General features: G+C 67.9%; 50 protein-coding genes (2 of these 50 running past the window's edge). 21 read left to right on the top strand and 29 right to left on the bottom strand.

Features of this window, described 5'->3' with window-relative positions:
* Positions 1 to 1,577, bottom strand: the 5' portion of a protein-coding gene (locus tag F7Q96_RS19670) for a phosphoenolpyruvate carboxykinase (GTP) (RefSeq protein WP_053822882.1). Its footprint begins 280 nt before the window's first position; the window shows 1,577 of its 1,857 coding nt (coding positions 1-1,577); its start codon is at positions 1,575 to 1,577; its stop codon lies off the left edge, out of view.
* 673 nt (positions 1,578 to 2,250) lie between these two features.
* Between F7Q96_RS19670 and F7Q96_RS19665 the strand changes: the two genes are divergently transcribed.
* From F7Q96_RS19665 to F7Q96_RS19645, 5 genes are all read left to right on the top strand, one after another.
* Positions 2,251 to 3,273: a D-2-hydroxyacid dehydrogenase family protein gene (locus F7Q96_RS19665; RefSeq protein WP_151023145.1), complete on the top strand. Its 1,023-nt coding sequence runs from the start codon at positions 2,251 to 2,253 to the stop codon at positions 3,271 to 3,273.
* Between the two features lie 131 nt (positions 3,274 to 3,404).
* Complete coding sequence (locus F7Q96_RS19660; protein ID WP_053822883.1) at positions 3,405 to 4,577, top strand: MFS transporter; 1,173 nt, start codon at positions 3,405 to 3,407, stop codon at positions 4,575 to 4,577.
* A gap of 251 nt (positions 4,578 to 4,828) precedes the next feature.
* Positions 4,829 to 6,046: an efflux RND transporter periplasmic adaptor subunit gene (locus tag F7Q96_RS19655; protein ID WP_151023143.1), complete on the top strand. Its 1,218-nt coding sequence runs from the start codon at positions 4,829 to 4,831 to the stop codon at positions 6,044 to 6,046.
* A gap of 4 nt (positions 6,047 to 6,050) precedes the next feature.
* The gene (locus F7Q96_RS19650) at positions 6,051 to 9,239 is read left to right on the top strand and encodes an efflux RND transporter permease subunit (RefSeq protein ID WP_053822884.1); all 3,189 of its coding nucleotides are present in this window, start codon (positions 6,051 to 6,053) and stop codon (positions 9,237 to 9,239) included.
* Positions 9,226 to 10,089: a ChaN family lipoprotein gene (locus F7Q96_RS19645; protein ID WP_053823257.1), complete on the top strand. Its 864-nt coding sequence runs from the start codon at positions 9,226 to 9,228 to the stop codon at positions 10,087 to 10,089. The genes F7Q96_RS19650 and F7Q96_RS19645 overlap by 14 nt, the downstream gene beginning before the upstream one ends.
* On the opposite strand, the gene soxR is transcribed toward F7Q96_RS19645, so the two are convergent.
* On the bottom strand, positions 10,086 to 10,637 hold the full coding sequence (soxR, locus tag F7Q96_RS19640; RefSeq protein WP_053822885.1) for a redox-sensitive transcriptional activator SoxR: 552 nt from the start codon (positions 10,635 to 10,637) through the stop codon (positions 10,086 to 10,088). The two genes, F7Q96_RS19645 and soxR, sit on opposite strands and share 4 nt — an antisense overlap.
* Positions 10,638 to 10,758: 121 nt before the next feature.
* Here soxR and F7Q96_RS19635 point away from each other — a divergent pair, with 121 nt between their 5' ends.
* Entirely contained in the window at positions 10,759 to 11,187 is a 429-nt protein-coding gene (locus F7Q96_RS19635; protein ID WP_053822886.1) for a RidA family protein, read from the top strand.
* 57 nt (positions 11,188 to 11,244) lie between these two features.
* On the opposite strand, the gene F7Q96_RS19630 is transcribed toward F7Q96_RS19635, so the two are convergent.
* The 9 genes from F7Q96_RS19630 to F7Q96_RS19590 form a co-directional block, all read right to left on the bottom strand.
* Positions 11,245 to 12,753, bottom strand: coding sequence for a dihydrolipoyl dehydrogenase family protein (locus F7Q96_RS19630; RefSeq protein ID WP_053822887.1), 1,509 nt, complete (start codon positions 12,751 to 12,753; stop codon positions 11,245 to 11,247).
* 78 nt (positions 12,754 to 12,831) lie between these two features.
* Positions 12,832 to 13,755: a patatin-like phospholipase family protein gene (locus F7Q96_RS19625; RefSeq protein ID WP_053823258.1), complete on the bottom strand. Its 924-nt coding sequence runs from the start codon at positions 13,753 to 13,755 to the stop codon at positions 12,832 to 12,834.
* Positions 13,756 to 13,778: 23 nt separating this feature from the next.
* Entirely contained in the window at positions 13,779 to 14,195 is a 417-nt protein-coding gene (locus F7Q96_RS19620) for a PaaI family thioesterase (RefSeq protein ID WP_006579522.1), read from the bottom strand.
* A 40-nt stretch (positions 14,196 to 14,235) separates the two neighbouring features.
* Positions 14,236 to 15,294, bottom strand: a complete 1,059-nt coding sequence (locus tag F7Q96_RS19615; protein WP_151023141.1) for an AbrB family transcriptional regulator — start codon at positions 15,292 to 15,294, stop codon at positions 14,236 to 14,238.
* Between the two features lie 158 nt (positions 15,295 to 15,452).
* Positions 15,453 to 16,964, bottom strand: a complete 1,512-nt coding sequence (locus tag F7Q96_RS19610; protein ID WP_151023138.1) for a tripartite tricarboxylate transporter permease — start codon at positions 16,962 to 16,964, stop codon at positions 15,453 to 15,455.
* 31 nt (positions 16,965 to 16,995) lie between these two features.
* Positions 16,996 to 17,469: a tripartite tricarboxylate transporter TctB family protein gene (locus F7Q96_RS19605; protein ID WP_053822888.1), complete on the bottom strand. Its 474-nt coding sequence runs from the start codon at positions 17,467 to 17,469 to the stop codon at positions 16,996 to 16,998.
* A gap of 160 nt (positions 17,470 to 17,629) precedes the next feature.
* Positions 17,630 to 18,595 (bottom strand): tripartite tricarboxylate transporter substrate binding protein, encoded by a 966-nt coding sequence (locus tag F7Q96_RS19600; protein WP_053822889.1) that lies wholly within the window; start codon positions 18,593 to 18,595, stop codon positions 17,630 to 17,632.
* Positions 18,596 to 18,841: 246 nt separating this feature from the next.
* Entirely contained in the window at positions 18,842 to 20,320 is a 1,479-nt protein-coding gene (locus F7Q96_RS19595) for a sensor histidine kinase (RefSeq protein ID WP_053822890.1), read from the bottom strand.
* A complete protein-coding gene (locus F7Q96_RS19590; RefSeq protein ID WP_053822891.1) occupies positions 20,317 to 20,991 on the bottom strand; it encodes a response regulator in 675 nt (224 codons plus the stop codon). Before F7Q96_RS19590 ends, F7Q96_RS19595 begins: the two co-directional genes overlap by 4 nt.
* A gap of 241 nt (positions 20,992 to 21,232) precedes the next feature.
* Here F7Q96_RS19590 and F7Q96_RS19585 point away from each other — a divergent pair, with 241 nt between their 5' ends.
* The gene (locus F7Q96_RS19585) at positions 21,233 to 22,402 is read left to right on the top strand and encodes an ABC transporter substrate-binding protein (RefSeq protein ID WP_082371584.1); all 1,170 of its coding nucleotides are present in this window, start codon (positions 21,233 to 21,235) and stop codon (positions 22,400 to 22,402) included.
* A 64-nt stretch (positions 22,403 to 22,466) separates the two neighbouring features.
* Here the strand turns inward: F7Q96_RS19585 and F7Q96_RS19580 are convergent, their stop codons facing one another.
* A complete protein-coding gene (locus F7Q96_RS19580) occupies positions 22,467 to 23,186 on the bottom strand; it encodes a TetR family transcriptional regulator (RefSeq protein ID WP_053822892.1) in 720 nt (239 codons plus the stop codon).
* A gap of 590 nt (positions 23,187 to 23,776) precedes the next feature.
* Here F7Q96_RS19580 and F7Q96_RS19575 point away from each other — a divergent pair.
* The 7 genes from F7Q96_RS19575 to F7Q96_RS19545 all read left to right on the top strand — a co-directional run bounded on the left by F7Q96_RS19575 (position 23,777) and on the right by F7Q96_RS19545 (position 32,814).
* The gene (locus F7Q96_RS19575; RefSeq protein WP_053822893.1) at positions 23,777 to 25,012 is read left to right on the top strand and encodes an efflux RND transporter periplasmic adaptor subunit; all 1,236 of its coding nucleotides are present in this window, start codon (positions 23,777 to 23,779) and stop codon (positions 25,010 to 25,012) included.
* 57 nt (positions 25,013 to 25,069) lie between these two features.
* Positions 25,070 to 28,222 carry an efflux RND transporter permease subunit gene (locus tag F7Q96_RS19570; RefSeq protein WP_023263838.1) on the top strand — a complete coding sequence of 1,051 codons (3,153 nt, stop codon included), beginning with the start codon at positions 25,070 to 25,072 and terminating at the stop codon, positions 28,220 to 28,222.
* A gap of 1 nt (position 28,223) precedes the next feature.
* Entirely contained in the window at positions 28,224 to 29,699 is a 1,476-nt protein-coding gene (locus F7Q96_RS19565; RefSeq protein WP_053822894.1) for an efflux transporter outer membrane subunit, read from the top strand.
* A 212-nt stretch (positions 29,700 to 29,911) separates the two neighbouring features.
* Complete coding sequence (locus tag F7Q96_RS19560) at positions 29,912 to 30,646, top strand: NYN domain-containing protein (RefSeq protein ID WP_053823260.1); 735 nt, start codon at positions 29,912 to 29,914, stop codon at positions 30,644 to 30,646.
* 465 nt (positions 30,647 to 31,111) lie between these two features.
* Positions 31,112 to 31,537, top strand: a complete 426-nt coding sequence (locus F7Q96_RS19555) for a hypothetical protein (RefSeq protein WP_053822895.1) — start codon at positions 31,112 to 31,114, stop codon at positions 31,535 to 31,537.
* Positions 31,538 to 31,573: 36 nt separating this feature from the next.
* On the top strand, positions 31,574 to 31,915 hold the full coding sequence (locus F7Q96_RS19550) for a nucleotide pyrophosphohydrolase (RefSeq protein WP_053822896.1): 342 nt from the start codon (positions 31,574 to 31,576) through the stop codon (positions 31,913 to 31,915).
* A gap of 17 nt (positions 31,916 to 31,932) precedes the next feature.
* Positions 31,933 to 32,814 carry a DUF72 domain-containing protein gene (locus F7Q96_RS19545; RefSeq protein ID WP_053822897.1) on the top strand — a complete coding sequence of 294 codons (882 nt, stop codon included), beginning with the start codon at positions 31,933 to 31,935 and terminating at the stop codon, positions 32,812 to 32,814.
* Here F7Q96_RS19545 and F7Q96_RS19540 read toward each other — a convergent pair.
* The gene (locus F7Q96_RS19540) at positions 32,751 to 34,028 is read right to left on the bottom strand and encodes an MFS transporter (protein ID WP_082371585.1); all 1,278 of its coding nucleotides are present in this window, start codon (positions 34,026 to 34,028) and stop codon (positions 32,751 to 32,753) included. The two genes, F7Q96_RS19545 and F7Q96_RS19540, sit on opposite strands and share 64 nt — an antisense overlap.
* Before the next feature lie 225 nt (positions 34,029 to 34,253).
* Here F7Q96_RS19540 and F7Q96_RS19535 point away from each other — a divergent pair, with 225 nt between their 5' ends.
* The gene (locus F7Q96_RS19535) at positions 34,254 to 35,051 is read left to right on the top strand and encodes an AraC family transcriptional regulator (protein ID WP_151023136.1); all 798 of its coding nucleotides are present in this window, start codon (positions 34,254 to 34,256) and stop codon (positions 35,049 to 35,051) included.
* Positions 35,052 to 35,087: 36 nt separating this feature from the next.
* Here F7Q96_RS19535 and F7Q96_RS19530 read toward each other — a convergent pair whose 3' ends face one another.
* From F7Q96_RS19530 to F7Q96_RS19505, 6 genes are all read right to left on the bottom strand, one after another.
* Complete coding sequence (locus F7Q96_RS19530) at positions 35,088 to 36,317, bottom strand: M20 aminoacylase family protein (RefSeq protein ID WP_053822898.1); 1,230 nt, start codon at positions 36,315 to 36,317, stop codon at positions 35,088 to 35,090.
* Between the two features lie 215 nt (positions 36,318 to 36,532).
* Positions 36,533 to 37,384, bottom strand: a complete 852-nt coding sequence (locus tag F7Q96_RS19525) for a fumarylacetoacetate hydrolase family protein (RefSeq protein WP_053822899.1) — start codon at positions 37,382 to 37,384, stop codon at positions 36,533 to 36,535.
* A 46-nt stretch (positions 37,385 to 37,430) separates the two neighbouring features.
* Entirely contained in the window at positions 37,431 to 38,123 is a 693-nt protein-coding gene (locus F7Q96_RS19520; RefSeq protein ID WP_053822900.1) for a glutathione peroxidase, read from the bottom strand.
* 56 nt (positions 38,124 to 38,179) lie between these two features.
* On the bottom strand, positions 38,180 to 39,679 hold the full coding sequence (locus F7Q96_RS19515) for an MDR family MFS transporter (protein WP_053822901.1): 1,500 nt from the start codon (positions 39,677 to 39,679) through the stop codon (positions 38,180 to 38,182).
* 286 nt (positions 39,680 to 39,965) lie between these two features.
* Positions 39,966 to 40,403: a CBS domain-containing protein gene (locus F7Q96_RS19510; protein WP_006576941.1), complete on the bottom strand. Its 438-nt coding sequence runs from the start codon at positions 40,401 to 40,403 to the stop codon at positions 39,966 to 39,968.
* Positions 40,404 to 40,547: 144 nt separating this feature from the next.
* A complete protein-coding gene (locus tag F7Q96_RS19505) occupies positions 40,548 to 41,942 on the bottom strand; it encodes a hypothetical protein (RefSeq protein WP_151023134.1) in 1,395 nt (464 codons plus the stop codon).
* A 50-nt stretch (positions 41,943 to 41,992) separates the two neighbouring features.
* On the opposite strand from F7Q96_RS19505, the gene F7Q96_RS19500 reads away from it, so the two are divergent.
* Both F7Q96_RS19500 and F7Q96_RS19495 read left to right on the top strand, forming a co-directional pair.
* Positions 41,993 to 42,286, top strand: a complete 294-nt coding sequence (locus F7Q96_RS19500; RefSeq protein ID WP_053822903.1) for a hypothetical protein — start codon at positions 41,993 to 41,995, stop codon at positions 42,284 to 42,286.
* A 118-nt stretch (positions 42,287 to 42,404) separates the two neighbouring features.
* Positions 42,405 to 43,406: a Bug family tripartite tricarboxylate transporter substrate binding protein gene (locus F7Q96_RS19495; RefSeq protein ID WP_053822904.1), complete on the top strand. Its 1,002-nt coding sequence runs from the start codon at positions 42,405 to 42,407 to the stop codon at positions 43,404 to 43,406.
* A gap of 65 nt (positions 43,407 to 43,471) precedes the next feature.
* On the opposite strand, the gene F7Q96_RS19490 is transcribed toward F7Q96_RS19495, so the two are convergent.
* Entirely contained in the window at positions 43,472 to 44,266 is a 795-nt protein-coding gene (locus F7Q96_RS19490) for an aquaporin (protein ID WP_053822905.1), read from the bottom strand.
* Between the two features lie 10 nt (positions 44,267 to 44,276).
* On the bottom strand, positions 44,277 to 44,969 hold the full coding sequence (locus F7Q96_RS19485) for a response regulator transcription factor (RefSeq protein ID WP_053822906.1): 693 nt from the start codon (positions 44,967 to 44,969) through the stop codon (positions 44,277 to 44,279).
* Positions 44,970 to 45,331: 362 nt separating this feature from the next.
* On the opposite strand from F7Q96_RS19485, the gene F7Q96_RS19480 reads away from it, so the two are divergent.
* Together F7Q96_RS19480 and F7Q96_RS26880 are read left to right on the top strand one after the other, a co-directional pair.
* Positions 45,332 to 46,027, top strand: coding sequence for a response regulator transcription factor (locus F7Q96_RS19480; RefSeq protein WP_053822907.1), 696 nt, complete (start codon positions 45,332 to 45,334; stop codon positions 46,025 to 46,027).
* The gene (locus tag F7Q96_RS26880) at positions 46,024 to 46,764 is read left to right on the top strand and encodes a histidine kinase (protein WP_170292930.1); all 741 of its coding nucleotides are present in this window, start codon (positions 46,024 to 46,026) and stop codon (positions 46,762 to 46,764) included. The genes F7Q96_RS19480 and F7Q96_RS26880 overlap by 4 nt, the downstream gene beginning before the upstream one ends.
* Positions 46,765 to 46,777: 13 nt before the next feature.
* Here the strand turns inward: F7Q96_RS26880 and F7Q96_RS19470 are convergent, their stop codons facing one another.
* From F7Q96_RS19470 to minC, 4 genes are all read right to left on the bottom strand, one after another.
* On the bottom strand, positions 46,778 to 47,863 hold the full coding sequence (locus tag F7Q96_RS19470; RefSeq protein ID WP_053822909.1) for a porin: 1,086 nt from the start codon (positions 47,861 to 47,863) through the stop codon (positions 46,778 to 46,780).
* Between the two features lie 329 nt (positions 47,864 to 48,192).
* Positions 48,193 to 48,447, bottom strand: coding sequence for a cell division topological specificity factor MinE (gene minE, locus F7Q96_RS19465; protein WP_006578294.1), 255 nt, complete (start codon positions 48,445 to 48,447; stop codon positions 48,193 to 48,195).
* 15 nt (positions 48,448 to 48,462) lie between these two features.
* Positions 48,463 to 49,275 carry a septum site-determining protein MinD gene (minD, locus tag F7Q96_RS19460; RefSeq protein WP_006578295.1) on the bottom strand — a complete coding sequence of 271 codons (813 nt, stop codon included), beginning with the start codon at positions 49,273 to 49,275 and terminating at the stop codon, positions 48,463 to 48,465.
* Positions 49,276 to 49,336: 61 nt separating this feature from the next.
* Entirely contained in the window at positions 49,337 to 50,110 is a 774-nt protein-coding gene (gene minC, locus F7Q96_RS19455) for a septum site-determining protein MinC (protein WP_053822910.1), read from the bottom strand.
* Positions 50,111 to 50,308: 198 nt separating this feature from the next.
* Here minC and F7Q96_RS19450 point away from each other — a divergent pair, with 198 nt between their 5' ends.
* Both F7Q96_RS19450 and F7Q96_RS19445 read left to right on the top strand, forming a co-directional pair.
* A complete protein-coding gene (locus F7Q96_RS19450) occupies positions 50,309 to 51,280 on the top strand; it encodes a magnesium and cobalt transport protein CorA (RefSeq protein ID WP_053822911.1) in 972 nt (323 codons plus the stop codon).
* Positions 51,281 to 51,602: 322 nt separating this feature from the next.
* Positions 51,603 to 52,541, top strand: coding sequence for an alpha/beta fold hydrolase (locus F7Q96_RS19445; protein WP_226994797.1), 939 nt, complete (start codon positions 51,603 to 51,605; stop codon positions 52,539 to 52,541).
* 97 nt (positions 52,542 to 52,638) lie between these two features.
* Here F7Q96_RS19445 and F7Q96_RS19440 read toward each other — a convergent pair whose 3' ends face one another.
* The 4 genes from F7Q96_RS19440 to F7Q96_RS19425 form a co-directional block, all read right to left on the bottom strand.
* On the bottom strand, positions 52,639 to 54,141 hold the full coding sequence (locus F7Q96_RS19440; RefSeq protein ID WP_151023132.1) for a tripartite tricarboxylate transporter permease: 1,503 nt from the start codon (positions 54,139 to 54,141) through the stop codon (positions 52,639 to 52,641).
* Between the two features lie 13 nt (positions 54,142 to 54,154).
* Positions 54,155 to 54,616 (bottom strand): tripartite tricarboxylate transporter TctB family protein, encoded by a 462-nt coding sequence (locus tag F7Q96_RS19435; RefSeq protein ID WP_053823264.1) that lies wholly within the window; start codon positions 54,614 to 54,616, stop codon positions 54,155 to 54,157.
* Positions 54,617 to 55,027: 411 nt separating this feature from the next.
* Positions 55,028 to 55,924: a 2-hydroxy-3-oxopropionate reductase gene (locus tag F7Q96_RS19430; protein WP_053822912.1), complete on the bottom strand. Its 897-nt coding sequence runs from the start codon at positions 55,922 to 55,924 to the stop codon at positions 55,028 to 55,030.
* Between the two features lie 140 nt (positions 55,925 to 56,064).
* On the bottom strand, positions 56,065 to 56,181 hold the 3' portion of the coding sequence (locus F7Q96_RS19425; protein WP_053823265.1) for a GNAT family acetyltransferase. 303 nt of this gene lie beyond the right edge of the window; the window shows 117 of its 420 coding nt (coding positions 304-420); its start codon lies beyond the right edge, outside the window; the stop codon is at positions 56,065 to 56,067.

Below are 56,181 nucleotides of genomic sequence, written 5' to 3'. Positions count from 1 at the left end.
AAGCCCGGCCACACGAAGTTGCCGGCCTCGTCCTTGCGGAACCAGTTGACGCAGTAGATCTTCGGCAGCTTGGCGCCCGACGCTTCCAGCTTCTTGCCCAGCTCCAGCCAGTGGCCGAAGTAGTCGCTCATGTTGTAGCCGCAGAACGGCAGCATCGCGAACGGGTCGCGGCGCACCACGCCCTGCTGGCCGGCGGCCGCGGCGGTGGTTTCCGAACCCATGGTGGCGGCCATGTAGACGCCTTCGGTCCAGTTGCGGGCCTCGGTCACCAGCGGCACCGTGGTCGAGCGGCGGCCGCCGAAGATGAACGCGTCGATCGGCACGCCGGCCGGGTTGTCCCAGTTCGCGTCGATCGACGGGCATTGCGACGCCGGCGCGGTGAAGCGTGCGTTCGGGTGGGCCGCCTTGGCGCCGGTCTGCTTCGCGATCTCCGGCGTCCAGTCCTTGCCCTGCCAGTCGATCAGATGGGCCGGCGCTTCGCGGGTCATGCCTTCCCACCAGACGTCGCCGTCATCGGTCAGCGCGACGTTGGTGAAGATCACGTTCTCCTTCAGCGTCGCCATCGCGTTGAAGTTGGTCTTCTCGCTGGTGCCCGGGGCCACGCCGAAGTAGCCGGCTTCCGGGTTGATCGCGTACAGGCGGCCGTCCTTGCCCGGCTTGATCCAGGCGATGTCGTCGCCGATCGTGGTGACCTTCCAGCCCTCGAAGCCCTTGGGCGGGATCAGCATTGCAAAGTTGGTCTTGCCGCAGGCCGACGGGAAGGCCGCCGCGACGTGGTACTTCTTGCCCTCGGGCGAGGTCACGCCCAGGATCAGCATGTGTTCGGCCAGCCAGCCCTCGTCGCGGCCCATCGTCGAGGCGATCCGCAGCGCGAAGCACTTCTTGCCCAGCAGCGCGTTGCCGCCGTAACCGGAGCCGAACGACCAGATCTCGCGGGTCTCGGGGAAATGGACGATGTACTTGGTCGGATTGCAGGGCCACGGCACATCCTTCTCGCCGGCCGCCAGCGGCTTGCCCACGGTATGCACGCACGGCACGAACTCGCCGTCGGCGCCCAGCACGTCGTACACGGCGCGGCCCATGCGCGTCATGATCCGCATGTTGACGGCGACGTACGGGCTGTCGGACAGCTCCACGCCGATGTGGGCGATCGGCGAACCGAGCGGCCCCATCGAGAACGGCACCACGTACAGCGTGCGGCCGCGCATGCAGCCATCGAACAGCCCGTTCAGCGTCTGGCGCATCTCGGCCGGCGGCATCCAGTTGTTGGTCGGGCCGGCGTCTTCCTGCTGCTGCGAGCAGATGAAGGTACGGTCCTCGACGCGCGCGACATCGGACGGATCCGACAGGGCCAGGAAGGAGTTCTTGCGCTTGGCGGGGTTCAGCCGCTTCATCGTGCCGGCGGCGACCATCTGCTCGCACAGGCGGTCATATTCCTCCTGCGAGCCGTCGCACCAGTAGATGCTGTCGGGCTTGGTCAGCGCCGCGATCTCGGCGACCCAGGCGACCAGCTTCTGGTGCTTGACCCAGGCCGGAACGTTCAACGCCGGTGTGCCTTGCATGGTGGGGTGGTTCATGGTGGTACTCCAAAGCAAAAAAGAAATCTTTGGCAAAGCCTGGCCCCGGGGCCGCGCTCTGAATATCGTCAAACAGCCGGGTCAAACGCGGGGTCAAACGCGGAGTCGACGAGAACGCGTGCCATGGCCGCATGCTTGAGGGACCACTTCTTGTGGAAGCGGTTCCGCGTGCGGGGCGGGCGTTCTGCCCGCATGGCGGCCGCATGGTGGCCGGTTCTCGACCACGCTCGCCCGGGACCGTCACATCCCGTTACAAGTCCGGCGCGATCCTGTCGGCAATCGATCGCGGGGGACCTTGCGGCTGCGCTACAGTGGCGGTTTTCCCGCGGATGTGTCGCAGCGGGTGCCAGTCAAGCTTTGTCCGGCGACAACGCGGATGCGGGAGCGGAGCTCGACCGACAATCCGGGACGTCACCGAAGGCGGCAAGGATACCACCGCTGTCGTCCTCCGTTTTTTGCTCTGCAGCAAGCGGGCGGCGCAAATTCCGGTCGGAACACCGTTGTCGCGGCTGCGTGTTGCCGCACTTTGCTGCGCGTTGGTCGCCCACCTTACTGGCCGCCGGCATGCCGGTCTGTGGGCACGCGTACCAACGGGATTGCCGGGGCCGTTGCGCCGCCATCGATGTTCGAACCTCTCGCCCAGTTTTAACGAACCGCCTCACCGAACCCGACGATGAAAATTGCCGTTCTCGACGACTACCAGGATGCCGTGCGCAAGCTGGCCTGCTTCCAGCTGCTGCAGGGACATGACGTCAAGGTGTTCAACAACACCGTCAAGGGCGTGGGCCAGCTGGCGGCGCGCCTGTCCGACGTCGAAGCCGTGGTGCTGATCCGCGAGCGCACCCGCATCACGCGCCAGCTGCTGGAGAAGCTGCCGAAGCTGAAGATCATCAGCCAGACCGGCCGGGTCGGCGGCGTGGGCAGCCATATCGACGTCGACGCCTGCACCGACCGCGGCGTGGTGGTGCTCGAAGGGGTCGGTTCGCCGGTGGCCCCGGCCGAACTGACCTGGGCGCTGATCATGGCGGCGCAGCGGCGGATCCCGCAGTACGTCGCCAGTCTGAAGCACGGCGCCTGGCAGCAGTCGGGTTTGAAGTCGACCACGATGCCGCCGAACTTCGGCCTGGGCCAGGTGCTGAAGGGCCAGACGCTCGGCATCTGGGGCTACGGCAAGATCGGCCGCCTGGTGGCCGGCTATGGCCGCGCCTTCGGCATGAGCGTGCTGGTCTGGGGCCGCGAGGGCTCGCAGACGGCCGCGCGCGAGGACGGTTTCGCGGTGGCCGAGTCCAGGGAGCAGCTGTTCGCCGACAGCGACGTGCTGTCGCTGCATCTGCGGCTGAACGACGAGACGCGCCATATCGTCAAGCTGGCCGACCTGACCTCAATGAAGCCGACCGCGCTGTTCGTCAATACCAGCCGCGCCGAGCTGGTCGAGGAAAACGCGCTGGTGGCCGCGCTGAACCGCGGCCGGCCCGGCATGGCGGCGGTCGATGTGTTCGAATCCGAGCCGATCCTGCAGGGCCACGCGCTGCTGCGGATGGAAAACTGCATCTGCACGCCGCACCTGGGCTATGTCGAGCGCGACAGCTACGAGCTCTATTTCCGCACGGCGTTCCAGAACATCCTCGACGTGCTGGCCGGCGAGCACGGCAGCGTGGTCAATCCGAAGGCGCTGACGCCCGCGCTGACGCGCTGAGGGACGGCCTCGCCGCGGCGGACCGGATGGTCCCCGCGGCCGCGGCGGCGTCCGACCCGATCGTCGCAAAACCGCTACACTGCCGGGATTCACGGGCGGCCCCCTCCGCCATCTCCCCTCGCATCCCCATCATGGATCCCAGGCTCCTGACGCTGTGCGTCGGCAATTTCGTCATCGGCACCGGCGCGATGATCGTCACCGGCATGCTGAACGACATCGCCGGCGATTTTCATTTGAGCGCCGCCACCGCTGGCCAGCTGATCTCCGCCTTCGCGCTGGCCTGCTGCGTCGGCGCGCCGCTGTTCGCCACGCTGGGTTCGCGGATCGACCGCCGGCTGCTGCTGGTCGGCGCGCTCGGGCTCTATGGCGTGCTGCACCTGGCCTCGGCGCTGGCGCCGAACTTCGGCACGCTGGTGGTGCTGCGTTTCGTCACGGCGATCGGCGCCGCGATCTATACCCCGCAGGCCGCGGCGACGCTGCCGCTGCTGGTCGACGCGAAGCTGCGCGGCCGGGCGATCAGCTTCGTCTTCCTCGGCTGGAGCGTGGCCAGTGTGGTCGGCGTGCCGATGGGCACCTGGATCAGTACGACGCTGGGCTGGCGCGTCAGCATGGCCGTAGTCGGCGTGATGGCGCTGGGCGTCGCGCTGGCGCTGTGGCGGGTGTTGCCGCGCGGACTGATGGTGGCGCCGGTCGGGCGCGCGGCCTGGGGCGCGGTGCTGCGCCATACGCCGCTGCTGATGGTGGTCGGCGTGACGATGGTGTCGTCGGCCGGCATGTTCACGATGTTCACCTATATCGCGCCGATGCTGCGCGACGTCCATGGCGTCAGCGGCGGCGCGCTGAGCCTGATGTTCCTGGCCTACGGCGCCTGCGGCGTGCTCGGCAATGTGGTCGCGGCCGCGCGCATGGACCGCGCCACGCCGGCCCGCGTGGTCCACGTCGCGCTGGGCACCTCGCTGGCGGCGATGCTGCTATGGCCGCTGACGGGCCTCGGCGCGGTCGCGCTGGTGCTGATCTTCATGCTGTGGGGCGTGGGCGGCTTTGCCACCAACAGCGCCCAGCAGGCGCGGCTGGTGGCGCTGGCGCCGGAGCGGGCGGCGGTGTCGATCTCGCTCAATTCCTCGTCGATCTATCTGGGTCAGGCGATCGGCGCGATGGTCGGCGCGGCGATCTACGCCACCGCCGGCGCGCAGGCGCTGCACTGGGGCGCGGCCGCGCTGATGCTCGGCGCCCTGCTGCTGTCAGCCCGCGCCCGGGCGCTCGGCTGCCGGTGGCTGCGGCGGCAGGCACCACAGCAGGCCTGAACGCGCCGGCCCGGCAGGCCCGTTTTCTGCTAATGTTTGATCCCTGATACAAAGACGGCCCCTCTCCTGTAATCGTTTGTAATACAGACGCGTCTGCCAATGCTTGCCAGAGATGGCGCCATGGCGGTACCACTGGGGGCGGCCGGCCGCCCACCGGTTCACAGAAGCCGGCGGTGGCCGTCCGGGTGGGCACGGCGACAAAAGGGAGCGAACACGCGCAATCGCAGCGCGGCGCAGCAGAGGGTCCTCGCATGAAATCGAAGGGTATCGACCAGGCCAAGGGCTTTGTCGAAAGCAATTGGAGCCAGGCCATGGGTACCGGCAGAAGTCGTGTGTCGCCATGGCTGGCACTGGCATTGGTCGTGCTGCTGGCCGGGGCCGGCTGGTTCGGCTGGAAGACGTGGTTCGCCGCCAGGCCGCAGGCGCAGGGGCCGGCCCCGGTGGCGGTGACCACCGCGCTGGCGCGCCAGGGCGACGTGCCGCTGCAGGTCAGCGTCAACGGCAACGTGACCGCGCTGTCCACCGTCGAGGTCCGCCCGCAGGTCTCCAGCACTGTCCGCACCGTCCATATCCGCGAAGGCCAGACCGTCAAGCCCGGCGATCTGCTGTTCTCGCTCGACACCCGGATGGACGAGGCCAACCTGGCGCGCGCCCGTGCGCAGCTGCTGCGCGACCAGGCCGATCTGGCCGACGCCCGCCGCTCGCTGGCCCGCAGCGAGGAGCTGGTCGCGCGCAACTTCATCTCGCGCAGCGCGGTCGATACCGCGCGCGCCAAGGTCGATGCGCTGGAGGCCACGGTACGGGCCGACCAGGCCGCGATCGAAGCGAGCCGCGTCGCGGTCAGCTACGGCGCGATCCGCGCCACGATCGGCGGCCGCACCGGCGTGATCAACGTCTTCCCCGGCTCGCTGGTGCTGCCGACCGCGGCCCAGCCGATGGTCACGATCGCCCAGATCCAGCCGATCGCCGTCACGTTCACGCTGCCCGAACGCCAGCTGGCCGCGCTGCGCGACGCGTTGCGCAGCGGCCCGGTGCCGGTGACCGCGCAGCCCAACGACGGCAATCCCGAGCCGGTGCAGGGCCGCATCACCTTCGTCGACAACACCGTCGACCCGCAGTACGGCACGATCCGCGTCAAGGCGCAGTTCGACAACGAGGCGCAACGCCTGTGGCCGGGGACCTACGCGCGCGTCGAGGCGGTGGTGCAGACGCTGACCGGCGTGGTCTCGGTGCCGCCGCAGTCGGTGGTGACCGGACCCGAAGGCCGCTTCGTCTATGCGGTGCAGGGCGACGGCAAGGTCAGGTCGATGCCGGTCAAGATGCTGGCGGCGACCGCCGCCGCGGCGGTGGTCGAAGGCGTGCCGGCCGGCACGCGCGTGGTGGTCGAGGGCGTGCAGAACCTGCGGCCCGGCAGCGCGATCAGAGAAGCCAGTGCTCCGGCCGCGGCGCCGGCCCCCGGGAAGCACTGACGCCATGACGCTGTCCGAACTCTGCATCCGCCGGCCCGTGATGACGGTGCTGCTGGCGATCGCGATCGTGGTCACCGGCATCGTGCTGTACCCGACCATCCCGATCGCCGCGCTGCCCAGCTTCAATTCCCCGGTGATCCAGGTCACTGCGCGGCTGCCCGGGGCCAGTCCCGAGACGATGGCCGCGTCGGTCGCCACGCCGCTGGAAAAGCAGTTCGCCACGATCCCCGGCGTGTCGGTGATCAGCTCGGCCAACACGCTGGGCAATTCCAGCATCACGATCGAGTTCAACAACGACCGCGACATCGACGCCGCCGCGGTCGACGTGCAATCGGCGCTGTTCCGCGCGCAGCGCTCGCTGCCGACCGAGATGACCGAGCCGCCGTCGTACCGCAAGGTCAACCCGGCCGATGCCGCGGTGATCCTGCTGGCGATCAATTCGCCGGCGATGAGCCTGGCCGAGCTGAACGCCTTCGGCGACAACCTGATCGCGCCGACGCTGTCGACGCTGCCCGGCGTCGCGCAGGTGCTGGTCTATGGCCAGAAGCGCTTCGCGGTGCGGGTACGCGCGCGTCCCGATGCGCTGGCCGCGCGCGGCATGACTCTCGACGAGCTGGCCGGCGCGATCTCGCGCGCCAACGCCAACACGCCGGTCGGCACGCTCGACGGCGCGCGCCAGATGCTGACGATCCAGGCCAATCGCCAGCTGGCCGACGCCGACGCCTTCCGCAACATCATCGTCGCCAGCCAGCCCAACGGCTCGCTGGTGCGGCTGTCGGACGTGGCCGAGGTCGAGGACAGCGTCGAGACGCTGAAGACCGGCAGCTGGCTGAACAACGAGCGCTCGATCGTGCTGGCGGTGCAGCGCCAGCCCGACGCCAACACGGTCGCCGTGGTCGACGCGATCCGCGCCGCGCTGCCGCGGCTGGTGCAGCAGATGCCGGCCTCGGTCAACGTCAATGTGGTCAACGACCGTTCGCGCTCGGTGCGCGAGTCGATCCACGACGTGCAGTTCACGCTGGCGCTGACCGCCGCGCTGGTGGTGATGGTGATCTTCCTGTTCCTGCGCCGCGCCGCCGCCACGCTGATCCCGACGGTGTCGCTGCCGATCTCGCTGATCGGCACGGTCGCGCTGATGAAGGCGTTCGGCTACAGCCTGGACAACGTGTCGCTGCTGGCCATCACGCTGGCGGTCGGCCTGGTGGTCGACGACGCCATCGTGATGCTGGAGAACATCGTCCGCCATATCGAGGAAGGCATGGCGCCGTTGAAGGCGGCGCTGGTCGGCTCGCGCGAGATGGGCTTCACCATCGTGTCGATCTCGGTGTCGCTGGTGGCGGTGTTCATCCCGATCTTCTTCATGCCGGGCGTGATCGGCCTGCTGTTCCACGAGTTCGCCGCGGTGGTGTCGCTGTCGATCCTGGTGTCGGCGCTGGTGTCGCTGACGCTGATCCCGATGCTGTGCGCGCGCTTCCTGTCGGCCGAGAACGTGCCGGTCGACGAATCGCAGCATGCCTATGGCGATGCGCCGGCGCACGCGCCGCGTCCGCAGAAGCAGAGCGTCGGCCTGCGCGCGACGCAGTGGTTCGAGAACCTGTTCGAATTCACGCTGCACCGCTATGCGCGCGGGCTCGACTGGTGCCTGGCCCATCGGCGCACCGTGCTGGCCGCGGCCGGCATGACGTTCGTGCTGACCGCGGTGCTGTTCGTGCTGATTCCCAAGGGCTTCTTTCCCGAAGAGGACATCGGCCAGATCCAGGTCAATGCGGACGGCCCGCAGGACATCTCCTTCGATGCAATGTCGACGCTGATGCGCGACGCGGCCGAGCGGATGCGCGCCAATCCCGCGGTCAAGAGCATCGTGGTGGCGATCGGCGGCGGCCCCTCGCCCGCGATCAATACCGGCCGCATGTTCATCGAGCTGAAGCCCGGCGGCGAGCGGCCGAAGATGCCGCAGGTGGTCGAATCGCTGCGCCGCGACGTCGCCGGCATTCCCGGGCTGAACGTTTATTTCCGGCCGGTGCAGAACCTGCAGCTGGGCGGCCGCGTCAGCAAGGCGCGCTACCAATACACGCTGCAGAGCGTGCAGTCGGGCAATCTGCAGACCGCCGCCGACAAGCTGATGGCACGCATGCGGGCCGATCCGCTGTTCCGCGACGTCACCAGCGATTCGCAGCAGGCCGGCCTCGAGGCGCAGCTGGCGATCGACCGCGACAAGGCGAACTCGCTCGGCGTGCAGATGCAGGACGTGCGCACCGCGCTCTATACCGCGTTCGGCGAGCGACAGGTGTCGACGATCTATACCTCGATCGACAGCTATTACGTGATCCTGCAGGCGGCGGATGTCGACCGCGTCGACGAGACCGCGTTCTCGAAGATCTACGTGCGCAGCACCAGCGGCACGCTGGTGCCGCTGTCGGCGTTCGCGACCACCGAGCGCCGCGTCGGTCCGATCGCGGTCAACCACCAGGGCCAGCTGCCGTCCGTGACGGTGTCGTTCAACCTGGCCCCGGGCGCGGCGCTGGGCGACGCGTCGGCGCGCATCGACCGCTTCAAGCAGGAAACCGCGATGCCGCAGGAGATCTTCACCAGCTGGGGCGGCGATGCGGCGGTGTTCCAGTCCTCGCAGTCGACGCAGGTGATCCTGCTGATCGCGGCGATCGCGGTGATCTACGTGCTGCTGGGCGTGCTGTACGAAAGCTATATCCACCCGTTGACGATCCTCGCCGGCCTGCCGTCGGCGGCGGTCGGCGCGCTGCTGACGCTGTTCCTGTTCCGCGTCGAGCTGTCGCTGATCGCGATCATCGGCGTGCTGATGCTGATCGGCATCGTCAAGAAGAACGCGATCATGATGATCGACTTCGCGCTGGCGGCGCAGCGCGAACAGGGCATGCCGCCGGCCAGGGCCATCCGCCAGGCGTGCCTGCTGCGCTTCCGTCCGATCATGATGACCACGCTGGCGGCGATCATGGGCGCGCTGCCGATCGCGCTCGGCCTGGGCGCCGGCGCCGAGCTGCGCCAGCCGCTGGGCCTGGCCGTGGTCGGCGGGCTGCTGTTCTCGCAGGTCATCACGCTGTTCATCACGCCGGTGATCTACCTGGCGCTGGATCGCTTCTCCGGCAGCGGCCCGCTGGAGATCGATGCCGATGGCAACCGCGTGGCCGCGACGGTGGGAGCGGATGCGGGCCGCTGAGCCCGGATTGCCGGGCGTGGCGAAAGCCGCCGCGCTCACTGCGATGCTGGCCTTGCTTGCCGGCTGCGCCACGATGCCCTCCCATCCCGACCGCCCGGATCGGGATGCGCATCGGCTGGCGGCCTACCGCTATGTGCTGCTCGGCGAGGTCCACGACAACGCCGAAGGGCATCGCCGCCGCCTGGCCGCGCTGACCGAGGCGATCGACGCGGGCTGGCGGCCCGCCATCGCGATGGAGCAATTCGATCGCGAACGGCAAGCGGATCTGGACCGCGCCCGCCGGCAGCGGCCCGGCGATGCCGACCATCTGATCGCGCAGGCCGGCGCCGCCGGTTGGGACTGGTCGCTGTACCGGCCGGTCATCGTGCTGGCGTTGCGGCACGATCTGCCGCTGATTGCCGCGAACCTGTCGCGCGACGATGCGCGCGGCGTGATGCGGGGCGGCGCGGTGTTCAGTGCGGCCGAGCGCGAACGGCTGGGCCTGGACCGGCCGCTGCCGGCCGATCTCGCGGCCGCGCAGACGGCCGTGCTCGACGACAGCCATTGCGGCCATTTCCCGCGCGCGATGTTGCCCGGCATGCTGAATGCCCAGGCCGCGCGCGATGCGGTGATGGCTGCCGCGCTGCGCGAGCACGCCGCGCACGGTGTGGTGCTGCTGGCTGGCAACGGTCATGTGCGGGAGGACATCGGCGTGCCGCGCTGGCTCGGTGCGAAGCCGGCCGAGGTGCTGACCGTGGCGTATCTGGAAGCGGCGGGACCGCACGAGGCCGGCGCCTACGACCACGTGGTACTGGTGCCGCCGGTGCAGCGCCCCGATCCCTGCGGCGCGATGCACCAGACGCCGCGCTAGGCGCGGGTGCCGCCGCCCTCGTTTCCGCCCGGATCTTGACGGCCGCGCGCGCCGCCGCCCATCAGATGCGGCCATGGCCCCTGCCCCGCCAGCGTGTCGCCCGGATTGCGCAACGGGCAGCTTTTCAGCGACAGGCAGCCGCAGCCGATGCAGCCGTCGAGCTGGTCGCGCAACTGCGTCAGCGTGCGGATGCGCTCGTCCAGGTCCTCGCGCCACGCCGCCGACAGCCGGCGCCAGTCGGCCACCGTCGGCGCGCGCCCTTCGGGCAGCCGCGCCATCGCCTCGGCGATCAATGCCAGCGGCAGGCCCATGCGCTGCGCCACGCGAATCACCGCCAGCTGGCGCAATACCGCGCGTGCATAGCGCCGCTGGTTGCCGGCGCTGCGCGTACTGCGGATCAGGCCCTTGGACTCGTAGAAATGCAGCGCGGAGACGGCCAGTCCGGTGCGCGCGGCGACTTCGCCGACCGACAGCATGTCGGCGGCCCGCAGGCCGCGTTGGCGCGGCGGCCGCTCGATCGATTCGTCATGGGGTGGCTTGCGTGGCATGGCGGGATTCCGTCGCGGTTCGCAGCGAAAGACCCAATGCTAGCAGGGTCACGATTGACCTTAACCTGACTTGAGGTTTGATACTGGCGGGACTTCGTTTCTCCTCTTCGAGATCTCCGCCATGATCGAATCGCGCCGTCCCGCCTGCAGCCTGCACTTCGTCAATCCGCACGGCCTTTACGACCCCAGTCCGAATGCCTACTCGCATGTCGCGGTGGCAACCGCGCCGGGACGCATCGTGTTCGCCAGCGGCCAGGGCGGCGAGGACCAGCACGGTAGGCTGGCGCCGGATTTTGCCGGACAGGTGCGGCGTGCGCTGGAGAACCTGGAGATCGCGCTGCATGCCGGCGGCGCGGACCTGCGCGACGTGGCCAAGCTGACCGTGCTGATCGTCGACCATTCGCTCGAACGGCTGCAGGAGTTCGGCGCCGAATTGCGGCGCATCTGGGGCACGCGCCCGCCGCCCGCCTGCACGCTGATTCCGGTATCGCGGCTGGCGCTCGACGGCATGTTGTTCGAGATCGAGGCGACCGCGGTGGTATCGCGCTAGGCGCGGCCGTGCCGGAGTTCAGCGGAACAGTTCAGCCGAACGGCTCGGCCGAACCGCTCAGCCGAACAGTTCCTCGGCGACGGTCGGGTGCAGCGGCATCGTGGTTTCCAGATGCGACAGCCGCACGCCCAGGCGCAGCGCCACCGCGATCGACTGCGCGATCTCGGGCGCGGCGTTGTCCAGCAGATGCACGCCGAGCACGCGCCCGCTGCGCGCGTTGTAGACCACCTTGATCATCGAGGGCATCGGGTTGCCGGCGAAGCGGTTTTCCAGCGAGACGAAACGCTTGATGCGCGTGCCGATGCGCTCGGGCTTGCCGGCGGCTTCGATCGCCGCCGCCTCGGTCAGGCCGACGCTGCCGATCGCCGGCTCGCAGAACACCGCGGTGGGAATCACGTCGAAGTCGGTGCGCTCGCCGCGCCGGCCGAACAGGCGGTCCGCCAGCCAGCGGCCCTGGGCGATGGCGACCGGCGTCAGCTGCGGCCCCTCGGTAACGTCGCCGATCGCATGGATGCCACGCACGCTGGTGCGCAACTGCCGGTCGACACGCACGCCACGCTGTCCGCGCGCCACGCCCAGCGCCTCGAGGCCGAGGCCTTCGACATTGGGTTCGCGTCCGATCGCGGCCAGCGCCGCCTGCGCGCGCACGCTGTGGATCCGTGCCTTGCCGCTGCTCTTCCCACCGCCCTTCTCGTCACCCTTCCCGCTGCCGTTCCCGCCCGCTTCGGCCTGCCTGTAGCAGACCTCGATCGCGCCGTTGGCCTGGTCGAGCAGCGTCACCTCCGTATTCAGATGCAGCCGCACGCCTTTCGCGGTCAGCGCCTCGGCCAGCGCCAGCGCAATGTCCTCGTCGAAGTTTTCCAGCAGCCGCGACTCGCGCACCAGCATGTCGACCTTGACGCCGTAGCGCGACAGGATCGATGCCATCTCGACCGCGATATAGCCGCCGCCGATCACTACCAGCGAGGCCGGCACGCCGTCCCACTGGAACACGTCGTCCGAGCTGCTGGCCAGCTCGCCGCCAGGCACCGGCAGCGGCGTCGGCCGTGAACCGGTGGCGATCAGGATGCGGCGCCCCTGCAGCGTTTCGCCGCCCACACGCACCTCGCCCGGCGCGCTGATGGTCGCCTCGCCGCGCAGCAGCTGCACGCCGGCCTCCTGCAGCCGCTGCGTATAGCTGGCATGCAGCCGCGCCATCTCGGCCTTGACGCGCACGATGGCGTCGTTCCAGTCCTCGCGTCCGCCGGTATGCGACAGGCAGCCCGACAGGATCGCGGCCCAGGTCGCGCCGTAGCTCAGCATCTTCTTGGGCACGCAGCCGCGGTTCACGCAGGTGCCGCCGATCTGCTCGCGCTCGACCAGCACCACGCTGGCCCCGTGCGAGGCGGCCCGCATCGCCGCGGCGACGCCGGCCGAGCCGCCGCCGATCACGACGAAGTCGGCCTGGCGCGCGCGCCCGGCGCCGGCGTTGCCCTTGCCGCGCGGCACGCGCTCCATCCGGGGTTCGGCCGATACCTTGCTCGCGCGCTTGCGTTCGTTGTCGTTGCCAGCCTGCCGCTTCGTCATCTATGCCTCCTGCCGCGGCGCGCCGGCCGCGAGAATTGCAAGAACCCCGAAGGGAGCAGCCGCTGCGCCGCTCCCGCGCTACGACGCCGGCGCCAGGTCGGCTGGCGCCTCGGCCGTCCATTCGCGCAGGAAGGTTTCGCCATCGCGCCGGCCCAGGTCGTAGGCCAGCGTCATGCCTTCCGGGCGCGTGTAGTCCCAACTCGAGATCGGCACCCGCCGCGACGGCTGCAGATACAGGCGCCGCTGGCCGTTCCACTCGACCACGAAACGGCGCGGGCGCGGATACAGCCGCGTCATCAGCACCAGCACGTCGCCCGGCGTCGGGTCGAGCGCGTCGACCGGTACGTTGTCGACCAGCCCTCCATCGAGTACCGCGCGGCCATCGCGTCGCAGCACCGGCGTGAACGGCGGCGTGCAGGACGACTGCAGCAAAAGGTCTGCCAGCTGCTCGGGCGTCGCGCAGTCCTGGGCGCGCACGAACTCCGGATGAAAGCCCAGCGTGCGGCCCAGCCGCGGATGCAGCGTCTTGAGCAGATGCTTGTCGATGTTGTAGGCCAGCAGCCCGGCCATCACGGCAAGCCGCGGTCCGCACCAGCGCGGGATATGGGCGACGCCGACGCGGATCTCCGGCGCGGCCTGCAGCCGCGCCAGGCGGCCGTCGCCGAGGATCGACAGCAGCGCCGCCCGGTAGATGCCGTAATGCGGAAACACGCGCTGGCTGCCCAGCAGATTGCGCCAGTAGGCGTTGCGCTTGTTGCCGGCCAGCACGCCGCGGTAGTAGTCCATCACCTGCCGCGACTCGTGCGTGTAAATCATGCAGGCGGTGGCAGCACCGGCCGAGATGCCGGCGATCACGCGCGGGCGCAGCCCGAGTTCGGGGGCGACGGTGTCCCACCAGCCCGCCTGCCACCAGCAGCGATTGCCGCCGCCGGCGAATACCACCTGCTCGAACGGTCCGCCGTACTGGGGTGTGCGCGGCGCCGTGCGCGCGTCGGCCGCCATCTGCGGGCGGGTGGCGGACATCGTCACAGCAGCGCGTAGGTAGTGGTGGCCTGCACCGCCAGCTTGCCGTCGGGGCCGCGCAGCGCGATCTCGCCGAACACGACGGTCTTGCCCAGCCGCAGCACCGTGGCCTGCACCAGCATGTCGCCCTCGATCACGGGGCGCATGAAGTTGGTGGTCAGGCTGACGGTGGTCATCGGGCGGAAGCCGCCCAGCGCGCTGGAGATCGCGACGATCATCGCGGTGTCGGCCGCGGACATCAGCACCTGGCCGCAGACCACGCCGCCGGCGTGGCGAAGGGAAGGATCGAAGGGCAGGCGCAGCGTGACGCTGTCGGCGTCGACGCGCTCGGCGCGCAGGTTCAGCTGGCGGACCCAGGGCGCAAGCACGCGCTCCAGGATGGCGTCGATGTCGGCGATGGCAAGCGTCGTCTCTGGCATGGCGGCCCGTCGGTGGTCCTCGGTTGTCCTGGCCGCCCGGCTACTCGGTCTCCTCCGGGGCGGCGCGATGTTTCAGCCAATGATACAGGGGGCCGGTACACAGCACCACGAAGGCCATCCGGATCACGTGGAAGGCCGTGACCAGCGGCACGCCGAGCTCGAGCACCTTGGCGGTGATGCACATCTCGGCGATGCCGCCCGGCGTGGTGCCCAGGATCACGGTGGCCGGATGCGCCCCCGACAGCGCCGCCAATGCCCAGCCGAACAGCGCCGATATCACCAGCGCCACCAGCGTGTACAGCGCCACGCCGGCCAGGAAGCGCGGGGCCGTATGCAGGAACTCGCGCGAGAAGCGCACGCCGAGCGAGACGCCGATCAGCAGCTGGCCGGCATGGCTCATCGAGGTCGGGATCGCCGACAGCTCGATGCCCGAGGCGGTCAGCACGGCGGCGGCGATCAGCGTGCCGATGACAAAGGGATTGGGCAGGTTCAGCCGTTGCATCAGCAGCGCGGCGGCCACCGTGATCGTGATCAGCGCGGCCAGCCCGAACCCGTCGACGGTGCGCGGCCCCGGGATATAGGTATCGAGGCCATGAATACCGCCATATTGAAAAAGCGCAGGCACGATTACTACCACCAATAACACGCGCAGCGAATGCGCGGCCGCGACCTGGTCGATCCGTGCGCCGTTGCGCTCGGCCAGGTTGGCCATCTCGGAGGCGCCGCCGATCGCGGTGGAAAAGAACGCGGTCTTGAACGCGACCCCGGTGGTCCGGCGCAGCAGCAGCGCGCCGGCGGTGCCGAGCACCAGCGCGAACAGCGAGCCGGCGATCACGTAGGGCGAGAACTCGATCAGCTTGGCCACCACGTCCGGCGTGAAATAGAGCCCCAGCGAGGTGCCGATGGCCCATTGGCCGGCGTTGCGGGCCTGCGATGGCGCGCGCAGGTCGGCGCCCATCATGCGGGCCGCGGCCACGGCCAGCAGCGGGCCGATCATCCAGGGCAGCGGTGTGCGCAGCCATTCGCACAGCAGGGCGGCGCCCAGTCCAAGCAGCAGCGTCAGCAGCGTCGGACGCCAACGGGAGAGTACGGATCGCATGACGGTGGCGGGCTGGCGCAGGACGCCGCCGCTTTTTTCTTGTGGTCGGAGGAGAGCAGGCAAACGACAAGGCCCGGGAGCTCCGGGCCTTGTGGCGTCACGCGCATTGTCGCGCATTGTGGCGCACGATGTTGCGCCGGATGTCGTTCTTCAATTCTTCAGTTCGCCGCGTCGGCCACGCCCCGCATCGCCGAGCGCCGCGACAGCCAGCGCAGCAGCCGCGGGACCACCACGACGGCGACGGTCAGCGCGAGGATCGACGCCGAGATCGGATGGCGCAGGAACATCGTCCAGTCGCCCTGGCTGATCGACAGCGCGTTGCGCAGCTGCTTCTCGGCCATCGGCCCGAGGATCATGCCGACGATCACCGGCGCGGTCGGGAAGTCGAAGCGGCGCATCGCCATGCCGAGCAGGCCGATCAGGAACAGCAGCAGCAGGTCGAAGGCCGACTGGCGGATGCCGTAGGCGCCCAGCCCCGCGAAGATCAGGATGCCGCCATAGAGCAGCGGGGTCGGGATGCGCAGCATGCGGACCCACAGCCCGATCGCGGGCAGGTTCAGCACCAGCAGCATCACGTTGCCGATATACAGCGAGGCGAGCAGGCCCCACACCAGGTCGCCGGAGGTCTGGAACAGCATCGGACCGGGTTGCAGGTTGTAGTTCTGGAACGCCGCTAGCATGATCGCCGTGGTGTTCGAGGTCGGGATGCCCAGCGTCAGCAGCGGCGCCAGCGTGGCGGTCACCGCGGCGTTGTTGGCGGCTTCCGGCCCGGCCACGCCCTCGATCGCGCCCTTGCCGAATTCTTCCGGATGCTTGCTCAGCTTCTTCTCGCTGGCGTACGACAGGAAGGTCGGAATCTCGGCGCCACCCGCCGGGATCAGCCCGAACGGAAAGCCGATGAAGGTGCCGCGCAGCCATGCCGGAATCGAGCGCTTCCAGTCCGAGCGCGTCATCATCACCGGTCCGAGCTTGTTGAAGGTGCCCTCCGGCTGCGGGAAGAACGCGTTGAACAGCGCCTCGCCGACCGCGAACAGGCCGACCGCGACGACCACGATGTCGATGCCGTCGTACAGCTCCTGGATGCCGAGCGTGTAGCGGGTCTGGCCCGACAGCGAATCCATGCCGACCAGGCCGATGCCCAGGCCCAGGAACAGGCTGGTCATGCCGCGCAGCAGCGACGAGCCCAGCACGGCCGATACCGTGGTGAAGGCCAGCAGCATGATCATGAAGTATTCGCCGGGACCGAACTGCAGCGCGACGTCGGCCGCGACCGGTGCGAACAGCGACAGCAGCACGGTGGCGATGGTGCCGGCGACGAAGGAGCCGATCGCCGCGGTGGCCAGCGCCGGACCGGCGCGGCCGCGCTTGGCCATCAGGTTGCCTTCCATCGCGGTGATCATCGTCGACGACTCGCCCGGCGTGTTCATCAGGATCGAGGTGGTCGAGCCGCCGTACATCGCCCCGTAGTAGATGCCGGCGAACATGATCAGCGCCGCGGTGGGCTCGACCTTGGCCGTCAGCGGCAGCAGCATCGCCACCGTCAGCGCCGGGCCGATGCCGGGCAGCACGCCGATGGCGGTGCCCAGGAAGCAGCCGACCAGCGCCCACATCAGGTTCAGCGGCGTGATCGCGACGGCAAAGCCGTTCATCAATTGATTCAGCGTATCCATTTGCGTGTCTCCGGCCTTGCAGGCCCGCGATTTACAGGCCCGCGATCGGCAGCAGCGGCAGGTTGATGCCGAGCAGGAAATCGAACAGCAACCACATCGGCACCGTGATCGCCAGCCCGATCAGCGCGTCGCGGACCAGGCGGCGGCTGCCGTAGCCGCGCGCGACGCAGACCATCAGCAGCGTGGAGGCCAGCACGAAGCCCAGCGTGCCGATCAGCGCCATGTTCAGCAGCAGGCCGGCGGCGACCCACAGCAGGCCGCGCGGGCTGTGCGGCTGCGAGGGCAGCTCGGCATCCTCCTCGGGCATCGCGCGAAAGCCGCCGCGTACGCCCTGCCAGGTCAGCAGCGCGCCGCAGATGGCGAGGCCGACGCCGACCAGCGTCGGCACGAAACGCGGCGACAGGCCGGCATAGCCGGATTCGCCCGAGATGCCCTGGATGCCGGCGAAGAAGCAGGCCGACAGCAACAGCACGACGATGCCGATGGCGGTGTGGGAAGGTTTCACGATGGGCTCCGGATCGAGGCCGGATGCGGGGAGCGCATCCGGCGGGGGGCGGAAACGGAAGGGCCGCGGTCCGGGAGGCCGCGGCGCCGGTGCCGCTGTCAGGCCCGATGGACCATGACGGCAAGGGCCTGGCGTGGCCAGGCCGAGGGCTGGGAAGGCCTTACTTGGCGACGCCCAATTCGCGCAGCATCGCGCCCAGCCGGGCCGATTCCGCGTCGACGAACTTGCCGAACTCGTCGCCGGTCAGCAGGAACGGCGTCCAGTCGTTCTTGGCCAGCGCCTGCTTCCACGCCGGCGATTCGGTCGCCTTGACCACCGCGTCGGTCAGCGCCTTGCGCTGCTCGGGCGTGATACCGGGCGCGCCGTAGACGCCGCGCCAGTTGTAGATCTCGACGTTGATGCCCTGCTCCTTCAGCGTCGGGATATCGGCGACGCGGTCCTTCGAGGTCACCGCCAGCGCGCGCATCTTGCCGCTCTTGATGAAGGGCAGGAATTCGGACACGCCGGCGACGCCGGCGGTCACGTGGCCGCCCAGCACCGAGGCCGAGGCCTCGCCGCCGCCCTGGAACGGCACGTAGTTGATGCGCTTCGGATCGACGCCGATGTCCTTGGCGATCAGCCCGGCCAGGATATGGTCGATCGAACCCTTGGAGCCGCCGCCCCAGCTGACGCTGCCCGGGTTGGCCTTGAGCTGCGCGGTCAGGTCCTTGATCGACTTGATCGGCGAGCTGGCCGGCACCGTGATCACCATCGTGTCGGTAAACAGCCGCGCGATCGGCGTGGCGTTCTTCAGCGTGACCGGGGGCTTGTTGGTCTCGATCGCGCCGACCATCACGGCGCCGGTGACCAGCAGCGCGTTGGGATTGCCCTTGTCGGTGTTGACGAACTGGGTCAGGCCGATGGTGCCGCCCGCGCCGCCGCGATTGTCGTAGGACGCGGACTTGGCCACGCCCGCCGACACCATCGCGGCGCCCAGCGTGCGGCCGGCCTGGTCCCAGCCGCCGCCGGGGTTGGCGCCGATCATGAACTTGGCGGTGTCGACGGCGAACGCCGGACCGGCCGCCACGGCGGCGCCGATCAGGGCAAATTGGAACAGGCGGGGAAGTCGAACGAGGGTGCGGCGCATGGCGTCTCCTGCTTGCGATATCGTGGTTTTATGGTTCCAGTGGCCGCTCGGACGGCCATGGCGGCGATTCTAGGAGCCGGAAACTGTCAATAAGCTGTCAAAACTTCAGCTTGTTGACTGGGGTTTACGCTGATCGGGTGGACTTTGGAAGGGGCTGGCAGCGGTGGTCGGTGGTAGTCGGCTGCGATCGGCGCAATCGGCGGCGATCGGCTGCGATCGAAAGGGGCGGCCCGCGGTATGGCCGATTCACGCGCCGGCGGCCAGCGGCAGCCGCAACTCGGCCCGCAGCCCCTGCCCCTGGCGGGCCTCGTGCAGCGTCACGCTGCCGCCGAAGCGCGCCGCCATCTCGCGCGAGATCGCCAGGCCCAGGCCCGAACCGGGCTCGTCGTGGCCGACGCGGCGATAGAACCGGGCGAACACCTGCTCGCGCTCCTCGGCCGGGATGCCGGGCCCGTCGTCCTCGACCGCCAGGCAGGCGCTGCCCTGCTCGCGCGCGGCCGACAGCGTGATACGGCTGCCGCGCGGCGAGTACTGGATCGCGTTGTGGACCAGGTTGGCCAGCGCCTCGCGCAGCAGCGCCGCGTCGGCGCGCACCGGCAGCGGCCGGCCGCCGCCGTCCTCCCAGCCGAAGTCCTGCTGCTTGGCGCGCGCCAGCGGCAGATAGTCGAGCGCGACCTGGCCGGCCACCGCGGCGGCGTCGATCACGGGATCGGGTGCCGGCGCTTGCCGGCCAGCGTCGCCGGCCTGCGCCTCGTGCTGGCGTACCCGCGCCAGCGCCAGCAGCTGGTTGGCCAGGCGCGAGGCCTGCTCCAGCTGCGAAACGATGCCGTCGACCGCCTCGCGCGCGGCGCCCGGATCGCCGCTGCCGTCGAGCTGCCGGCGCGCGAACTCCGCCTGCGTCTTCAGGATCGCCAGCGGCGTACGCAGCTGATGCGCGGCGTCGGCAATGAACTGCGCCTGGGCCTGCGCCATCGCCGCCGAGCGCGACACGTGCCGGTTGACCGCATCGACCAGCGGCCGGACCTCGGCCGGCACCGGATCGACCGCGAGCGGCGTCAGGTCGTCGGGCGGGCGCGCCTCGACATCGTCGCGCACGCGCTTGAGCGGGCGCAGCACGAAGGTCACGCCGCCGACCAGGATCAGCGCGCTGGCCACGATCAGCAGCGCATCGCGCGCCAGCGTGTTGCGCCACACCGCGCCGACCAGCGCCGCGCGCGGCTCGGCCGATTCGGCCACCTGGATGATCACGCGCATATGGGCATCGGGCCGGTAGACCGGCCGTGCCATCGCGGCGATGCGCACCGGGGCGTCGCGATAGACCGCGTCGTAATAGCGCGGCACGTTGTTGGACAGCGTGCCGCGCGGCAGCGGCAGGTCGTCGTAGCCGGTCACGGTCTCGATGTCGCCCTCGCGTTCGAGCGCGACGCGATAGAACACGCGCGTCTGCGCCGCGGTCTCGAACATCTCCATGGCGGCGTCGGGCAGCGTCAGCTGCACGGTTTCGCCTGCCATGCCGATCGCGTTGTCGATCGCGCGCACCGAGCCGTACAGCGAGCGGTCGTAGGCGGTATTGGCGGCATCGCGCAGCGTGCCGTAGGTCAGCCAGCTGTCGAGCGCCATCATCGCCGCCAGCGCCGGCAGCAGCAGCACCAGCAACTGCCGGCGCAGGCTGCCGCGCAGCCAGCGCCGCGGCGGACCGCCGCGGGGACCGCCCGGCGTGCTCAAGCGGCGGCCTCCGCTTCGAGCAGATAGCCGAAGCCGCGCAGCGTGACGATGGTCACGCCGTGGCCGGACAGCTTCTTGCGCAGCCGGTAGATCAGCACCTCGATGGCATCGGGATTGACGTCGGCATCCAGCGAGAACACCTTGTCGAGCAGTTGCGCCTTGGTCAGCGGCTGGCCGCTGCGCGCCAGCAGCGCGCCGAGCAGCGTCGATTCGCGCGGCGTCAGCGCCAGCGGCGCGCCGCCGAGCGTGAAGCTGCGCGTCTCGCCGTCGAACACCAGCGCGCCGCATTGCAACCGCGGATGGGCGCGGCCGCGGCTGCGGCGGATCAGCGCCAGGATGCGCGCTTCCAGTTCGGCCAGCGCGAAGGGCTTGGGCAGGTAATCGTCGGCACCGAGGTTCAGGCCGCGCACGCGTTCGTCGAGCGTGTCCTGCGCGGTCAGGATCAGCACCGGCGTGCGGTCGTCGCGGCCGCGCATCGCCTTGAGCACCGACAGGCCGTCCTTGCCGGGCAGGCGCAGGTCCAGCACCACGGCGTCGTATTCCTCGGCCTGCAGGCGCGCGTCGGCGAGCAGGCCGTCGGCCACGTGTTCGACCACGAAGCCGCCCTGCTCCAGCGCACGCGCGACCCAGTGCGCGAGTTCGGTTTCATCTTCGACCAGCAGAATGCGCATGCCGGCCTCCTGCCGGAGTTGGAACGCGAAACAGGAACATCCAGAAGGAACGCGAATGCGGGAATCGTCCGCGGCGGGGGGCGAACGCGCTTGCGTTCGCGTCCGATGTCGCCATGCGGGCGTGGACTCGCGGCCCGATCCGGGCGCCTATAATACCGCTCCACCGTCGCGCCGGTTCGCCGCTTCCGCGCGCGGCCGCGACCCCGCGCGCCCCTTCCGCTTGCCTGTCCAGCCGCCTTCCATGCCTGCCGATCCGCCTGCATCAGCCGAGCGCGGCGACCCGCCCTCCTCGCTGCGCCGCCGCCTGCTGGCGGGCGCCGGTGCGCTGGCGTGGCAAGGCGCATTCGCGGCGCCGGGCGCCGCGCCGAGTCCGGTGAACCCGCCGCCCGGCTATCCGGCCGACTACCCGCAGATCATCGCGCGTGCCCAGCGCGAAGGCATGGTCACGGTCTATGCGTCGACCGACGAGGATGTCGCCCGGCCGCTGCTCGATGCCTTCGAGGCGCGTTTTGCCGGCGTCAAGGTCGGCTATCGGGACCTGAACACCATCGAGCTGAACCAGCGTTTTCTCGCCGAGTCCGCGCAGCCGGTCCGCGCCGATCACGCCGACGTGCTGTGGAGCACCGCGATGGACCTGCAGATCAAGCTGGTCAACGACGGCCACGCGCTGCACTACGCGTCGCCCGAGCGCGCGGGGCTGCCGGGCTGGGCAAGCTGGCGCGAGGAGGCCTGGGGCACCACCTTCGAGCCGGCGGTGATCGTCTACAACCGCCGCCATTTCGACGGCATGCCGGTGCCGCGCAGCCGCAGCGCGCTGGCCAGGCTGCTGCAGGACAACGCAGCGCGCTGGCGCGGGCGCGTGGTCACCTACGATATCGAGCGCTCCGGCGTCGGCTATCTGCTCGCGCAGCAGGATGCGCGCATGGGCGGCGAGTTCTGGTATCTGGCGCAGGCGCTCGGGCGGGCCGGCGTGCGGCTGTCGGCGTCGACCGCCGACATGGTCGAGTCGGTCGCCAGCGGCGAACTGGTGCTGGCCTACAACCTGCTGGGCTCGTATGCGCTGTCGCTGATGGAGCGCGGCGCGGCGATCGGCGTGGTGGCGCCGAGCGACTACACGCTGGTGATGTCGCGCGTCGCCTTCATCGCGCGCCGCGCGCCGCATCCTTGGGCCGCGCGGCTATGGCTCGATTTCCTGCTGTCCCGCGAGGGACAGGCACTGCTGGCGCGTTCGGCGTCGCGGCTCTATACGATCCGCACCGACACCAGGAGCGGCCATACCGCGGCGGCGCTGGCCGAGCGGCTGGGCTACGCCTTCAAGCCGATCAGCGTCGGTCCGGGCTTGCTGGCGGCGCAGGACACGCTGCGCAAGCAGGCCTTCCTCGCGCGCTGGCGCGAGGCGATGAAGGGGTGAAGTCCGGACAAGGGGAAGCGACGGGACGGCACGAGCGCGTTGCGGCGGGTGGCCGCGCAGCGCATCAGCCGCCCGCGCACTGCTGCTGTTGGACCTTGAGCCGCAGGGCCGCCATTTCCTCGTCCAGCCTGGCCATCGGCCGCGGCACATAGCCCTTGCGCAGCGACGGTGCGAAGCGCAGCGTGTCGACGAAGACGTCGGCGAGCCGTTCCGCGTCGGCATTCAGGTCGAAGTCGCCCGGCGCGAACAGCCAGTGGGCCAGCACGCCGCCGATGGCGGCGTGGAAGGCGTTGACCGCCAGGTCCAGATCGAGGTCCGCCGACAGCTGGCCGCGATCGACCGCCAGACGCAGGTGCTCGCGCATCTTCAGCAAGCCCTGCTCGTGCGACTGCCGCTGGCGCTCGAGGATGGCGCCGTTGTCGTCCACCATCTCGCACTTGTGGAATACGATCTCGAACACGCGCCGCCATTGCGGATTGACCACCGTCTCGCGGAACACCAGCGCGACGATGTCGCGGATGCCGCCGAGCGGGTCCTCCTGGCTGGCGATCCGCTCCGGTTCGCACAGCGCCTCGACCGGCAGATGCACGCGGTCGCACATGGCGGCAAACAGATCGCTCTTGTTCTTGAAATGCCAGTAGATCGCCCCCCGGGTCACCCCGGCGGCCTCGGCGATATCGGCCAGCGAGGGCCGCGCCACGCCGCGCGCATGGAATACGGCCTCGGCCGCGTCGAGGATGCGATGTCGCGTCTCGAGGGCTTCTTCCTTGGTACGTCTGGCCATAAGCGGTGTCTTCAGTGGGCGGTGGGGACGAATGGGACGGCTTCGCCGAGGATCGCGGCGGGTACCTGCGGTCGCCGGCCAGCCAGGAAAGAAACGAATCCGTCACGAAACTGCGATACCACTGGACTTCCTGCCTCTGTTTTGCTGCGGTGCGACGGGCGGCATGCTAACCGATCCCGGTTGCCCTCGCATATGCGGTCGGTGCCCAATTGCAAAAGGCGTGAAACCGACCGGCAAAGCGGCCGGCGGCCGGCAAAGAGACGGGGCATCCTTGCGGTGCAATATTTCTCTTACATACATGCTTGAATGTATATATACTACGCGCTAGCCACAATTTGGACCAGCCCTGCGCATCTTTCTACCAAGAGATCCTGACCATTCGGGTCCTGCGGGCTGCATGTAGTGACGCATACGCGACCATCTGTCGCAATCCATACGGCACCATTGCGGTTTGTGGCTAGTATTGTTCTTTTTCTCCACGACGGTCCGTCGTGGAGTTCTGCCGCACAGGACGTCCACGCCGGCCCCTTAGCTCTGGGCCGGCGTTTGGCGTATCCGGCCGATCTCAAATTGCCATCACGGGGTTATCGATGAGGAAGTCCCAACGTTCGAGTTTGCTTGCCGTTACCGCTGCGCTGACGGTACTCACGCTGTCCGCCTGCGGCAACGACGCCCCGCAGGGCGGCGCGATGCCGCCGCCCGAGGTGGGCGTGGTGACGGTGACGCCGACGGCGGTGCCGGTCGTCAACGAGCTGCCGGGCCGTCTCGAGGGCGTGCGCACCGCCGAAGTGCGGGCGCGCGTCGAAGGTATCGTGCTGTCGCGCAACTATCGTGAGGGCGGCGAGGTCAAGGCCGGCCAGGTGATGTTCAAGATCGACCCGGCGCCGTATCAGGCCCAATTGGCGTCGGCCAAGGCCAGTCTGGCCCGGGCCGAGGCCAATGCGGTCGCCGCGCGGCAGAAGGCCGAGCGCTACAAGCCGCTGGTCGCCGTCAACGCGGTCAGCAAGCAGGAATATGACGAGGCTGTCGCGGCTGCCGGCCAGGCCGCCGCCGAGATCGCCTCGGCCAAGGCGGCCGTCACCACGGCCCAGATCAACCTGGGCTATACCACGGTCACGGCGCCGATTTCGGGCCGTGCCGGCCGTGCGCTGGTGACCGAGGGCGCGCTGGTCGGCAACGGCCAGGCGACCCAGCTGGCGCTGGTCGAGCAGGTCGATCCGATCTGGGTGACGTTCACCCAGCCCGCCACCGAGGTGATGCGGCTGCGCCGTGCCATCGAGTCGGGCGCCATCAAGGGCGTCGACGGCGGTGCCAAGGTGCGCCTGTTCCTCGAGGACGGCACGGAATACAGCGAGACCGGCAAGCTGCTGTTCTCCGACATGACGGTCGACCCGAGCACCGGCGCGATCACGCTGCGTGCGCAGTTCCCGAATCCCCGCCGTGATCTGCTGTCGGGCACCTATGTGCGCGTGCGGGTCGAGCAGGGTGTCGACGAGAACGCGCTGACCGTGCCGCAACGCGGCCTGATCCGCAGCGGCCAGGGCGCCTCGGTGCTGGTGGTCGGCGCGGACGGCAACGTCGCCGCGGTGCCGGTCAAGGTCGGACCGGCGATCGGCGATCGCTGGGTCGTCACCGAAGGCCTGAAGGGCGGCGAGAAGGTGATCGTCGAGGGCCTGCAGAAGGTCAAGCCGGGTGCGCCGGCCAAGGCAGTGCCGTTCCAGGCACAGGCCCCGGCCGGTGGCGCGAGCGGCGCGGCCGCGGCTGGTGGCCAGGGCGGCGCCTCGGCACCGGCGGCCGCTTCGGCGGCTGCGGCCAAGCAGGGCTGAGCACCGCGCCTAGCGGTAAGCGCAAGCAGATAGCGGAATACAAAGGGAGCCAGCCTCATGGCCAAGTTTTTCATCGACCGGCCGGTGTTCGCGTGGGTGATCGCGCTGATCATCGTGCTGGGCGGGATATTGTCGATCACGCAGCTGCCGATCGCCCAATATCCCAACATCGCGCCGCCGACCATTTCGGTCACGGCGACCTACCCCGGCGCCTCCGCCAAGACGCTCGAAGACTCGGTCACCTCGGTGATCGAGCAGGAGCTCAATGGCGCGCCCGGGCTGATGTACTACCAGTCGACCAGCGAGTCGACTGGCCTGGCGACGATCACCATCGCCTTCCAGCCGGGTACCAACGTCGACCTGAACTCGGTCGAGGTGCAGAACCGCCTGAAGCGCGTCGAGGCGCGCCTGCCGGCGGAAGTGCGCCAGCAGGGCGTGCGTGTCGAGAAGGCCGGGAACAACTACATGATGTTCCTGACCGTGACGTCCAAGTCCGGTAGCGCCAGCGCGATCGAGCTGGGCAACTACGTGTCGGCCAGCGTGCTGGACTCGATCCGCCGCGTGCCCGGCGTCGGCCAGGCCGACCTGTTCGGCACCGAGTACGCGATGCGCGTGTGGCTCGATCCGGCCAAGCTGACCGGCTACAACCTGACCCCGCTGGACGTCACCGCGGCGATCTCCGAGCAGAACATCCAGGTCGCCGTCGGCGAACTGGGCGGCACGCCGTCGCCGCGCGGTACCGAGCTGAACGCCACGGTGACCACGCAGAGCCGGCTGTCGACGCCCGAGGAATTCGCCAACATCCTGTTGCGCGTGAATCCGGACGGCTCGCAGGTGCGCATCCGCGACGTCGGCCGCGTGGAACTGGGCGGCGCCGACTATTCGACCGTCGCCCGTACCAACGGCAAGCAGTCGGCCGCGATCGCGATCAAGCTGGCGCCGACCGCCAACGCGCTGGCGACGGCCACCGCGGTGCGCGCGAAGATGGAGGAGCTGTCGAAGTTCTTCCCGGCGGACTACGAGTACACCGTGCCGTACGACACCTCGGCCTTCGTCAAGATCTCGATCGAGGAAGTGGTCAAGACGCTGCTCGAAGCGATCGTGCTGGTGTTCCTGGTGATGTACCTGTTCCTGCAGAACTTCCGCGCCACGATCATCCCGACGCTGGTGGTGCCGGTCGCGCTGCTCGGTACGTTTGGCATGCTGCTGGCGTTCGGCTTCTCGATCAACGTGCTGACGATGTTCGGCATGGTGCTGGCCATCGGTATCCTGGTGGACGATGCGATCGTGGTGGTCGAGAACGTCGAGCGGATCATGAGCGAGGAAGGGCTGTCCCCGCGCGAGGCGACCCGCAAGGCGATGGGCCAGATCACCGGCGCGATCGTCGGCATCACGCTGGTGCTGACCGCGGTGTTCATCCCGATGGCGTTCTTCGCCGGTTCGGTTGGCAACATCTATCGCCAGTTCTCGCTGTCGCTGATCGCGTCGATGGCCTTCTCGGCGCTGATGGCGCTGACGCTGACCCCGGCACTGTGCGCCACGCTGCTCAAGCCGGTCGAGGCGGGCCATCACCACGAGAAGAAGGGCTTCTTCGGCTGGTTCAACCGCACCTTCGCGCGGGCGGCCACCGGCTACCAGAGCATGGTGGCGAAGATCCTGGGCCGTACCGGCCGCTACCTGATCCTGTACGGCCTGATCGTCGCCGCCGTCGTGCTGCTGTTCCAGCGCCTGCCGTCGTCGTTCCTGCCTGACGAGGACCAGGGCTACACGATCACCGTGGTGCAGCTGCCCAATGGCGCGACGCAGGAGCGCACCCTCGGCGTGCTCAAGCAGATCGAGGACTACTACCTGCAGAAGGAAAGCAAGATCGTCGACCAGATGATCACGGTGGCGGGCTTCTCGTTCTTCGGCCGCGGCCAGAACGGCGGTATCGCGTTCGTGCGGCTGAAGGACTGGAAGGAGCGCACCGGCTCGGACGAAACCGCGCAGGCCCTGGTGGGCCGTGCCTTCGGCGCGCTGTCGTTCATCAAGGACGCGATCATCTTCCCGCTGAACCCGCCGGCGATTCCGGAACTGGGCAACTCGTCCGGCTTCGACTTCCGCCTGCAGGACCGCTCGGGCCAGGGTCACGCCAAGCTGATGGAAGCGCGCAACATGATGCTCGGCATGGCCGCGCAGAATCCGGTGCTGGCCGGCGTGCGTCCGGAAGGCCAGGAAGACGCGCCGCAGCTGCAGATCGACATCGACCGCGAGAAGGCGCGCGCGCTGGGCGTGTCGATCGCCGACATCAACTCGACGCTGTCGATCGCGTTCGGCTCCTCGTACGTCAATGACTTCATCTACGAGGGCCGCGTGCGCCGCGTGATCGCCCAGGCCGAGGGCGCGGACCGCCGCCTGCCGGACGACCTGACCAAGCTGCGCGTGCGCAACAGCAACGGCGACATGGTGGCCTTCGCGGCGTTCGCGACGTCGAAGTGGATCATGGGCTCGCCGCGTCTGGAGCGCTACAACGGTCTGCCGGCGGTCAAGCTGGCCGGCCAGGCCGCGCCGGGCCGCAGTACCGGCGAGGCGATGGCCGCGATGGAAGAGATGTTCGCCAAGCTGCCGCCGGGCTTCGGCTTCGAGTGGTCGGGTCAGTCGTTCGAAGAGCGGCTGGCCGGCGCGCAGGAACCGATGCTGTACACGCTGTCGCTGATCATCGTGTTCCTGTGCCTGGCCGCGCTGTACGAAAGCTGGTCGATCCCGGCCGCGGTGCTGCTGGTGGTGCCGCTGGGCGTGCTCGGCGCGCTGCTCGGCGTGACGCTGCGCGGCATGCCCAACGACGTCTACTTCAAGGTGGGCCTGATCGCCACCATCGGCCTGTCGGCGAAGAATGCGATCCTGATCGTGGAATTCGCCAAGGACCTGCAGGCGCAGGGGCGCAGCCTGATCGACGCGACGCTGGAGGCGGTGCACCTGCGCTTCCGGCCGATCCTGATGACGTCGTTCGCGTTCATCCTCGGCGTGCTGCCGCTGGCGATCTCGACCGGCGCCGGTTCGGGCAGCCAGCGCGCGATCGGTACCGGCGTGATGGGGGGCATGATCACCGCCACCGTGCTGGCGATCTTCCTGGTGCCCGTGTTCTTCGTGGTGATCCGCAAACGCTTCAAGGGCAGCGAGCGTCAGCGCATGCTGGACCAGAAGTGGCTGGACCCGAAGGAGGAAATCTGACATGACCAAGACACTGACCGCGCTGCTGCTGGTGGCCGGCGTGCTGTCCGGCTGCACGCTGGCGCCGCGCTATGAGCGGCCGGCCGCGCCGGTGGCGGCCGAATTCCCGACCGCTACCGAAGGCTACGGCCAGTCCGAGGTGAAGACCGGCGAAAGCCGCCGCGCCGCCGACATCGGCTGGCGCGAGTTCTTCCGCGATGCGCGCCTGCAGGCGATGATCGAGACCGCGCTGAACAACAACCGCGATCTGCGCACCGCCGCGCTGCGCATCGAGGAAGCGCGCGCGCTGTACCAGGTGCAGCGCGCCGACCTGCTGCCGACCGTCAACGCGACAGGCGGCTATACCCGCCAGCAGGTCTCGGGCGCGGCCTCGCCCTCGGGCCAGGGCTATACCGCCGGGTACTGGCAGGCCGGCGGCGCGATCACCTCTTACGAGCTCGATTTCTTCGGGCGCGTGCGCAGCCTGTCCAACGCCGCGCTGGCGCAGTACTTCGCCACCGAGGAAGCGCGGCGCGCCGCGCAGATCTCGCTGGTGTCGGAAGTCGCCAAGGCCTATCTGGCCGAGCGCGCCTATGACGAGCAGTACCAGATCGCGCAGAACACGCTGAAGACCCGCGAGGAAACCTTCCGCCTGGCGCAGCAGCGCTTCGAGGCGGGCGCCACCTCGGCGCTGGACCTGCGCGACAACGAGTCGCTGGTGGCCCAGGCCCGCGTGTCGGCCGCCGAGCTGGCGCGCCAGCGCGCGCAGGCGCGCAACGCGCTGGAGGTGCTGGTCGGCACCCCGCTCGGCGCGATCCCGAACCTGCCGCCGCCGCGCACGCTGTCGGACGAACGCTTCGTCACCGACATCCCGCCGGGGCTGCCGTCGGACCTGCTCGAGCAGCGTCCCGATATCCGCCAGGCGGAACAGCAACTGCTGTCGGCCAACGCGAATATCGGCGCCGCCCGCGCCGCGTTCTTCCCGCGCATCTCGCTGACCACCCAGCTGGGCAGCATGAGCCGCGACTTCTCCGGGCTGTTCGAGGCCGGCACCAAGGCGTGGTCGTTCGCGCCGCAGCTGGTGCTGCCGATCTTCGACTTCGGCCGCAACATGTCGAACCTGGACCTGGCCAACGTGCGCAAGAACATCCAGGTGGCGAACTACGAGAAGACCATCCAGGTGGCCTTCCGCGAGGTCGCCGACGCGCTGGTTGCGCGCGGCACGCTGGAAGAACAGGTCGCCAGCCAGGAGCAGGTGCGCAACGCCGAAGCGGCGCGCTTCGAACTGGCCAACCTGCGCTTCCGCAGCGGCATCACCGGGCAGCTCGAAACGCTGGACGCGCAGCGGCAACTGTTCACCGCCGAACAGGCGCTGATCCAGGCGCGCCAGCTGCGGCTGAACAACGCGATCGACCTGTATCGGGCGTTGGGCGGCGGGCTGTCGGAAACCGGCCCGGTGGCATCCGCGCCGACGCCGCAGAACGGCACCGCCCGCTGATCGCAGCGGTCCGGCAGCACAAGGAAAGCGCCTTCGGGCGCTTTCTTTCTTTTACTGACAGGTATCTGGTTTGCTGTTGCCCCGGACCCTGACCAATGCTAGATTGCGCTGCATCCAGCCCTTGGCAGTAAGCCGTTGCAATCATCCAGCAGCGCGCCGACCCCCTGGGCTTTTTGCGTCTTGACGTAGAAATGGGGGCCACAGGAGTCAGCATGCCGACGGCTATCCTCATCGACGGGGCCTTCTTCATCAAGCGCTTTCGGGCAATCGAGCCGCAGAATGCCCATGACGCACGCGGGGCGGCGGAGTGCGCTCATAGGTGGGCATGCGCCCATCTTTCGCCACGTCCAAACGGCACTGGGAGCGATGCATCTCCGGAGCGCCAGCGACGGCCACAGGATCGTCGCGAGTTGTATCGGATCTTCTTTTACGACTGCCCTCCGTTGACCAAGAAGATGCACAACCCGATCAACAAGAGAATTGTCGACTTCGCCAAATCGGCAGAGGCGGCTTTCCGACTTCAGCTACATGAGCATCTACGCGGGATGCGCAAGGTGGCACTCCGGCTCGGGCATCTTTCCAGCTACAGCCAGTGGACCATCAAGGCTTCCAAGGTGGCCGAGCTGTTAGCCGGAAGGCTTCAGATGCCGGAGCTGACGCCGGACGACGTGATGGTCGATATCCGGCAAAAAGGTGTCGACATGCGAATCGGCGTCGATGTGTCCTCGCTGGCGTTCAAAAAGCAGGTTGACCAGATCGTGCTGATAGCGGGCGACGCTGACTTCGTACCGGCGGCAAAGCAGGCCCGGCGTGAGGGAATCGACTTCATCCTTGACCCGATGTGGCAGCGCATCCCACCAAATCTCAACGAGCACATAGACGGCCTGCGGTCGACTTGTCCACGGCACGCGGGCTTGGAGCCTTGCGAAGACGCTTCGCGACCGTAGGCTGGTTTGCAATCGGTGTACCAGCCGTCTCGGCGGCGATACGTCGATGAAGGCTGGATTTGATCTCAGTGGCTTGCCAGCCGTTACAGCGTTCCGAGTTTTTCAAAAGAACCGGCCAACCGACCCACCTACGATCGCGTTTGTCGGTTCGCCCGTCAGCGTTTTGCGGGAGCCAGCTACCAACCCCAGCTCCTCGTTGGGTCGCACGTCATCCTTCCTTTGGTAGTTGGCTTTTTTTTCTCGCTCCGCCGTTTTCCTGCCTGCGCCCTCCCCTCGCCCGTTTCCTGCCGCGCCGTTGCGATTCCGGACTGCTCGCGCGTATCCGCCCCGTTGCCGCCGCCAGCATTAGTTTTCGCGCCAAATTCACTAGAAAGCGTCGCCCGATCGGCGCCGGCTGTACATGCGCACCTTCGGAAGGCGATACCTTGCGTCTTCACCTCGTTCTTCAACACTGGAGACCATGGGATGTCGACCCTGACAGAGAACGCCAATGCCGACAGCGCCGACCGGCGCTACTACCAGACCGATGACTCGCTGACGCGCATCACCTGCCGCGTGCTCGACGGCAAGCTGTGGATGACGCTCGACAATATCGCGAAGCTGTACCGGACCTCGGAGCAGGATGTCGCCAGGCAATTGAAGGCCGCCTTCTGCGGGCGCAGGCTCGGTTCGGCGTCGATCCGCAAGGAGGCCCAGCGCGACGATGGCGTCGTGCCAGGTCCGACCTGCTACGCGCTGGACGCGGTGCTGCTGGTTGGCGTGCGACTAGGCTCGACGCGCGGCGAAGCCTTTGCGCATTGGGCGGCCGAGGTGCTCGCCAACGAACCGGCCGGACCGACGGAGCAAGCGGCGGGGCATCGAACCGGGCCGGAGCCAGGCACGGTAAAGTAGCCCACCGGACAACCGACGGCAGGCAAGGACGTGCAGATGAAGCTGATTGAAACCGAGCGTTTGCAACAGGTGCTGAACGACTTCATTCGCGCCCGCGATTGGGCGCGGTACCACTCGCCGAAGAACCTGTCGATGGCTCTGAGCGTCGAGGTGGCCGAGCTGGTGGAAATCTTTCAGTGGAAGACGGAGCAGCAGTCTCTCACCGTGATGGCGACGGACGAGCGCGAGCATGTGCGGCAGGAGCTGGCCGACATCCTGATCTATCTGGTCGAGCTGGCCAGTGTGCTGGAAGTCGATCTCGACGCCGCGGTGCGCGACAAGATCGCGCTCAATGCCGCCAAGTACCCCGCGATCACGCCATCGGAAGTGAATCGCTGAATCGGAGGAGGATCGTCATGGCAGCGAATGCATCGACTGAGGCCGGCGTGATCCGCGTCGGCATCGGTGGCTGGACCTATGCCCCCTGGCGCGGCACGTTCTACCCGCCGAAGCTGACGCAGGCGCGCGAGCTCGAGTTCGCCAGCAGCCGGCTGACGGCGATCGAGATCAACAGCACCTATCACGGTACGCAGAAACGCGCGTCGTTCATCAAGTGGAAGGAGCAGACGCCCGACGATTTCGTTTTCTCGGTCAAGGCGTCGCGTTTTGCGACGAACCGCCGCGTACTGGCCGAAGCCGGGGAGTCGGTCGAGCGTTTTCTCGACAGTGGCATTACCGAACTGGGCCCCAAGCTCGGGCCGATCGTCTGGCAGTTCGCGCCCAGCAAGGCGTTCGAGCCCGGCGACTTCGAGGCGTTTCTGGGGCTGCTGCCGCCGCAAGCCGATGGCATCCCGCTGCGTCATGTGCTGGAAGTACGCCACGCCAGCTTTGCCTGCGCGCAATTCCTGGCGTTGGCTCGCCAATACAAGGCGGCGACGGTGTTCACCGACGCCGAGAAATTCCCATCGTTCGCCGATGTGACCGGGGACTTCGTCTACGCACGGCTGATGCGCAGCAACGCCAAGCTCAAGTACGGCTACGCGCCAAAGGCGCTAGACGCGTGGGCCCAGCATGCGCAGGCGTGGGCGCGTGGCGAGGCGCCGGAAGACCTTCCGCGCGTCGAAAACAACGACGTCCCGGCGGGCCGCCGGGACGTCTTCGTGTTCTTCATCAACGGCGACAAGGAGCGCGCGCCGGCCGCCGCGACCGCCCTGCTGTCGCGCCTGGATCCGGACTACGAGGCGCGCGTGCGGGTTTCCGGCAGGAACACGGCCAGCACGCCGAGCAGCGGCAAGTAGGCGCACCAGCGGTAGACCGTCTCGATGCCGTGCGCGTCGGCGATGCCGCCGAGCACCGCGGCGCCGATGCCGCCCATGCCGAAGGCCAGGCCGAAGAACAGGCCCGACACCATGCCGACCTTGCCCGGAATCAGTTCCTGCGCGAACACCAGGATCGCGGAGAACGCCGAGGCCAGGATGAAGCCGATCACCAGCGACAGCGCGGCGGTCCAGAACAGGTCGGCATGGGGCAGCATCAGCGTGAACGGCGCAACGCCGAGGATCGAGAACCAGATCACCCGCTTGCGGCCGATGCGGTCGCCGATCGGGCCGCCGAGGATGGTGCCGACCGCCACCGCGAACAGGAAGGCGAACAGATAGAGCTGGGCCGAGCGCTGCGGCACGCCAAAGCGCTCCATCAGATAGAAGGTGTAATAGGTGCCCAGCGAAGCCATATAGAAGTACTTCGAGAACAGCAGCACCATCAGCACCGCCATCGCGCGCGCGACGGTGCGGGCCGGCAGCCGCGGCGCGCTGGCCATCGCCTTGCGCGCCGCGCGGGCATGCTCGGCCAGCCGCTGGCCATACCAGCCGCCCACGCGCCACAGCACCGCGATCGCCAGCAGGGCCGCCAGCGACAGCCAGGCGATGCTGCCCTGGGTGTGCACCACCACCGCTGCCAGCAGCGGGCCGGCCGCGCTGCCAACATTGCCGCCGACCTGGAAGATCGACTGCGCCAGCCCGTGGCGCCCGCCCGAAGCCATGCGCGCCACGCGCGACGATTCCGGATGGAAGATCGACGAGCCGGTGCCGACCAGCGCCGCGGCGACCAGCAACACGCCATAGCTGGGCGCGACCGACAACAGCAGCAGACCCGCCAGCGTGAACCCCATGCCGACCGCCAGCGAATGCGGCTTCGGGTGCTTGTCGGTGTACAGGCCGACCAGCGGCTGCAGCAGCGAGGCGGTGATCTGGTAGGTCAGCGTCAGCAGCCCGATCTGCACGAAGCTCAGGTTGAAGCCGCCCTTGAGCATCGGGTAGATCGCCAGGATCAACGACTGGATCATGTCGTTGAGCATGTGGGCGAAGCTGATGGCGGACAGCACGCGGAAGCCGGTGCGCTCGCCTGCGGCGGCCGCGCTGTGCGCCGCGGGTGCGGCGGGCGCGGCCGGTGTCACGGCGGCATCGGGCACATTGCCCAGTTCGGCAGACAGGGAATCGATTCGCGAAGCCATGGCAAGGTCTCTGTTTGGACTTTTTCCGGGAGCGTTCGGGCGTAGTCGGAAAGGCGCGGGAGCAACACGGCAGCAAGGCCGCACGCGCGCGAACACGGTGATGCTATTCCTTGTGTTGGCGCCTGTCCTGCGAGATTGAGACTACAACCATCTCGAAACGGACAGATAATGGCCTTATCGGGCGCTCAAGACGCCACGCTTTCGCCACATTCCGATATCACCGAGATGGCCGACGCTGTTTCCCTACCCGGCGCCCTGCCCCCGCGCCCGCGCTATATGGCGTACGACCGTGGCCCGATGCCGGTTGCCGCGATGGCCGCCGACTATCAGCCCGGCCACCTGACGACGCGCCACCGCCATCCGCACGCGCAACTGCTGCATGCGGTGCATGGCGTGATGGTCGTGGGCACCGACGAGGGCCAATGGATCGTGCCGCCCACGCGTGCGATCTGGGTACCGGGCGGCACCGATCACTGGATACGCATGGTGGGCCACGTGCGCATGCGCACCGCCTATATCCGCCCGGATGCGGCCGACGGATTGCCGACGCGCTGCACCGTGCTCGGGGTCTCGCCCCTGCTGCGCGAATTGATCCTGGCGGCGATCGATATCGTCCCGCCCTATGTTGCCGATTCGCGCGACGGCCGCGTGATGCAGCTGCTGCTCGACGAGGTGCTGCTGCTGCCTGCATTGCCGCTGCACCTTCCGCATCCCGCTGATCCGGCGCTGCGGCGTATCTGTGCCGCGATTCTGGAAATGCCCGATACGCCGATGACGCTGGCCGACTGGGCGCGGCGATTGGGGATCGACGGCAGGACCGTGCAGCGGCGCTTTGCGCGCGAGACCGGCATGACTTTCGGGCAATGGCGCCAGCAGGCGCGGCTGCTCGCCGCGCTGGAGCGGCTGGCGGCCGGCGTCAAGGTCGTCGAGGTCGCGCTGGAACTGGGCTACCAGAGCCCGAGCGCGTTCGCGGCGATGTTCCGGCGGCAGTTCGGCGTGCCGCCCAGCGCGTTCTTTCGCTGAGCGGGTCTGCCGTCAGGGAAGGCGGTCAGCCGCCGGTCAGGCGCCCAGATAGCGCTCGACCAGCCGCGTCCAGTACGCCGCGCCTATCGTCAGGTTGTCGTCGTTGAAGTCGTAGGCGGGGTTGTGCAGCAGCGGACGACCCGCGCCGTTGCCCAGGCGCACGAAGCAACCGGGACGCTGTTGCAGGAAATACGCGAAGTCCTCGCTGCCGGCGATCAGCGGGATCTGGCCGACGACCTTGTCCGGGCCGACCAGCTCTTCGGCGACCTGGCGCGCGAATTCAGTTTCCGCTTCGCTGTTGACCACCACCGGATAGCCCGGGCGGTAATCGATGTCGACTGCCGCGCCATAGCCCTCGACGTGCGAGCTCACCAACTGGCGGATCCGTGTTTCCAGCGTCGTGCGCACCTCGGGACTGAACGAACGCACGCTCAGTTCCAGCTTGGCGCTTTCCGGAATCACGTTGGGAGCGTGGCCCGCATGCAGCGAGCCGATCGTCACCACCGCGGTCTCGTTCGGATCCACATTGCGGGACACGATCGTCTGCAGCGCCATCACCAGGCTGCCGGCAACCAGGATCGGATCGATCGACTGGTGGGGCCGCGCGGCATGGCCGCCCTTGCCGCGAATCGTAATCGTTACGGTGTCGCAGGCCGCCATCATCGGGCCGGCGCGGAACATGAACGTGCCCACCGGCACGCCGGGATGGTTGTGCAGGCCGAAGATCGCATCGCAGGGGAAGCGTTCGAACAGTCCATCGGCCAGCATCCGCTGCGCGCCGCTGGCGCCGGCGCCGATTTCCTCGGCCGGCTGGAAGATCAGATGGACGGTGCCGTCGAAATTGCGGGTACGCGCCAACTGGCGAGCGGCGCCAAGCAGGATCGCGGTATGGCCGTCGTGGCCGCATGCGTGCATCTTGCCGCAATGGACGCTGGCGTACGGCAGGCCGGTCGACTCCAGGATCGGCAGCGCGTCCATGTCGGCGCGGATGCCGACGCTGCGCCCACTGTCGCCGTTGCGCAGCGTGCCGACCACGCCCGTGCCGCCGACCCCGCGCGTCACCGCATAGCCCCAACGCTCGAGACGCTGCGCCACCAGTTCGGCGGTGCGGTGCTCTTCAAATCCGAGTTCGGGGTGTTGGTGGATGGTGCGGCGGATCGCCTCGAGTTCGGTGCGGCTATCCAGGGTATCGGACAACTCGCAATAGGCCGGAGTGAGATCGGCTCCGAGGCGGGACACGAGAATGGGGGGATCAACTTCTGACATGACGGCGCTCGTACTGGCTTAGTCCATGAAGCACAGTATTCCACTTAGGATCGCGAGTGCCTATGCGATTCGCTGTTTGCGCCGCATTTGTTTTCAGAACTGTTGCTAACGGGGTACGGTCCACCCTGATGCGCGCAGGGTCGGGGGAACTCGATCGGCTTCAAGGGATCAGAGCCCCCCTCATGTTTCATTGTGTTACGACGCGAACGAGGCCATCACGCTGAGCGCGTATAGGGCAGCACCCGCTGCGTCTGCTCGCCCAATCCTTCGATGCCGAGCCGCATGGTGTCGCCGGGCCGCAGAAAGCGCGGCGGCTTGAAGCCCATGCCGACGCCCGGCGGGGTGCCCGTGCAGATCAGATCGCCGGGATGCAGCGTCATGAAGCGGCTGACGTAGCTGACCAGCGTCGCGACATCGAACACCATCGTCGCGGTGGTGCCGCTTTGCATCCGTTCGCCATTGACGTCCAGCCACAGGGTCAACGCCTGCGGATCGGGCACCTCGTCGCGCGTGACCAGCCACGGACCGACCGGGCAGAAGGTGTCGCAACCCTTGCCCTTGTCCCAGGTGCCGCCGCGCTCGATCTGGAATTCGCGCTCGGAGACGTCGTTGACCACGCAGTAGCCCGCCACGTGAGCGAGCGCATCGGCCGCCGGCACATCCTGCGCGCGCGTGCCGATCACCACGCCGAGTTCGACCTCCCAGTCGGTCTTGACCGAATCGCGCGGCAGCCTCACGGGATCGTTCGGGCCGTTCAGCGAGCTGGTCGCCTTCAGGAAGACGATCGGCTCCGACGGAATCGGCATGTTGGCCTCGGCCGCGTGGTCGGCGTAGTTCAGCCCGATGGCGACGATCTTGCCGATTCCGGTCCATGGCGTGCCGAATCGCTGCGCTTCGGCGAGCGGCAGGGTGGCAGGGTCCAACGCCGCCAGTTCGGCCAGCGCGCCTGGCGACAGCGTGCGGGCGTCGATATCGCGGACCACTGCGGACAGGTCGCGCACGCGACCCTGCGCGTCGATCAATCCGGGCCGCTCGGCGCCGGCGCTGCCAATTCGTACCAGCTTCATCGTTCTCCTCGTTCTGGCTGTGGGTATTCCTGCGGATATTCAGCGATCAATTTGCCGCCGCCTGATTCGCCTGGCGCGGTGCGGCCAGCAATTGCTCGATGCGCGAGACCAGCTGCCGGTCCGACGGCTTCACCGAGCTTTGATAGCTGGCGACGACGCGTCCGTCGCGGTCGATCAGGTACTTGTGGAAATTCCATTTGGGCGCGGTGCCGCTTTCCCTGGCCAGCCGCGCATACATCGGATTGGCCTGGTCGCCGCGCACATGGGTCTTGGCCAGCATCGGAAACTTGACGCCGTAGGTGTTGAAGCAGAAATCGGCGATCTCCTTTTCGGAACCCGGTTCCTGCGAGAAGTCGTTGGAGGGAAAGCCCAGCACCACCAGGCCGCGTTCGCGGTATTTGGCGTAGAGCGCCTCCAGGCCCTCGTACTGCGGCGTGAAGCCGCAATAGCTGGCGGTATTGACGACCAGCACGACCTTGCCGGCGTACTGGCAAAGGTTCTGTTCGGCCTCGTCCTGCAACCTTGGGAAGCGGAAGTTCAGCGTGGCGGGACAACTGGCCGCGGGGCGCGCCGCCGACGAAGCCTCGGACGTTGGCGCGGCCGCGCCGGCAGGGCGGTTCGCACCTTGTTCACCGGCGGCATGCAGGCTCGGCGCGGACAGCGCCAGTGCGACGGCCCAGGGCAGGGCGGCGCGGCGGCGCCGTGGCGGCTGGCTCGGGGAGGCAGGGAAGCGGGTCATGGCGTCGATCTCCGGCAAACGGTGACCCGTAGTCTACGCCGGCCCCGACGCCTGCGTTATTCCATCGCCAGCGGCTTGACGTGATCCGGGACGGCGCCACGCAGCTCGACGTCCGGCGTACGCCGGACCAGGCCCAGCGCCAGCAGCGCGGCCGCGGCACCGGTCGCGAAGATCCAGTGGAAGCCGGCCTCGACGCCGCCGGTCAGCAGATGCTGCACCTGCGGCGCCAGTTGCGCGAATGCTTCGCTGCCATGCCGCAGGGCGCCAAGATCCAGCGATGCGCCCACGCTGTCGTGTCCGGCCGCGTGCAGGGCCCCGCGGAAGGCGAGCGTCAGCAGCGTGCCGGCCATCGCGCCACCGAGCGCGCTGCCCAGCGAGCGCAGCACCAGCAGCGCGCCGGTGCCGGCACCGGTGTCGCGGCGCTCGAGGGCGTTCTGCACGTTCATCAACGTGCCGACCATGCAGATGCCCAGGCCCACGCCGGTCACGATCATCGCGGCCAGCAGCCACACCAGTGAGGTGGCCGGCGTCGCGGTCGACAGCGCCGCCAGGCCGAGAGCCGCGGCGGCAAAGCCGATGGTCAGCAGCCCGCGCAGCCGGCCGAGCCGGGGCGCCAGCATCGCGACCACGAAGTTGCCTGCAACGGTGGACAGCAGGAAGGGCACCACCAGCATGCCGGACGTCGCCGCGTCGGCGCCGCGCACCAGCTGGAAGTGCAGCGGCAGCGCGAAGACGCAGAGAAACAGCGCGGAAGCGGCCAACGCAGAGGCACCGACGCCCAATACATAATTGCGGTTGGCGAACAGGCGCGGCGGCAGCATCGGATCGCTGGCGCGCCGTTCCTGCCAGACCAGCGCCAGCACGCTGAGTCCGGTCAGCGCCGCCAGTCCGGCCATCGGCGCGGACAGCCAGTCGAATCGCTCGCCGCCCCAGCTCATCGCCAGCAGGAAGGACACGATCGCCACCGTCAGCAGCAGCGCACCGCCCCAATCGACGCGAGCCTTGCCGGCCGGAGCGGGCAGGGCGCGCAAGCCGCGATGGCACAACCACATCGCCAGCAGCCCAAGCGGCAGATTGATCCAGAACAGCCAGCGCCACGACAGATGGTCGGACACCCAGCCGCCGACCAGCGGTCCGGCCACCGACGCCACCGCCCATACCGCCGCCAGGTAGCCCTGATAGCGCCCGCGCTGGCGCGGCGACACGACGTCGGCGATGGCCGCTTGCGCCAGCGACATCAGGCCGCCGCCGCCGATGCCTTGCAGCGCGCGAAACAGAATCAGCTGCTGCAGCGAACCGGCCATCGCGCAGGCCAGCGAGGCCAGCACGAACAGTCCGATCGCGACCATCAGCAGCCGGCGTCGGCCGAACGAGTCCGACAGCTTGCCGTAGAGCGGCGTGGTGACGGTCGAGGTAATCAGATAGGCCGTGACGATCCAGGACAGATGGCCGAAGCCGTCCAGATCCTGCGCGATCGCAGGTACGGCCGGAATCACCACGGTCTGATCGAGCGCGGCGAGCAGGATGCACAGCACGATGCCGCCGATCACGCGCATGATCGCGCGGTGGTCCGCGGCGGCGGCAACGGGCTGCGCCGGCGCGGGGGCCGCGGTGTCGGATGGAGCAATCGAAGAGGGGGCGGAAGCGGGGTCAGGGCGGTCGGATACGGCGGGGCGGGACATCGGAGCGGCGGCGGCGGGCGGCCGGGGATAGCCGCCGGTGATAGCGGCGGGGAGGGCGGCCGGAGCCGGCCCTGCAGGACCGGCTTCATCTGTTATTCAGTAAACGCAAAATTATATGCGTTTACCGAATATGCCGCTCTGGGACGCTGCTCTCCGCGTGTCAGCGGCTGCCTGCGATGTACTGCTCCAGCTGTTCGATGATGAAGCGCTGTTCGGAGATGATGTCCTTGACCAGATCGCCGATCGACAGCATGCCGATCAACTCGTCGCCTTCCATCACAGGCAGGTGGCGCAAGCGGTGTTGCGTCATCAGCGCCATGCACTCGTCGGTGGTCTGGTCGGCCCGAACATAGACCACCGCGGTGGTCATGATGTCCCGCACGAAGGTTTCGCGGGACGTTCGCTGCATCAGGATGACCTTGCGCGCGTAGTCGCGTTCGCTGAGGATGCCGACGATCTTGCCGTGCTCCATCACCAGCAGCGCGCCGATGCTCTTTTCCGCCATCAACTGGAGCGCGGCATAGACCGTCGCGCCCGGCTGGATGCTGTAGATGGCTTGCGTCGGCTTGGACGCGAGGACCTGTCGTGCAGTTTTCATCATCCACTCCTGGTCGGGTCGGGAAGGACTGCGGCCCCACTCGCCGGCATCCGCGGCGGGGAGAGGTCCGCCGGTCGGGTCGGCGGTACGCCATTCCAGATTAGCAAAGGATCGGCACACGTCACAGCGTGACGGGGAAGAATCTTATCGATGTGCCTTTTTGGGCATATCGAGTCGCTTGCCCCAGACGCGCGCGGGTTTGCGCGGCGCCTTCGGCGCTTCGGTCGCGGCCGGATCGGGCTCCGTGGTCAACGCATACGCGCGCGCGACGATGGTCCGAAGCTCGATCCGAGCCGCGCGGTCCCCGTCGGGAACGGCGGCAATGTCGCTCATCGCTTGCAGCATCGGGGCGGCCGCCGTTGGAGACAGCAGGGGCAGGACGGCGGCGAGATCCTTCAGGTGCCGGCTGATCAGCTGGAAACCCTTGACGGTGCCTGCATCCGCTCCCGGAAGCGGCTCCGTCGTCCGCGCCATCGCACAGGGGTTGACCGCGGCGGCGAGGCCGTCGGCCAGCCGTAAGGCGCCGTTTTCCAGCCACTGCCGGAATGCCGGTCCGAGGGGCGACCCGCCCATCAGTTGCACGATTCGCCTGGCCGCCGCCATGTCGAAGCCATGCGCGTTGGCAAACCGGTCGCACAGCGACGCCGCCATGTCGTCGCGCCGGCCTCGCGCCGGCGTGCCAGGCGGCAGCGCAAGCGAGCAAAGCGGCTCGAGGATCAGTTCCAGCTGATCGAGCCGTAGCGTTTCCGGCAAGGCGCGCAACTGCTGATCGACCAGTTCCAGGTCGTCGTCGGACACGACCGCGTCGCGGAAATCGAGGCTGGCCGGCAGGTCGATGTTCGCGTCCGGACCAGCGTGGAACCGCCGGCACAGGTCATGCAGCCAGACCAGCCGATCGTCACCAGGCAGAAAGCCCCGTTCGGGAATGAGCCCGACCCGCCCTTCCGCGGGCTTGAAATGCCCGACGGTATGCCGGATGCGTGCAAGGCGTACGGACCCGCACGGCAGCAGCCGGCACAAGGTCCGTACGATCGCAAGCAATTGCTGCCGCAGCGTCATGTGGCGGAACGGCACTTCCACCAGCATGCCTTCCCATCGTCCCGATGGGCATTCGCTCAGCTGGAACCGATAGCGATTGCCGCCAAGCTGAACGATGTGATGGGCGCCGTCGCCATGTAGTTGCTGCAAGAGCTCGCCGGGACAGCGCTGGACGGCCAGCCGGATGTCCTGGATGCCGGCGAACCGGTGAATGGTCAGGGGAGCGCGCATGATGGATGGCAGGGGTGATGATTGGGCAGGGAGGCGTGGCAGGGCACCGCCGCACAGGCCGTCGTGCCGTTGCCATGCAACGAACGGATCGCGCAAGTGTGACGAACTCGTCAAGAAAGGACTTTCGGCAATCTGCAGATTCCGCTTGAAGCGGCACGTCGCCACTTGTCGAGTTGCCGCCGAACCTGCATCGGCGCGGTCATCGCGCACCCGTCGCGCACCGTCCCGCATCATGGCGTCCGTCAGCGGGGGTGGGATTTGCGGCATCATGGCGGCGTTGCCGATTCCATCGCGGGGTGTTTGCCGCCCCGCCAGCCGCCGTGTCCGCCCACGAAGTTCCATCCCGCTCCCGCGATGCATCCCCCGCGCCCGGCGTACCCGATGCCTGCGACCACTGTCTCGCGCTGGCCGCCGACATGCGCCGGCGCGAGCCGCACGAACGGCTGGCGCTGAAACACACCGCGCCGCTGGTCAGCCAGAGCGCCGCCGGCGTGCCGTTCAGCATGCTGACCTTCGAGTGCCGCGAATGCGGCACCGTCTGGCGCCTGTACGATCGGGCCAACGAGTTGTTCGTCTCCTGGGTGCCCCATTGGCGGCCCCGAGCGTTGGGCTAAGATAGCGCCCGTCGCCGGCCTGGCAGGCATCCGCCCGCCTTCTGCCTGCCTTGCGCATGCGTTATGCCGGCTTTGACCGTCAACCCACGGCCATCACTTTCTGCCAATCTCTGCCGCCATGTCTCTTGCCTTCCGCCTGCCCGGACTCTCCACCCTTGCCACCGTTGCCGCCGCCTCGTCGTTTGCCGTCGTCGCCAGCGCGCCGGCGGTCGCCGCCGACAACTATCCGTCGCGCCCGATCCGTCTGATCGTTGCCTATCCGACCGGCGGCATCAGCGATACGGTGGCGCGCGCGCTCGCCGAGCGCCTCTCCGATCAGATGGGGACGTCGGTGGTGGTCGAGAACAAGGCGGGGGCCGGTGGCAGCATCGGCATGGATGCCGTGGCCAAGGCAGCGCCAGACGGCTACACGATCGGCTTTTCGTCGACCAGTCCGCTGACGTTGAACCCGCACGTCGGCAAGGTCCATTACGACCCGCAGCGCGATATCGCGCCGGTGATGAGCGTGATGTACTCGCCGGTGATCGTGGTCGCCACCTCGAGCTTTGCCGGCAAGTCCTTCCAGGATCTGGTCGCGCAGGCCAAGGCCAAGCCGGGTTCGGTCCGGTGGGCGACCTCGGGCCTCGGCACGGTCGGCCATGTCGTGCTCGAACAGGTCAAGGCCAAATCGCGAGCGGACCTGACGCTGATCCCGTACAAGGGCGCCGGCCAGCAGATGAACGACGCGCTCGGCGGCCAGTTCGAAGTGATGAGCACCAATGCCAGCCCCGCGCTGACGCAGCAGATGCAGGCCGGACGCCTGCGCGCGCTGGCGGTCGGCGCGCCGAAGCGCATCGACGCGCTGGCCGAGGTGCCAACCTTTGCCGAACTCGGTTATCCGAAGGCCAATCTGACCTCGACCTTCGGCGTGTTCGCGCCGGGCAAGACGCCGGCCGCGATCGTGGCGCGTCTGAACGCCGAACTGAACAAGGCGCTGGCCGCGCCGGAAGTTCGTGAGCGCCTGCTCAAGGGCGGCGAGGTGCCTACCGGCGGCAGCGCGGCGCAGTTCGCCGCGGCGATCCGTGCCGAATACGACGATAACGGCCGCATCGTCAAGGAAGCCGGCATCAAGGCGGACTGAGCCGGCGCGCAAGCCCGGTGCTGCGCAGTGTCCGCGCAGCCGCCGCTCACTTGACGCGCGTCCCCTCACGCGGGCGGCGGGGGATCGCAACCGGGCTCGGCCGCCTCGGCTGCGGCCCACTGTGCCAGCGCCGTCAGTTCGTCCGGCTCGGTCAGCAAGCCATCCTCGTCGAGCAGGCAGAACGCGACCAGCCCGCCCATCAGTCCACCGGCCACGGGCGCCAGCCAGAACAGCCATAGCTGCGCGATCGCCCAGCCCTGCACGAACAACGCCTGGCCGGTGGCGCGGGCAGGATTGAGCGCGGCGTGGGTTACCGGCAAGGCAAGCAGGTGGGCCATCGCCAGCGCGAGCCCAAGCACCACGGGACCCGCAGCGATCAGGCGGCACCGGTGGGTGACGCTGGCCGTCACCAGCGCCAGCATCGCGGTCGCCGCGAATTCGATCGCCAATGCGCTGGGCAAGTCGTAGCCGGCAGGGGAATGCAGACCGTAGCCGTTCGCGGCGAAGCGCTCGGACGAAAACGCGAAATCGGGCCTGCCCTGCGCCGCCAGCATCAGCAACGTCGCGGCGGCCACGGCACCCACGAGCTGTGCGATGCCGTAGGGAATCACCTCTCGCCACGGAAAGCGCCGTGCCGCTGCCAGGCCCAGGCTGATGGCTGGATTCAGATGGGCGCCGGAGATCGGTCCGACCGCCCGCGCCATCGCATAGGCCGCCAGCCCGAACGCGAGCGCGATGCACAGCAGATCCGCGGCGGTATCCGGTTTGCAGCCGGCCAGCACCACCACGCCGCATCCGGCAAAGATCAATCCGAAGGTGCCGACCGCTTCCGCGAGCAGTCTTCTGGCGAGGGAAGCCATGGTTCGCTCCTTAGATGGGGTCGACCACATCGAGGCGGCAGCCGGCCGAATACACCGTGGTCAGCCGCACGCCGTTGTGCGGCCACAGGGCCAGCTTGGTCCGCACGCGTGACAGATGGCTGTCGAGCGTGCGCGAACCGTCCGGCAGCGCGCGGTGCCAGACCTCGTCGATCATGGTCTGGCGCAACACCAGCTGGCCGAGATGCCGGAACAGCAGAATGGCCAGATCGAACTCCTTGGGCGACAGCATGACCGGCGTGCCGGTCAGATAGGCGCGCCGTTCAGTAGTCGAAAAACGATAGGCACCGACTGACAGATCGAAGCAGCCCTCGCCCGTATCGAGCATGCGTCGCGCCAGTGCATGGATGCGGGCCGCCAGCTCCGCTCGCCGTACCGGTTTGGCGATGAACGCATCCGCGCCCTGCGCGAGGCCGCGGCACAGTTGGCACTCCTCGGCAGCATCGCCGAGCAGCATCACCGGCAAGCGGCTGCCGATGGTGCGCCGTACCCACAGCAGCACGTCCTGGGCGGCGATGCCCGGCACTTCCCAGTCCAACAGCAGCATATCGAACGCTTCCTGGCGCAGCGCCATCATCAGGGTCCGTCCTTCGCGGAAGCGAATGCATCGATGGCCTTGCAGGCTGAGCGTTTGCTCGAGCACCACGGCTTGGGTGGGATCGTCTTGCAGCGCAGCGATTCTCATGGCGTCTGCTCTCCTCGCATGTCGATCTCGATTTCGATGGCGCGGGGGCGGCGCGCGCCCCGAAGCGCGACAAGGCAGTCCACTGGCGGGCTTCACCGGCCGCGTACAGTCGGAGCTCGGGCATTGGCCTTTGCCCTCGAGCCGCTGGCATTGGTGCGGCAACGTCGATCCGCGCAGGCATCGTACGTTCAGGCATCGGCATGCCGAAAGTGAGAATTTGTTGAAACCTCAAATTGAGGCAATTCCTATTTGTAAACGGCCGCGCGCAATCTTAAATGCGGGATGGTTCGATGCCCGATGGCAATGGAACGGTCGCAGGCAGACCGGAGTTCGATCGCTCACCACCGTGAACGGAGTTGCGCATGAAGATCGCATCGCTCGAAGACGAACCCGCGCAGGCTGCGTGGATCCAGCAAATCGTGACCGAGGCCGGCCACTGCTGCGTCAGCTTCGGATTGAGCCGGCAGTTGCTGCTGCGCTTGCGCAATGAGAGTTTCGATCTGTTGCTGCTCGACTGGCAGATGCCGGACATGAGCGGCAAGGAAGTTCTGCACTGGACCCGCGCCAACTTGGATCGGCGCGTGCCCGTGATGTTCCTGACCTGCCGCGGCGCCGAGGAAGATGTAGTCAGTGGCCTGTGCGCCGGGGCGGACGATTACATGGTCAAGCCGATCCGGCCGGGCGAGCTGACCGCGCGCATCCAGTCGCTGCTGCGCCGTGCCGACAGCCGCCGCGGCGGTACCGACGCTCGTGTCAGCCTGGGCGGCTATGTGTTCGACAGCGCCGCACGCACCGTCACGCTGAACGGCCGCCCCGTCGAGTTGACGCCGAAGGAATTCGACCTGGCCCTGCTGCTGTTTCGCAACGAGGGACGCATCGTCGCGCGCAACTATATTGTCGCCGCGGTGTGGGGCAGGGAGATCTCGCCGCTGTCGCGCACCATCGATACGCACATGTCCCGCGTACGCAGCAAGTTGGGTTTGCGCGCGGATCGCGGTTTCCGGCTGATTCCCGTCTATACCCACGGCTATCGGCTCGAGGCGGTGAGCCTGCCATGAGTGTGCTCATCCGCATGTGGGACCGGTTTGCCCGTCTGGCCGCATGGCGCCGCCGCTGGGCCCGAAGCGCTGCGCGGCGGGGGGATCCGGTATGGCGAGCGGTGGTCCATGGCTTGGCGCACGATCTGCGCGTTCCGCCCACCGACATGCTGGCGCTTGCCGGGCTGTATCGCGCCGGTGCACTGGCCGGGCCGGCGTTTACGGCGCAGGTCGTCGCGCACGCGCGCGAGGCGCTGAACCGGGTCGACGAACTGGGCTGCCTGATCGAAGAGGCCGTTCATTCGTATTGCCGCGAGCCGATCGATCTGGCGGCATTGGTCGCCGGTTGCGTCGATGCGGCATGGAGCGCGGCCGACGAGGCGGGCGTGATCTTGCACTGCCAGGCCCTGCCGACCGTCGCCTGGGTGGAAGGCGATGCCCGCATGCTCGAGATGGCGGTCACCCGCCTGCTGGCCCGTGCGATTCTGAACAGTTCGCCCGGTGCGGCCGTGCATCTGCGGATCGGCATCTCTGGCCGTGCCTGCTCCGTGGAGGTGGCGACCGCGGCGGCGTCGCCCGATGAGGTCGTCGCGGCGCTGACACGCAGTACGCCGGCCGGAATGTTCGTGCGCCGCGTGATGCGATGCCACCGCGGCAAGCTGACGCTGGGCAAGGAACGCGGCGCGGCGATCTGGCGCCTGGTGCTGCCCCAAAGCAAGAAAGCACCCGAAGGTGCTTTCTTGCCTCTGGTTCGGTGAAAGACGACGCCGATCAGAAGATGTGGCGGATACCCACTGCCACGCCGGTCTGGTTGCTCTTGCCCGGCAGTTCGGTGCGAGCACCGTCCTTGACCTTGTTGTAGTCGACCGTACCGTAGACTTGGGTACGCTTGGACAGCGCGTACTCGGCCAGCAGCACGCCGGTGTAGCGCTTGCCATCGTTGCCGGCAACGCCGTCCTTGTTGTCGATGTCGTCGTAGTAGAACGCGCCGGTCAGGGCCAGGGCCGGGGTCAGCTGATAGCTGGCGCCCACGTAGCCGATCTTGTCCTTGCGCGGGTTCGCCGCATGGTTGCCGCCCGCCGGGATCGGGTTGCCGGTGGTGGTCTGATCCGGGTTCAGGAAGCCGTTGTCGATGACGCCGGTGTGGTCCTTGCCGCCGATGTAACCGACGAACAGCTTGGCCGCGCCGATGGTGTACTTACCGGCCACGCCCCACATCTGCTGCTTGTTCTCGTTGATGTCGCGGATTTCCTGGTACACGCCGCCGATGCCGAACGGGCCGAAGGCGTACGAGGCACGGGCACCCCAGTACTGGTTGGTGCGCACGCTGCCGGCTTGCTCGCCGAAGCCATAGCTGGCGCCGACGTTCAGGCCACCGAACTTGCCGTCATAGCTGATGACGTTGTCGCGGCGCAGTTGGGTCAGGAAGAACGGCCAGGCGTTGTTGTTGTAGTTGCCGATCGTCAGCGGATCGTAATCACCGAACAGGTTGAAGCCCTCGGTGTACTGACGGCCCAGCTTGATCGTGCCGAAGTCGCCCGACAGACCGACGTAAGCCTGACGGCCGAACAGCGTGCCGGTGGCCTGGTTGCCGCGGCCGGTATCCGGATCGAAGCCGTTTTCCAGCTGGAAGATGGCCTTCAGGTTGTTGCCCAGGGCTTCGCTGCCCTTGATGCCCCAGCGGCTGTTGGTGATGGCGCCGTTGGTCAGTTCGACCAGGCCGTCATTGTTGGCATTGGCGTTGGTGGTGTAGCGAATGCTCTGGTCGACGATCCCGTACAGCGTGACGGAGGATTGCGCGTAGGCGCTGCCGGCGAACAGGGTGCCGAGTGCGAGAGTCAAGGCCGATTTCTTCATGGTGCTCCTTTTCTGTCTTGTGGTTCTGTCGCCGGATCGCGGCGGCATTTATTGGCTCTACGTTGTCGGTAGACGCCGCGAAAATTTATCAAAACGTAACCCGTTCCGACACCAATCCTTGCCGGAGCGGGGCTGAATGGACGCCGCTGGTGCAAATTCGTTGTCCGGCCGCGACAGTTGCCCGCAATGGTGCATTGCGGCGTGCAAAGTCGGGCCCGCGAAGGCGTGCGGAAACAGAAAAGGGGAAAGGCGGGGAGGGCGAGGGCGTCCGCGTCGGGACACCCCGCCAAAGGGGGGGGCGGCCGGACCGGGCGGCCGGCCGCTGACGATCAGCTCTGCGGGATCTCGATCTTGACCTCGAGCACCTCGAGGTTGTCCTGGCGCTCGAGACTGACCCGCAGGTCCTGATCGCCGATCTTCACGTATTTCGAGATCACGGCAACCAGCTCGCGCTGCAGTGCCGGCAGATAGTCGGCCGGCGCGGAATGGCCGGTGCGTTCATGGGCGAGGATGATCTGCAGCCGCTCCTTGGCGACCGACGCGGATTTCTTTTTCTCCCCGAGCAGGAAGGACAGGATCGACATGGGGATGAGCCCTCCTTACTTGTTGCCGAACAGGCGCGACAGCAGGCCCGGCTTCTGATAATCGACGAAGCGCATCGGCTTTTCCTTGCCGAGGAAGCGGTCCACCACGTCGCCGTAGGCGTCGGCCACGTCCGTGCCCTCCAGATGGATGGCCGGCGTGCCCTGGTTCGAGGCATGCAGCACGGCCTCGGATTCGGGAATCACGCCGATCAGCTTGATACGCAGGATTTCCTGGATATCGGTCAGCGACAGCATCTCGCCGCCGTGCACGCGCTTCGGGTTGTAGCGCGTGATCAGCAGATGTTCCTTGATCGGCTCGCCTTCGCTGGCGCGCTTGGTCTTGGACGACAGGATGCCGAGGATGCGATCCGAATCGCGCACCGACGAGACTTCCGGATTGGTGACGATCAGCGCCTCGTCGGCAAAATACATCGCCATCAGCGCGCCGGTTTCGATGCCGGCCGGCGAATCGCAGACGATGTATTCGAAGTCCATGGCGATCAGGTCCTTGATCACCTTCTCGACGCCTTCGTGCGTCAGCGCTTCCTTGTCGCGGGTCTGCGAGGCCGGCAGGATGAACAGGTTCTCGCACTTCTTGTCCTTGATCAGCGCCTGGTGCAGATTGGCCTCGCCCTGCACCACATTGATCAGGTCGTAGACCACCCGGCGCTCGCAACCCATGATCAGGTCGAGGTTGCGCAGGCCGACGTCGAAGTCGATCACGGCGGTCTTGTGGCCGCGCAGGGCCAGCCCGGCGGCGAAGCTCGCGCTGGTGGTGGTCTTGCCGACGCCTCCCTTGCCGGAGGTCACAACGATGATTTTTGCCATGGCTCTTGGTCCAGTAATAGGGTTGAAGCTTGCGCTGCGATGTTGCGGAACTCGGCCGGACTCACTTCATGCGAAGCGGCTCGAGAATCAGGGTTTCGTCGGCGAGCCGGACCTGCGCGGGCTTGCCCAGCACGTCGGGCGGCAGGGTCTGTTCGGCGGTCCGGTAGATGCCGGCGATCGAAATCAGTTCGGGTTCCAGGCAGGTGCAGAAGATGCGCGCGTCTGGATTGCCCTTGACTCCCGCCAGCGCACGGCCGCGCAGCGGGGCGTAAATATGGATATTGCCTTCGGCGATGACCTCGGCACCGAAGCTGACCACGTCCATGATCACGACGTCGCCGTGCGCGTAGATCTGCTGGCCCGAGCGCAGGGGCCTGTCGATCAGCATCGTGGTGGCGGCGCGCGGCGGTTCGGGTGTCGGAGCCGCGGCGGGGGCAGGAGCCGCAGCGGGAGCAGGGGCTTCGCTGGCCGCAGCGGCCGGTTCGGCGTCGCGTGCGCCGGCGCGCCCGTTGCCGCGGCGGCTCTGGCTGTCCAGCATCGGCAGCCCGCAGGCCTGGGCCCAGTCGTGCTGCTCCTGGCGCGCCACCACGCCGATCGCGCGGGCCTTCAGCGTTGACAGCGTGTCGATCACCGCGCCCAGTTCCGGCCGCTGGCCGTCTTCCAGCGAGCGCAGGTCCAGCGCGATGACGTCGTTCGAGAAGAAATCGGGGGTAGCTTCGAAGCGCGACAGCAGATCGTCTCGCAGCGCCGAGGTATCCGCGGTATGGAGCGCAAGAAGGAGGGCGTCGACGTTGCCACTACGCAGCTCGAAGTGTGGCGATTTCTTCTGGGACATAGCCGGGTAAGCGTGGAAATATCGCATTCTAACTGCCTCTTCCCGGCGAACTGTAACAATTGTCGTTCAGGTGACCTGCACGGCGCGACGTTTGGCGGCGAGGGTGGCCAGCCTCGGCGGGCGTAGCCGCAATATCGACCTTTGTCCTCCACCGCACCGCCGCTTGTTACGATTGCGCATCCTGACCGAGGAGCGTTCATGGGTGCGATCGTCAATTGCGTGGCCTACCGCGGCGGCAAGCGGCTTGGCGAGGTCCCGTTGGAGGACATCAGCGAGGTATTGAAGACGCCTGGCACATTCGTCTGGCTCGGCCTCTACGAACCAGACCTGGCGCTGCTGCGGCAGGCGCAGCTCGAATTCGGCCTGCACGATCTGGCCGTCGAGGACGCGCTGAACGCCCATCAGCGTCCCAAGCTGGAGGCCTATGGCGACAGCGTCTTCATCGTGCTCAATACCGCGCAGCTGGTGGGCGACAGCGTCGAGATCGGCGAGACCCATCTGTTCGTCGGCCCCAATTACGTGGTGTCGGTCCGCCATGGGGCCAGCAGTACCTACGCACCCGTGCGGGACCGCTGCGAGCACGAGCCGCACGCACTGGCCAACGGGCCTGGCTACGTGCTGTACGCGCTGATGGATTTCGTGGTCGACCACTACATGCCGATCGTCAACCGGCTCGAGGACGCCTTCGAGGAACTGGAGCAGGGGCTGTTCCGCGACCAGTTCGACCGCACCGCGATCGAGCGGCTGTACCACATCAAACGCCAGGTGCTGCGGCTGCGCAATGCGGTCTATCCGATCGAGGAGATGTGCGGGCAGCTGATCCGATTGCACGAGGAACTGGTGCCCAGGGATCTGCGGGCCTATTTCCGCGACGTCGAGGACCACGCCAGCCGGCTGCTGCGAACGCTCGACGTCGTGCGCGAAATGCTGACGACCGCGGTGCAGGTCAACTTGGCGCTGGTGACGGTGGGGCAGAACGAGGTGGTCAAGCGGCTGGCGGGTTGGGGCGCCATTCTGGCGATTCCCACCGTGGTGTTTAGCCTGTACGGCATGAACTTCGAGTTCATGCCGGAGCTGAAGCTGCCCTTCGCCTATCCGGCCGTGATCGCGGGCACCGCGCTGGCCTGCACGGCGCTCTGGCGCAAGCTGCATCGGGCGGGTTGGGTTTGAGGGCCGCCAAAAAAACCGGCCACTACCTCCGGTGCCGGGGCGCGACATTGCGATGGTGGTGGCCGGGTCCGCGCAAGCTGCCCGTCTCGTAAACAACGGAGGGCATGTTACGAGCGCGGCGCTCGCACATTTTCGGGAATCGTCGGCGGCTTTTGCGTTTGACCCGTGGCGGCTTAGGCGCCACGCAAAAACTGCGCGCTTTGCACGATCGCGATGGCAGTAATGCCGCGGCGGGGCAACGAACAGCAAGCGCCGGGGCGAAGCCCGGCGTCGGAACGCAATTTGCATCGTGGCCCGAATCCGTTTTTTCGGAGGCGCGACGATGGACGATCCGCACGATATGCCCGCGGTTTCGACCGCTTCGGCGACGGAAATCGCCGAGCGGCAGGATGCGGTGACGCACCGGACGCTGGACCTCGACGGCATCCGCATCTTCTACCGGGAAGCCGGTCCGCGCGACGCGCCCGCAGTGCTGCTGCCGCACGGCTACCCCTGCTCGTCCTATCAGTACCGCCGCTTGCTGCCGGCGCTTGCCGATCGCTGGCACGCCGTGGCGCCGGATTTTCCGGGCTTCGGCTATAGCGATACGCCGGAATTCGGCGCATTCGGCTACGACTTCGATGCCTATGCGGCCTTTCTCGAGCGATTCGCCGACGCCCTCGGGCTGCGGCGGTATGCGCTGTATCTGCATGACTACGGATCGCAGATCGGTCTACGCCTCGCCATCCGGGCGCCCGGGCGGATCGCCGCGCTGATCATCCAGAACGGCGACATCTACGAGGACCAGCTGGGCCCCAAGTACGAGACCATCCAGCGCTATTGGGCCGACCCGTCGCCGGCCAACCGCGCGCCGCTGGAGGCGGCTGCCAGCGAGCACGGGTTTCGCGACGAGTTCATCGGCGAAATCCGCCCGGAACATGTGCCACGCCTGTCGCCGGATCTATGGACGCTGCACTGGCGCCTGATGGACACGCCGGTCCGGCGCGAACTGGCCGTGCGGCTGATGGAAGGGCTGAAGGCGAATCTCGACTGGTTCCCGCGCTACCAGGCCTATCTGCGCGAACACCAACCGCCCACACTGATCCTGTGGGGCCCCCATGACGGCTATATGCCGGAGGCCGCCGGCCGTGCCTATCTGCGCGATCTGCCGCGGGCGGAGCTGCATATGACCGACGGCGGCCACTGGCTGCTGGAGACGCATTTCGCGCAGGTATGCCCGCTGATCCGGGACTTTCTCGGCCGCGTGTGGACGGGCGCGTAGTCGCGTGCTTGGTCGCGTGCGTAGTCGCCTCCATTGCGACTGGCGGCTCCCTCCCGCCCGGGGGCGAGGGATGGGGAGAGGGAACACCGCGGCCTCGCTATTCCTCCTGGAACGCCTCCTCGCGCTTGGCCTTGACCGCCGGCAGCGCCACCACGGCGACCAGCGCGGCGGCCGCGACCAGCAGCCCCAGCGACAGCGGCCGCTCGACGAATACGTGGAAGTCACCGCGCGACAGCAGCAGCGTGCGGCGGAAGTTCTCCTCCATCATCGGCCCCAGCACGAAACCGAGCAGCAGCGGCGCGGGCTCGCAGCGCAGCTTCATGAAGATGTACCCGATCATCCCGCAGGCCGCCGCGACGAACACGTCGAACACGGTGTTGTTGACCGAATAGACGCCGATGCAGCAGAACGTCAGGATCGCCGGGTACAGGAAGCGGTACGGCACCTTCAGCAGCTTGACCCAGATGCCGATCAGCGGCAGGTTCAGGATCACCAGCGTCAGGTTGCCGATCCACATCGAAGCGATCAGCCCCCAGAACAGCGAGGGGTTGCTGGTCATCACCTGCGGACCGGGCTGGATATTGTGGATCGTCATCGCGCCGACCATCAGCGCCATTACCGCGTTGGACGGGATGCCAAGCGTCAGCAGCGGAATGAACGAGGTCTGCGCCGCGGCGTTGTTGGCGGACTCGGGTCCGGCCACGCCTTCGATCGCGCCCTTGCCGAATTCGTGCGGATGCTTCGACGTCTTCTTTTCCAGCGAGTAGGCCGCGAACGACGACAGCGACGCGCCGCCGCCCGGCAGCACGCCGAGCGCCGAGCCGAGCGCGGTACCGCGCAGCACGGCCGGAATCATGCGCTTGAAGTCCTCCTTCGTCGGGAACAGGTTGGTCACGCGATCGGTGAAGGTCTCGCGCGACTCCCTCTGCTCCAGATTGACGATGATCTCGGCAAAGCCGAACAGGCCCATCGCCAGCCCGGTGATATTGATGCCGTCGGTCAGCTCCGGCACGTCGAACGAGAAGCGCGCTACGCCGGAATTGACGTCGGTGCCGATCAGGCCGATCAGCAGGCCCAGCACGATCATCGCGACGGCCTTGACCAGCGAACCCGATGCCAGCACCACGGCGCCGATCAGGCCCAGCACCATCAGCGAGAAATACTCGGCCGGCCCGAACTTGAAGGCAAGCTCCGACAGCGGCGTCGCGAACGCGGCCAGGATCAGCGTGGCGACGCTGCCGGCAAAGAACGAGCCCAGGCCCGCCGTTGCCAGCGCGACGCCCGCACGGCCCTTGCGAGCCATCTGGTAGCCGTCCAGCGTGGTCACCACCGACGACGATTCGCCCGGCAGATTGACCAGGATCGCGGTGGTCGAGCCGCCGTATTGCGCGCCGTAGTAGATGCCGGCCAGCATGATCAGCGCCGCGACCGGAGGCAGCGTATAGGTGATCGGCAGCAGCATCGCGATGGTTGCCAGCGGGCCCAGACCGGGCAGCACGCCGATCAGGGTTCCCAGCACGCAACCCAGCAGCGCGTAGGCCAGGTTCTGCAGCGACAGCGCGGTCGAAAATCCCAGCGCCAGATGGTTGAGCAATTCCATTGCGTGGCCCTCCTCAAGCCGACAGGAAAGCCGGCCACACCGGCATTTGCAGATTGATGCCGTAGACGAAGGCAACCAGGCTGATGACCACCAGCACCGCGGCATTGAGCAGCGCGCCGCGCCAGGTGAATTCGTGGCTCGCCATCGACGCGATCAGCACCAGCAGAATCACCGACAGCACCATGCCGAGCGGCTTCAGCACCAGGCCGAACAGCACCACCGAGCCGAGCACCCACAGCACGGTGCGCAGGTCCCAGCGTGCGAGCCGGTCGGATTCGCCCGTCGGCGACATCGCGCCGATCGCCACCACTGCTCCGAGCAGCGCCAGCACGATGCCGAGCCAGAACGGAAAGTAGCCGGGGCCCATGCGTGCCGCGGTGCCCATGGTGTAGCCGCGCGCGACCAGCGAAAAACCCAGGCCGACGACGATGAACATCAATCCGGAGAAGAAATCGGTTTGTTTGCGTATTCGCATGATGGCGCCCGCAGGATTCGAAACGGTGAACGGAACAGCCATCTCCGCCTGTCTCGGCGCAGGCCTGTGTCGATGGCACTCGGGAATGTCGCGGCGCGCGGGCGCGTATGCCGGCGCGGCGACGGCAGGCGACCCTCGTCGTGGCGAGAGACGCTGCAGGGCAAGGGCTGGCGGACGTACCGGTGACGAACCGGGACCAGCGCCCTCACGACGGTGCGGAACCGTCGATGGCTACGAACGATACATCATGACGTGATGTATTGGAACGCAAACAAGGGTAATTCCCGAGGAATTCACCGTGCTGGTGCGGTGCCGTGCATGCGGGTTCGGGCCGATCGGGGTTTGGGCAGATTGGGGTTTGGCCCGATTGCATCGGGCCTTGGCGGCGCCGCGCCGTTCGCAAGCCTCGCTTCAGGAAGCCGGCGTATCGCCGATCGCGAAATCGGCCATGTGCTCGAGCGCACGGACCAGCCCGGAGTGGTCCCACGCCTCGCCGCCGAGCGCTTCGCAGACATTGAACAGCTGCTGGCACGACGCGGTGCCGGGCAGGCTCAGCCCGAGCTTGCGGGCCGTCGACAGCGCCAGGTTCAGGTCCTTCTGATGCAGCGCGATCCGAAAGCCTGGGTCGAAGGTGCGGCGGATCATCCGTTCGCCGTGCACTTCGAGAATGCGCGAGCTGGCAAAGCCGCCCATCAGCGCCTGCCGCACGCGGGCCGGGTCGGCGCCGGCCTTCGCGGCCAGTACCAGCGCCTCGCCGACTGCCTCGATCGTCAGCGCGACGATGACCTGGTTAGCGACCTTGGCGATCTGTCCGTCCCCGACACCGCCGACCAGCGTGATGTTCTTGCCCATCAGCTGCAGCAGCGGCAACACACGATTGAACGCGGCCTGCTTGCCGCCCGCCATGATCGACAGCGTGCCGGCCTTGGCGCCAACCTCGCCGCCCGATACCGGCGCATCGACGTAGTCGCAGCCGAGCGCTTCGATGCGGCCGGCAAACTCGCGCGTGTCGATCGGCGAGATCGAGCTCATGTCGACCACGACCTTGCCGCTGGTCAGCCCCGCGGCGACGCCGTTGTCGCCGAACAGCACGCGCTCGACGTCGGGCGTGTCGGGCAGCATCAGGATGACGACTTCCGCCCGTCGCGCCGCCTCGGCCGCGTTCGCGCACGCTTGCGCGCCGGCGTCGAGCAGGGGCTGCGGCGCGCCGCTGCGGCTATGGACGTACAGCGTGTGTCCACCTTCGAGTAGATGCTGGGCCATCGGGGCGCCCATCACGCCCAGGCCGATGAATCCGATATTGCTCATCTGTCTGCCTCATCGATCGAGTCGGGAACCGCCGGGCACGTTACGGATCCCGCGTGTGCCGGCGCCACCGTCAGCCGCGGAAGACCGGTGCCGGCGTGCCGAAGCGGATGGCCGTGGGCCGGGCGTTCAATGAGCCAGATTCAGTTGTCCGGGATCAGCCGCTTGCCGAGGCTGACGGTGGCATCGATGGTATAGCCCAGTTCGCGATAGAAGGCGAGCACGCCTTCGTTGTCGTTGCGGACCAGCAAGTTCAATTT

This window comes from Cupriavidus gilardii (genome assembly GCF_008801915.1).
In the GTDB taxonomy this organism is placed as follows: domain Bacteria; phylum Pseudomonadota; class Gammaproteobacteria; order Burkholderiales; family Burkholderiaceae; genus Cupriavidus; species Cupriavidus gilardii.
Note: the sequence above shows the minus strand (reverse complement) of the source record. Positions and strands in the feature narration are given on the sequence as shown.

Bases quoted from the DNA above. Each gene is read 5' to 3' on its own strand.
- F7Q96_RS19665 (WP_151023145.1), top strand. From the start codon at position 2,251: ATGAAAATTGCCGTTCTCGACGACTACCAGGATGCCGTGCGCAAGCTG.
- F7Q96_RS19660 (WP_053822883.1), top strand. From the start codon at position 3,405: ATGGATCCCAGGCTCCTGACGCTGTGCGTCGGCAATTTCGTCATCGGC.
- F7Q96_RS19655 (WP_151023143.1), top strand. From the start codon at position 4,829: ATGAAATCGAAGGGTATCGACCAGGCCAAGGGCTTTGTCGAAAGCAAT.
- F7Q96_RS19650 (WP_053822884.1), top strand. From the start codon at position 6,051: ATGACGCTGTCCGAACTCTGCATCCGCCGGCCCGTGATGACGGTGCTG.
- F7Q96_RS19645 (WP_053823257.1), top strand. From the start codon at position 9,226: ATGCGGGCCGCTGAGCCCGGATTGCCGGGCGTGGCGAAAGCCGCCGCG.
- soxR (WP_053822885.1), bottom strand. From the start codon at position 10,637: ATGCCACGCAAGCCACCCCATGACGAATCGATCGAGCGGCCGCCGCGC.
- F7Q96_RS19635 (WP_053822886.1), top strand. From the start codon at position 10,759: ATGATCGAATCGCGCCGTCCCGCCTGCAGCCTGCACTTCGTCAATCCG.
- F7Q96_RS19630 (WP_053822887.1), bottom strand. From the start codon at position 12,753: ATGACGAAGCGGCAGGCTGGCAACGACAACGAACGCAAGCGCGCGAGC.
- F7Q96_RS19625 (WP_053823258.1), bottom strand. From the start codon at position 13,755: ATGGCGGCCGACGCGCGCACGGCGCCGCGCACACCCCAGTACGGCGGA.
- F7Q96_RS19620 (WP_006579522.1), bottom strand. From the start codon at position 14,195: ATGCCAGAGACGACGCTTGCCATCGCCGACATCGACGCCATCCTGGAG.
- F7Q96_RS19615 (WP_151023141.1), bottom strand. From the start codon at position 15,294: ATGCGATCCGTACTCTCCCGTTGGCGTCCGACGCTGCTGACGCTGCTG.
- F7Q96_RS19610 (WP_151023138.1), bottom strand. From the start codon at position 16,964: ATGGATACGCTGAATCAATTGATGAACGGCTTTGCCGTCGCGATCACG.
- F7Q96_RS19600 (WP_053822889.1), bottom strand. From the start codon at position 18,595: ATGCGCCGCACCCTCGTTCGACTTCCCCGCCTGTTCCAATTTGCCCTG.
- F7Q96_RS19590 (WP_053822891.1), bottom strand. From the start codon at position 20,991: ATGCGCATTCTGCTGGTCGAAGATGAAACCGAACTCGCGCACTGGGTC.
- F7Q96_RS19585 (WP_082371584.1), top strand. From the start codon at position 21,233: ATGCCTGCCGATCCGCCTGCATCAGCCGAGCGCGGCGACCCGCCCTCC.
- F7Q96_RS19580 (WP_053822892.1), bottom strand. From the start codon at position 23,186: ATGGCCAGACGTACCAAGGAAGAAGCCCTCGAGACGCGACATCGCATC.
- F7Q96_RS19575 (WP_053822893.1), top strand. From the start codon at position 23,777: ATGAGGAAGTCCCAACGTTCGAGTTTGCTTGCCGTTACCGCTGCGCTG.
- F7Q96_RS19570 (WP_023263838.1), top strand. From the start codon at position 25,070: ATGGCCAAGTTTTTCATCGACCGGCCGGTGTTCGCGTGGGTGATCGCG.
- F7Q96_RS19565 (WP_053822894.1), top strand. From the start codon at position 28,224: ATGACCAAGACACTGACCGCGCTGCTGCTGGTGGCCGGCGTGCTGTCC.
- F7Q96_RS19560 (WP_053823260.1), top strand. From the start codon at position 29,912: ATGCCGACGGCTATCCTCATCGACGGGGCCTTCTTCATCAAGCGCTTT.
- F7Q96_RS19555 (WP_053822895.1), top strand. From the start codon at position 31,112: ATGTCGACCCTGACAGAGAACGCCAATGCCGACAGCGCCGACCGGCGC.
- F7Q96_RS19550 (WP_053822896.1), top strand. From the start codon at position 31,574: ATGAAGCTGATTGAAACCGAGCGTTTGCAACAGGTGCTGAACGACTTC.
- F7Q96_RS19545 (WP_053822897.1), top strand. From the start codon at position 31,933: ATGGCAGCGAATGCATCGACTGAGGCCGGCGTGATCCGCGTCGGCATC.
- F7Q96_RS19540 (WP_082371585.1), bottom strand. From the start codon at position 34,028: ATGGCTTCGCGAATCGATTCCCTGTCTGCCGAACTGGGCAATGTGCCC.
- F7Q96_RS19535 (WP_151023136.1), top strand. From the start codon at position 34,254: ATGGCCGACGCTGTTTCCCTACCCGGCGCCCTGCCCCCGCGCCCGCGC.
- F7Q96_RS19530 (WP_053822898.1), bottom strand. From the start codon at position 36,317: ATGTCAGAAGTTGATCCCCCCATTCTCGTGTCCCGCCTCGGAGCCGAT.
- F7Q96_RS19525 (WP_053822899.1), bottom strand. From the start codon at position 37,384: ATGAAGCTGGTACGAATTGGCAGCGCCGGCGCCGAGCGGCCCGGATTG.
- F7Q96_RS19520 (WP_053822900.1), bottom strand. From the start codon at position 38,123: ATGACCCGCTTCCCTGCCTCCCCGAGCCAGCCGCCACGGCGCCGCCGC.
- F7Q96_RS19515 (WP_053822901.1), bottom strand. From the start codon at position 39,679: ATGCGCGTGATCGGCGGCATCGTGCTGTGCATCCTGCTCGCCGCGCTC.
- F7Q96_RS19510 (WP_006576941.1), bottom strand. From the start codon at position 40,403: ATGAAAACTGCACGACAGGTCCTCGCGTCCAAGCCGACGCAAGCCATC.
- F7Q96_RS19505 (WP_151023134.1), bottom strand. From the start codon at position 41,942: ATGATGCCGCAAATCCCACCCCCGCTGACGGACGCCATGATGCGGGAC.
- F7Q96_RS19495 (WP_053822904.1), top strand. From the start codon at position 42,405: ATGTCTCTTGCCTTCCGCCTGCCCGGACTCTCCACCCTTGCCACCGTT.
- F7Q96_RS19490 (WP_053822905.1), bottom strand. From the start codon at position 44,266: ATGGCTTCCCTCGCCAGAAGACTGCTCGCGGAAGCGGTCGGCACCTTC.
- F7Q96_RS19485 (WP_053822906.1), bottom strand. From the start codon at position 44,969: ATGAGAATCGCTGCGCTGCAAGACGATCCCACCCAAGCCGTGGTGCTC.
- F7Q96_RS19480 (WP_053822907.1), top strand. From the start codon at position 45,332: ATGAAGATCGCATCGCTCGAAGACGAACCCGCGCAGGCTGCGTGGATC.
- F7Q96_RS26880 (WP_170292930.1), top strand. From the start codon at position 46,024: ATGAGTGTGCTCATCCGCATGTGGGACCGGTTTGCCCGTCTGGCCGCA.
- F7Q96_RS19470 (WP_053822909.1), bottom strand. From the start codon at position 47,863: ATGAAGAAATCGGCCTTGACTCTCGCACTCGGCACCCTGTTCGCCGGC.
- minE (WP_006578294.1), bottom strand. From the start codon at position 48,447: ATGTCGATCCTGTCCTTCCTGCTCGGGGAGAAAAAGAAATCCGCGTCG.
- minD (WP_006578295.1), bottom strand. From the start codon at position 49,275: ATGGCAAAAATCATCGTTGTGACCTCCGGCAAGGGAGGCGTCGGCAAG.
- minC (WP_053822910.1), bottom strand. From the start codon at position 50,110: ATGTCCCAGAAGAAATCGCCACACTTCGAGCTGCGTAGTGGCAACGTC.
- F7Q96_RS19450 (WP_053822911.1), top strand. From the start codon at position 50,309: ATGGGTGCGATCGTCAATTGCGTGGCCTACCGCGGCGGCAAGCGGCTT.
- F7Q96_RS19445 (WP_226994797.1), top strand. From the start codon at position 51,603: ATGGACGATCCGCACGATATGCCCGCGGTTTCGACCGCTTCGGCGACG.
- F7Q96_RS19440 (WP_151023132.1), bottom strand. From the start codon at position 54,141: ATGGAATTGCTCAACCATCTGGCGCTGGGATTTTCGACCGCGCTGTCG.
- F7Q96_RS19435 (WP_053823264.1), bottom strand. From the start codon at position 54,616: ATGCGAATACGCAAACAAACCGATTTCTTCTCCGGATTGATGTTCATC.
- F7Q96_RS19430 (WP_053822912.1), bottom strand. From the start codon at position 55,924: ATGAGCAATATCGGATTCATCGGCCTGGGCGTGATGGGCGCCCCGATG.